The organism is Solidesulfovibrio alcoholivorans DSM 5433, from assembly GCF_000702665.1.
GTDB classification, from domain to species: Bacteria; Desulfobacterota; Desulfovibrionia; order Desulfovibrionales; family Desulfovibrionaceae; genus Solidesulfovibrio; species Solidesulfovibrio alcoholivorans.
The window spans coordinates 56986-113960 of the sequence record NZ_JNJA01000001.1 but is presented as its reverse complement, the minus strand read 5'-3'; the positions used below and the strand labels follow the sequence as shown (position 1 = coordinate 113960).

Annotated in this window: 48 protein-coding genes (2 of these 48 only partly in view); 22 read left to right on the top strand and 26 right to left on the bottom strand. The window is 67.5% G+C overall.

The window, feature by feature from the left end:
* Nucleotides 1–84: the 3' end of a geranylgeranyl reductase family protein gene (locus tag Q368_RS0100480; RefSeq protein ID WP_029456769.1), read on the top strand. 1113 nt of this gene lie to the left of the window's left edge; only the last 84 of its 1197 coding nucleotides appear in the window; the start codon falls outside the window, past its left edge; the stop codon is at nt 82–84.
* Between the two features lie 589 nt (nt 85–673).
* Here Q368_RS0100480 and Q368_RS24280 read toward each other — a convergent pair.
* Nucleotides 674–1327: a class I SAM-dependent methyltransferase gene (locus tag Q368_RS24280; protein ID WP_029456767.1), complete on the bottom strand. Its 654-nt coding sequence runs from the start codon at nt 1325–1327 to the stop codon at nt 674–676.
* Between the two features lie 97 nt (nt 1328–1424).
* Complete coding sequence (gene malQ / locus Q368_RS0100465) at nt 1425–2933, bottom strand: 4-alpha-glucanotransferase (protein ID WP_029456766.1); 1509 nt, start codon at nt 2931–2933, stop codon at nt 1425–1427.
* A gap of 289 nt (nt 2934–3222) precedes the next feature.
* Here malQ and Q368_RS0100460 point away from each other — a divergent pair, with 289 nt between their 5' ends.
* The 3 genes from Q368_RS0100460 to Q368_RS0100450 all read left to right on the top strand — a co-directional run bounded on the left by Q368_RS0100460 (nt 3223) and on the right by Q368_RS0100450 (nt 5843).
* On the top strand, nt 3223–4692 hold the full coding sequence (locus Q368_RS0100460) for a sigma-54-dependent Fis family transcriptional regulator (RefSeq protein WP_029456765.1): 1470 nt from the start codon (nt 3223–3225) through the stop codon (nt 4690–4692).
* 36 nt (nt 4693–4728) lie between these two features.
* Nucleotides 4729–4965, top strand: a complete 237-nt coding sequence (locus tag Q368_RS0100455; RefSeq protein WP_029456764.1) for a hypothetical protein — start codon at nt 4729–4731, stop codon at nt 4963–4965.
* Between the two features lie 119 nt (nt 4966–5084).
* Nucleotides 5085–5843 carry a hypothetical protein gene (locus Q368_RS0100450; RefSeq protein WP_029456763.1) on the top strand — a complete coding sequence of 253 codons (759 nt, stop codon included), beginning with the start codon at nt 5085–5087 and terminating at the stop codon, nt 5841–5843.
* 62 nt (nt 5844–5905) lie between these two features.
* On the opposite strand, the gene Q368_RS0100445 is transcribed toward Q368_RS0100450, so the two are convergent.
* Complete coding sequence (locus tag Q368_RS0100445; RefSeq protein WP_029456762.1) at nt 5906–6259, bottom strand: helix-turn-helix transcriptional regulator; 354 nt, start codon at nt 6257–6259, stop codon at nt 5906–5908.
* A gap of 86 nt (nt 6260–6345) precedes the next feature.
* On the opposite strand from Q368_RS0100445, the gene Q368_RS0100440 reads away from it, so the two are divergent.
* On the top strand, nt 6346–6552 hold the full coding sequence (locus Q368_RS0100440) for a hypothetical protein (RefSeq protein ID WP_029456761.1): 207 nt from the start codon (nt 6346–6348) through the stop codon (nt 6550–6552).
* A 201-nt stretch (nt 6553–6753) separates the two neighbouring features.
* Here Q368_RS0100440 and Q368_RS0100435 read toward each other — a convergent pair whose 3' ends face one another.
* The 5 genes from Q368_RS0100435 to Q368_RS0100415 all read right to left on the bottom strand — a co-directional run bounded on the left by Q368_RS0100435 (nt 6754) and on the right by Q368_RS0100415 (nt 11538).
* The gene (locus Q368_RS0100435; protein WP_029456760.1) at nt 6754–7605 is read right to left on the bottom strand and encodes an amino acid kinase family protein; all 852 of its coding nucleotides are present in this window, start codon (nt 7603–7605) and stop codon (nt 6754–6756) included.
* 107 nt (nt 7606–7712) lie between these two features.
* Complete coding sequence (locus Q368_RS0100430; RefSeq protein ID WP_029456759.1) at nt 7713–8687, bottom strand: 4Fe-4S binding protein; 975 nt, start codon at nt 8685–8687, stop codon at nt 7713–7715.
* A gap of 84 nt (nt 8688–8771) precedes the next feature.
* Nucleotides 8772–9146 (bottom strand): response regulator, encoded by a 375-nt coding sequence (locus tag Q368_RS0100425; RefSeq protein ID WP_043784653.1) that lies wholly within the window; start codon nt 9144–9146, stop codon nt 8772–8774.
* A gap of 123 nt (nt 9147–9269) precedes the next feature.
* The gene (locus tag Q368_RS0100420; RefSeq protein ID WP_029456757.1) at nt 9270–10154 is read right to left on the bottom strand and encodes a DUF2156 domain-containing protein; all 885 of its coding nucleotides are present in this window, start codon (nt 10152–10154) and stop codon (nt 9270–9272) included.
* Between the two features lies 1 nt (nt 10155).
* Nucleotides 10156–11538, bottom strand: coding sequence for an MATE family efflux transporter (locus tag Q368_RS0100415; RefSeq protein WP_029456756.1), 1383 nt, complete (start codon nt 11536–11538; stop codon nt 10156–10158).
* Nucleotides 11539–11707: 169 nt separating this feature from the next.
* On the opposite strand from Q368_RS0100415, the gene Q368_RS0100410 reads away from it, so the two are divergent.
* Nucleotides 11708–12094: a winged helix-turn-helix domain-containing protein gene (locus Q368_RS0100410; protein WP_029456755.1), complete on the top strand. Its 387-nt coding sequence runs from the start codon at nt 11708–11710 to the stop codon at nt 12092–12094.
* An 8-nt stretch (nt 12095–12102) separates the two neighbouring features.
* The gene (locus Q368_RS0100405; RefSeq protein WP_029456754.1) at nt 12103–13326 is read left to right on the top strand and encodes an ABC transporter permease; all 1224 of its coding nucleotides are present in this window, start codon (nt 12103–12105) and stop codon (nt 13324–13326) included.
* Nucleotides 13327–13334: 8 nt separating this feature from the next.
* Here Q368_RS0100405 and chrA read toward each other — a convergent pair whose 3' ends face one another.
* From chrA to Q368_RS0100335, 14 genes are all read right to left on the bottom strand, one after another.
* The gene (gene chrA, locus Q368_RS0100400; RefSeq protein ID WP_029456753.1) at nt 13335–14516 is read right to left on the bottom strand and encodes a chromate efflux transporter; all 1182 of its coding nucleotides are present in this window, start codon (nt 14514–14516) and stop codon (nt 13335–13337) included.
* Nucleotides 14517–14550: 34 nt separating this feature from the next.
* The gene (locus Q368_RS0100395) at nt 14551–15735 is read right to left on the bottom strand and encodes a glycosyltransferase family 4 protein (protein ID WP_029456752.1); all 1185 of its coding nucleotides are present in this window, start codon (nt 15733–15735) and stop codon (nt 14551–14553) included.
* Between the two features lie 431 nt (nt 15736–16166).
* Nucleotides 16167–17339, bottom strand: a complete 1173-nt coding sequence (locus Q368_RS0100390) for a glycosyltransferase family 4 protein (RefSeq protein ID WP_029456751.1) — start codon at nt 17337–17339, stop codon at nt 16167–16169.
* A complete protein-coding gene (locus tag Q368_RS0100385; RefSeq protein ID WP_029456750.1) occupies nt 17340–19547 on the bottom strand; it encodes an SDR family oxidoreductase in 2208 nt (735 codons plus the stop codon).
* Complete coding sequence (locus tag Q368_RS0100380; RefSeq protein ID WP_043784650.1) at nt 19544–20452, bottom strand: decaprenyl-phosphate phosphoribosyltransferase; 909 nt, start codon at nt 20450–20452, stop codon at nt 19544–19546. The genes Q368_RS0100385 and Q368_RS0100380 overlap by 4 nt, the downstream gene beginning before the upstream one ends.
* Before the next feature lie 68 nt (nt 20453–20520).
* Entirely contained in the window at nt 20521–24138 is a 3618-nt protein-coding gene (locus Q368_RS0100375; protein ID WP_029456748.1) for a hypothetical protein, read from the bottom strand.
* Nucleotides 24135–25172, bottom strand: a complete 1038-nt coding sequence (locus Q368_RS0100370) for a radical SAM/SPASM domain-containing protein (protein ID WP_029456747.1) — start codon at nt 25170–25172, stop codon at nt 24135–24137. The genes Q368_RS0100375 and Q368_RS0100370 overlap by 4 nt, the downstream gene beginning before the upstream one ends.
* 8 nt (nt 25173–25180) lie before the next feature.
* Nucleotides 25181–26485, bottom strand: a complete 1305-nt coding sequence (locus Q368_RS0100365) for a glycosyltransferase family 4 protein (RefSeq protein ID WP_029456746.1) — start codon at nt 26483–26485, stop codon at nt 25181–25183.
* Between the two features lie 153 nt (nt 26486–26638).
* On the bottom strand, nt 26639–27898 hold the full coding sequence (locus tag Q368_RS0100360; protein ID WP_029456745.1) for a glycosyltransferase: 1260 nt from the start codon (nt 27896–27898) through the stop codon (nt 26639–26641).
* Between the two features lie 3 nt (nt 27899–27901).
* The gene (locus Q368_RS0100355) at nt 27902–29410 is read right to left on the bottom strand and encodes a hypothetical protein (protein WP_029456744.1); all 1509 of its coding nucleotides are present in this window, start codon (nt 29408–29410) and stop codon (nt 27902–27904) included.
* A 216-nt stretch (nt 29411–29626) separates the two neighbouring features.
* Nucleotides 29627–31210, bottom strand: a complete 1584-nt coding sequence (locus Q368_RS23645; protein ID WP_052359948.1) for a GHMP family kinase ATP-binding protein — start codon at nt 31208–31210, stop codon at nt 29627–29629.
* Nucleotides 31207–31923, bottom strand: a complete 717-nt coding sequence (locus Q368_RS0100345) for a GNAT family N-acetyltransferase (protein WP_029456742.1) — start codon at nt 31921–31923, stop codon at nt 31207–31209. Before Q368_RS0100345 ends, Q368_RS23645 begins: the two co-directional genes overlap by 4 nt.
* 54 nt (nt 31924–31977) lie before the next feature.
* Nucleotides 31978–32685: a nucleotidyltransferase family protein gene (locus Q368_RS0100340; protein WP_029456741.1), complete on the bottom strand. Its 708-nt coding sequence runs from the start codon at nt 32683–32685 to the stop codon at nt 31978–31980.
* Nucleotides 32686–32884: 199 nt separating this feature from the next.
* Entirely contained in the window at nt 32885–33946 is a 1062-nt protein-coding gene (locus tag Q368_RS0100335) for an adenine nucleotide alpha hydrolase family protein (RefSeq protein WP_029456740.1), read from the bottom strand.
* 130 nt (nt 33947–34076) lie between these two features.
* Between Q368_RS0100335 and recA the strand changes: the two genes are divergently transcribed.
* From recA to Q368_RS0100295, 9 genes are all read left to right on the top strand, one after another.
* Nucleotides 34077–35144, top strand: a complete 1068-nt coding sequence (recA, locus tag Q368_RS0100330) for a recombinase RecA (RefSeq protein ID WP_029456739.1) — start codon at nt 34077–34079, stop codon at nt 35142–35144.
* Between the two features lie 298 nt (nt 35145–35442).
* Nucleotides 35443–38085 (top strand): alanine--tRNA ligase, encoded by a 2643-nt coding sequence (alaS, locus tag Q368_RS0100325; protein ID WP_029456738.1) that lies wholly within the window; start codon nt 35443–35445, stop codon nt 38083–38085.
* 83 nt (nt 38086–38168) lie between these two features.
* Nucleotides 38169–38621 (top strand): hypothetical protein, encoded by a 453-nt coding sequence (locus tag Q368_RS25445; protein ID WP_156955612.1) that lies wholly within the window; start codon nt 38169–38171, stop codon nt 38619–38621.
* Nucleotides 38622–38917: 296 nt separating this feature from the next.
* Nucleotides 38918–39916 carry a SphA family protein gene (locus tag Q368_RS0100315; protein WP_029456736.1) on the top strand — a complete coding sequence of 333 codons (999 nt, stop codon included), beginning with the start codon at nt 38918–38920 and terminating at the stop codon, nt 39914–39916.
* Nucleotides 39917–40206: 290 nt separating this feature from the next.
* Nucleotides 40207–40674 (top strand): hypothetical protein, encoded by a 468-nt coding sequence (locus Q368_RS22805; protein WP_211249756.1) that lies wholly within the window; start codon nt 40207–40209, stop codon nt 40672–40674.
* Between the two features lie 124 nt (nt 40675–40798).
* On the top strand, nt 40799–40954 hold the full coding sequence (locus Q368_RS26415) for a hypothetical protein (RefSeq protein ID WP_162179621.1): 156 nt from the start codon (nt 40799–40801) through the stop codon (nt 40952–40954).
* Nucleotides 40955–41047: 93 nt separating this feature from the next.
* Complete coding sequence (locus Q368_RS0100305; protein WP_052359945.1) at nt 41048–42052, top strand: transporter substrate-binding domain-containing protein; 1005 nt, start codon at nt 41048–41050, stop codon at nt 42050–42052.
* A gap of 84 nt (nt 42053–42136) precedes the next feature.
* Nucleotides 42137–43480 (top strand): ArsB/NhaD family transporter, encoded by a 1344-nt coding sequence (locus tag Q368_RS0100300; protein WP_029456734.1) that lies wholly within the window; start codon nt 42137–42139, stop codon nt 43478–43480.
* A 152-nt stretch (nt 43481–43632) separates the two neighbouring features.
* Nucleotides 43633–44385, top strand: a complete 753-nt coding sequence (locus Q368_RS0100295; RefSeq protein ID WP_029456733.1) for an N-acyl homoserine lactonase family protein — start codon at nt 43633–43635, stop codon at nt 44383–44385.
* 16 nt (nt 44386–44401) lie between these two features.
* Here the strand turns inward: Q368_RS0100295 and Q368_RS0100290 are convergent, their stop codons facing one another.
* Both Q368_RS0100290 and Q368_RS0100285 read right to left on the bottom strand, forming a co-directional pair.
* Nucleotides 44402–44947 (bottom strand): hypothetical protein, encoded by a 546-nt coding sequence (locus Q368_RS0100290; RefSeq protein WP_029456732.1) that lies wholly within the window; start codon nt 44945–44947, stop codon nt 44402–44404.
* An 87-nt stretch (nt 44948–45034) separates the two neighbouring features.
* A complete protein-coding gene (locus tag Q368_RS0100285) occupies nt 45035–45271 on the bottom strand; it encodes a hypothetical protein (protein ID WP_029456731.1) in 237 nt (78 codons plus the stop codon).
* A 177-nt stretch (nt 45272–45448) separates the two neighbouring features.
* Here Q368_RS0100285 and Q368_RS0100280 point away from each other — a divergent pair, with 177 nt between their 5' ends.
* The 3 genes from Q368_RS0100280 to Q368_RS0100270 are packed head-to-tail and all read left to right on the top strand — an operon-like array spanning nt 45449 to nt 48690.
* Entirely contained in the window at nt 45449–46591 is a 1143-nt protein-coding gene (locus tag Q368_RS0100280; RefSeq protein WP_029456730.1) for an AMIN domain-containing protein, read from the top strand.
* A gap of 30 nt (nt 46592–46621) precedes the next feature.
* The gene (locus Q368_RS0100275; protein ID WP_029456729.1) at nt 46622–47707 is read left to right on the top strand and encodes an SGNH/GDSL hydrolase family protein; all 1086 of its coding nucleotides are present in this window, start codon (nt 46622–46624) and stop codon (nt 47705–47707) included.
* A complete protein-coding gene (locus tag Q368_RS0100270) occupies nt 47704–48690 on the top strand; it encodes a DUF1134 domain-containing protein (RefSeq protein WP_029456728.1) in 987 nt (328 codons plus the stop codon). The genes Q368_RS0100275 and Q368_RS0100270 overlap by 4 nt, the downstream gene beginning before the upstream one ends.
* Nucleotides 48691–48999: 309 nt before the next feature.
* Here the strand turns inward: Q368_RS0100270 and Q368_RS0100265 are convergent, their stop codons facing one another.
* Entirely contained in the window at nt 49000–50118 is a 1119-nt protein-coding gene (locus Q368_RS0100265; protein WP_084158627.1) for a radical SAM/SPASM domain-containing protein, read from the bottom strand.
* Nucleotides 50115–51335: an AmmeMemoRadiSam system protein B gene (gene amrB, locus Q368_RS0100260; RefSeq protein WP_029456726.1), complete on the bottom strand. Its 1221-nt coding sequence runs from the start codon at nt 51333–51335 to the stop codon at nt 50115–50117. Before amrB ends, Q368_RS0100265 begins: the two co-directional genes overlap by 4 nt.
* Before the next feature lie 173 nt (nt 51336–51508).
* Here amrB and Q368_RS0100255 point away from each other — a divergent pair, with 173 nt between their 5' ends.
* The 3 genes from Q368_RS0100255 to Q368_RS22800 all read left to right on the top strand — a co-directional run.
* The gene (locus Q368_RS0100255) at nt 51509–52729 is read left to right on the top strand and encodes a glycosyltransferase (RefSeq protein WP_084158626.1); all 1221 of its coding nucleotides are present in this window, start codon (nt 51509–51511) and stop codon (nt 52727–52729) included.
* 109 nt (nt 52730–52838) lie between these two features.
* The gene (locus Q368_RS0100250; RefSeq protein WP_029456724.1) at nt 52839–55727 is read left to right on the top strand and encodes a hypothetical protein; all 2889 of its coding nucleotides are present in this window, start codon (nt 52839–52841) and stop codon (nt 55725–55727) included.
* A protein-coding gene (locus tag Q368_RS22800) for a DUF2079 domain-containing protein (RefSeq protein WP_084158625.1) crosses the window boundary here: on the top strand, nt 55720–56975 show its 5' portion. It continues 1270 nt past the right edge of the window; only the first 1256 of its 2526 coding nucleotides appear in the window; it begins with the start codon at nt 55720–55722; its stop codon lies off the right edge, out of view. Before Q368_RS0100250 ends, Q368_RS22800 begins: the two co-directional genes overlap by 8 nt.

The window sequence follows — 56975 nt, the reverse complement described above, 5'->3', positions numbered from 1 at the left end:
ATGGTCCACGGCGTGCGTTCCTACCGCTTGCTGCTGCGCCGTGCGGCCGGCCCCCGGCCAAACGGCGGGACCGCCGGGGCGTAGGCCGCCATGCGCCGCCTCGTCCTCGCGCTTGTCCTGTGCGTCGTGGCGGCGGCGCTTGCGGGCTGCGCCGGCGCGCAGAAAAAGAAGGCCGCCGGTCCCAAATCCTCGGGCTTTTCTTCGGCCGACGCGAAAAACGTCCACGATTTCATGGTGAAATACCCGGGCGTGGTCATGAGCGGCGACGTGAAGGCCAATCTGCGCCTCTACGCCGACGGGGCGAAGATCGTGCCCTTTCTGAGCAACATCGTGCGACCCGTGCGCGCGAGCGAACTGCCCGAGCGCCTGCCCGGCCTCCTGGCCGCCGAGCGCGAGGCCAAGCTCCGCATCGCCTTTGTCGAGCCCATGCAGGTCGAAGCCAAGGGGGAAAACGCCTCGGTGCGCGTGGTCGCGAAACTCGCCTGGCAGGAGCGCGGCAAGCCGCACCAGGCCGTCATGAACTGCTACTACGGCCTTGTACGCGACGAAAACCGGCTGTGGAAGATCAAGGAAGCCCACGCCGAGCCAGTGACGTCGGGCTTTTCCCTGCCGCCCAAGGGACAGCCCAAAAAGCCTTTGCCCAAGCGCGAGCCCCGGCACGACAAGCTGATCATCAAGGGCGAGCCGGAGCGCAAGCCGGAGCGACAGCCGGCTCCGCCGGAGCAACAACCAGCGCCGCCCGCCCCCCAAGACACGGATACCGCGCCGCCACAGGACGTCCCGCAGCCTGAAAAAGGCCCGCAACCCCTTTTCTAGCCAGGAAGTCCCTGTAGTTGCGGTAGTGCTCGCGCCCGGCCAGCCGTTCGGCCAGGGCCACGAGCAGGCCCATGGGCGAGGCGGGCAGCCCGGCAAGGTAGTCCACGACCAGGATGTGGCCGCCCGGCCGCGTCACGCGAAACATTTCGGCCAGCATGGCGCGCCGGTCGTCCGGGGCGTTTTCGTGCAGGGCGAAGGTCGCCACTGTCGCGTCGCAGGCCCCGTCGGGCAGGGCCAGACGCCGGGCGTCCATGCGTGCGAAAACCTGTTTCCCCGGGCAAAGGGTCCGCGCCCGGGCGAGCATGGCCGGACTGCCGTCGATGCCGACGGGGCGTAAGCCGGCGCGGCGCAATTGCGCGACGAGCCGCCCCGTGCCGCAGCAGACGTCGCACACGCGCCGCGCGCCGAGCCGGCCCAGCGTCCCGGCGACCAGCCGGCGCACGGGATCGAGAAAAAGCGCGGTGGCCGGGTCGTAAAGCCCGGCCACCCCCGCATACGCATCCCCGCTCATCGTCTCATGCCCACAACGTCTCTCATCCCCCCTTTCGGGAGGTCCAGGAGGGGCAGTGCCCCTCCTGGCCGCCGGAGGCTTCTTTCCTCTCTTTTTCTCAATGATTCCTTCCATAAATTTCGGTCATGGCGCGCAGGCGTTCGGCCAGCGACGCTTCGAGCTGTTCTTCCACGGCCCGCCAGCCCCAGTTGCCCTTGGCCACGGAGGGCATGTTCATGCGCGCCCCTTCGCCAAGGCCGAGCAGATCCTGCATGGGGACGACCGCCGTGGTCGCGCAGCTGGCCATGATCAGGCGGATGAGTTCCCAGGGCGTCTGTTCGGGCGCGATTTCCCGGCCGAGGTAGGCGAAAAGGGCGTTGCGCCCTTCCTCGCCGGCCTCGCCGCTGCGCGCCCAGCCGAGCGTGGTGTTGTTGTCGTGGGTTCCGGTGTAGGCCACGCAGTTGCGCGGGTAGTTGTGCGGCGCGTCGCGGTTTTCGGCGATGCCCGGGCCGAAGGCGAACTGGAGGATCTTCATGCCGGGAAAGGCGAAGGCGGCCATGAGTTCGCGCACCTCGGCCGTGATCACGCCAAGGTCCTCGGCAATGAGCGGCAACGACGGGAAATGGCGCAGCATGGTCTTGAAAAGCGCCATGCCAGGGGCCTTGATCCACTCACCGCGCACGGCGGTCGCCTCGGACGCGGGAATCTCCCAGTAGGCCTCGAAGCCGCGGAAGTGGTCCAGGCGCACCACGTCGTAGAGCGCGATGTTGTGGGCCATGCGCTTGATCCACCAGTTGAAGCCGGTCTTTTCGTGGGCCGGCCAGTCGTAGACCGGGTTGCCCCAGCGCTGGCCCGTCTCGCTGAAGTAGTCCGGCGGCACTCCGGCTACGAACACCGGGCGCTTGTGCCCGTCGAGCTTGAACAGTCCCGGGTCGGCCCAGACGTCGGCGCTGTCCTGGGTGACGTAGATGGGCATGTCGCCGATGACCTGGATCTCGTTTTCGCGCAGATGCCGGCGCAGCGCCTTCCACTGCGTTGCGGCCAGGTACTGGGCGAAGCGCAGGCAGTCGATGGTTTCGGCTTGGCGCTCGCGCACGGCCTGCAACGCCTCGGGGCGGCGGTCGCGCAGTTCCGCCGGCCACTCGTTCCAGGCCTGGCCGCCGCGTTCGCGCTTGATGGCCTGAAAGAGCACATAGTCGTCGAGCCAGGACGCCGCGTCGTGGCAGAAGACGGCGAATCCCGCGTCGGTGGCGAGCTTTTCCCGGTTTCGCGCGAAGGCCAGGCACACGAGCGCCTCCTTGTGGGCCGTCGCGCCTTCGTAGTCGGCCACGGCCGGATTGCCCCGGGGGGCGTCGGCGTCGAGGTCCCCGGCGTCGAGCCAGCCGTCGAGGGCGAGCTGTTCGGGGCTGATGAGCAGGGGGTTGATGGCGAAGGCCGAGTCGCTGCTGTAGGGCGAGTTGCCGATGAAGGTGGAGGTGGGCGTCAGGGGCAGGATCTGCCAGTAGGACTGGGCGGACCTGGCCAGGAACGCGGCGAAGCGGCGCGCGCCGGGGCCGAAGTCGCCGATGCCGAAACGCGACGGCAACGAAGTGATGTGCATCAGCACGCCGCTGGCTCTGCGCTGCATGGGGGTCTCCTTTGGGGCAAAAGGCTCGGGGAGGCGTGGGTGGGCGCGCGAAGCGGCCGCATCCGGCTTGCAATCCCCATACGGGCGTCGCATGACGGTCCGGTTGCCGCGCGGGGCAAGCGCCGCCTTGTCCCTCCCCTCTGGCAAAAAACGCCCGGACTGTCCATGCGGGCTCGTACCGGCCGGCAAGGGCAAGTCAAGCCATTGACGGCGGCCGGCCAAACCTGGAACAAGGGCGGCGAGAGGCTTCCTTATCATTTTTTTCGCAAGCGCCTCAAAAGGAAACGCCATGGACCTCGAGATACTCCGTCGGGCCCTTGCCTGCCTCGAACCGGCCGCGGACGCCGGCCGCGACCTGGACGCCGCGATGGCGCGCCTGCTTGGCGTGCTGGCCGGGATGCCGGGGCTGGCAAGTGCCGCCGTGGTGCTGGCCGACGCCGACAATCCGCCGGCCATCCGGGCGCAGATCGGCGCGCCGGACGTGAGCCTGCTGCTCGAAGCCGCCCTGGAGCGCGGCGCTGCCGGGGCCGTGCCCCGGGTGTTGCGCCGGGGCCAGCCGGCCGTGCTCGCTGACGCGAACGGTGCGGTGGACCTGCCGCCCGAGGCGGGGGCCATGCTGGCCGCGCCCATTTTTGCCGGAGAGGACATGCCCGGCGGCTGGTTTTTCGCCGACGGCCTCACGGGCGGCGACGCCTCCCTGTCCGAAGAATTGCGCGGGCTTACGGTCCTGGCCGAGGCCGTGGCCGTCCTGGTGCGCGCCACGTGCACGGGCCTTGCGCGCAACCGCGATCTGGCGCGCGAAACGGTCTTTTTGCGCTCCAAGGTCTCGCTGCGCTATCGCCACGTCTTTTCCGAGGGCGCAAGCCCCCTGCTCGAGCCGCTGCGCGCCGCCGTGGACAAGGCGGCCCAGTCCGACGCGCCGGTCCTGCTCCTTGGCGAGGAGGGCAGCGGCCGGGGCGTGCTCTCCCGGCTCATCCACGAGCTTTCGCCGCGTGCGGTGCGGCTGTTTTCGGTGTTCGACCCGGCCGAAGGGGAACATCCCGACAGACGCCTCTTCGGCGTCTCGCGCGGCATCGACAGGCCCGGCGTTCCCGGATGCATCGAGGAGACCGACGGCGGCACGCTGCTCATCGAGCAGGCCCACCGGCTGCCGCCGGCCCTGGTCGAGCGTCTGGCCCGGTTCCTGACCGAAGGTGCGTTCGCGCGCATGGGCGGCACGCGCCGGCGCACGAGCCGCACGCGGCTGCTCTTCTCGGCTCCGCCCCAGGGGCTCGCCCCCGAGCTTGCCGGGGCGGCCGCCATGGCCGTCATCCGCGTGCCGAGCCTGCGCGAACGCCCCGAGGACATCCCGATCCTCCTCGACCACCTGCTTTCTCTGGAGTCCGCGCGCGACGCCCGCCGCCTGTCGCTCACGCCCAAGGCGCTCAAGGCCCTGGAGGCCTACGACTGGCCCGGCAACATCCGCGAGATGCGCGAACTCGTATCGCGCCTGGCCGTGACCGCGCCCGAGGACCGCATCGACATCGCCGACATCCCCCCGGAGATGCTCGCCGAGGGCGAACGGCCGCAGGTGCTGCCCGAGGACGCGGCCGAGCTGCGCGACATGGAGCGCCAGCAGGTCCTCAGCGCGCTCACCCGCCACGGCTGGGTGCAGTCCCGGGCCGCGCGGGAGCTCGGACTCACCCTGCGCCAGATCGGCTACCGCATCCGCAAGTACGGCCTGGCCCGCGAGGGGCACGACGAGGCGGAAAACGTCTAACCGAAACGCCCCGCGCCGTTGCGCGGGGAGGCCATCATGTCGCAACGCATCAAGGATATCGTGGACGTGCTCTACAAGCTGGCGGTCATCGCCGGCGTGGCCGTGCTGGCCTACAGTCTGTACGGCAACCGCGGCGTCGGCCGCTACCAGTACATCGCCAACGGCGAACTCGAATACGTCATGGACACCACCACGGGCGTCATCTACCAGGGCGGCTATTCCATGAACCATATCACCGGCAAGGAATCCTCGGGCGGCAGGCCCAAGAAATAGCCATGTCGGTCATGTCAATTAAAACATAAGCTATTTTTAATATTGGATATTGTCGCTGCGGCACCCCCATGCTAGGGATCGAAACCGCCGCGCAACCGGCGCGGCGACAGGGGGACCGCATGAATACCGCACGCGCCGCAGGCTGTATTTTCTACCTGGGATTCGACGACACGGACACCAAGACCTCGCCCAAGGGCACGGGGCGTACCATTCGCGATTTCTGCGCCGGGCTGCCCGAATCCTTTACGCTTCGCGCCGTGCTGCGCCACCAACTGCCCAAACTCCCCGAGATTCCCTTTACGAGCAACAACAGTTCGGCCTGCGCCGTGCTCGAGGCGGACGATCCCTCCCTGGGGCGCGGCCTGTTCGATGCGGCCGCGGCCTATCTCGCGGGCAACGCCCCGGAGGGCAGCGACCCGGGCGTGTGCCTCTCCGCGGCCGGCGACGTGAACGACGCCCTGGTCGCCTTCGCCCTGTCCTGCAACGCGGGGAAGGTCGCCCAGCGCGACGCCATGGCCGCGGCGTCCGGCGCGCATCTGGCTGGCGTTGGCGGCAGCAACGACGGCATCATCGGCGCGGCGGCGGCCGTGGGCCTGACCCGGCACGGCTGGTGCGGCCGCTTCATCGAGCTTGGCGACATGCGCCGGCTGCCGGCCTTGGTTGCCGTGTCCGAGCTGGAAGCCCGGGGCATCCGCGTCGTTTCCGTGGACCGCGATCCCCTCGTCCCCCTTTCCGGCGACAGCGTCGCGACCGGCGGCTGGCTGCGGCCGTCGCTATGGGGCGGGCAGGCCGTGCTCCAGGTGCGCGCCGACGGCCTCGGCCGCTGGGTTGCGGCGCTCGGCAAGCGCGCCGGCAAGGCGGCTGGCGGGATCGCCTAGCGGCGCGTCCCCGCTGCCTATTTCCCCTTAAAAATACGGCCGTATTTGGAAGGGGCGCAACGCTAGCCGGCGTCCTTTTCCCGGTAGCGCGTCACGAAGGCGAGCAGCGACGCCGCCTGCCGTTCCATGTAGCCCACCCAGGCGTGGAGCACCTCGCGGCCCTCGTCCGTGATGGCGTAGACGCGTTTGGCCGGTCCCGATCCCGTGGCGTCCCACTGCGAGGCCACGAGCCCTTCCTCCTCCATTTGGCGCAGGTGCCGGTAGATCATGCCCGGTGGCGCATCGCCCTTGAGAAATCCGAATTCGCCAATCTGCTGCAACAGCTCGTAGCCATGAGAGCTGCCGTCGAGCAGCGCCATGAGGATCGAGGGTTGCATGTAGCGGTCCGGTTTGCCCGGACCAATTTTTTCCGCCATCGGGTACACCCCCTTGACATAGATGCTTTAAGCACATAGGTTACATTTGCCAACTCAAACACACCCCAGCCCCATGGAGGAGCACCATGTCCACCATTTTCGCGCGCGAGCGCCGCAAGATCGAAAAGGGCGAGAAGAGGCCCCGTTACCGTGTCGTGGCTGCCACGGGCGACGTGAAGTTTTTTGCCGAACACATCCGTAAACGCGAGCTGGACACCATTGCCGCCGCCATCGGCGCGCAGGTCGTCTACCTTCCCACCGATGCCGCGCGTGAAGGCGGCGGGCAGGACTAGCCGGCATCGTATAACGCCAATGTTGATGAGGCGTCGCCTTCGTGGCCGCGGGAGCGGTTGCCGGGTCCGCGCCGCCTGCCTTCCGTGTTGCCGCGCCGGGGACTCGTTCCCGGCGCGGCTTTTGTCGCTGCATCCGGTATTCCGGCATGGGGCTCCGCGGGCGGCCGCGCCAGCCGTAAGGTGGCTGGCGCGGCCCCTGCGCTACTCCTTGGTGACGATGGTGCCGACGTGTTCCCCGTCCAGGGCCGCCAGGATATGCTCCGGGTGGCGCAGGGCGTCGATGATCTGGAACTGCGTGATGGTCTTGGCGTACTTGAGGAAACGCAGCACGGGACGTTCCACGATCAGGTCGTCGAGGTCCAGGGCGATCAGTTCGTCCACGGTCAGCCGGTGGTAGTATTCGAGCTTTTCCCGGTCCTTGGCCTTTTTCGGATCGTCGCTGTAGAGGCCCCTTTCGTCCTTGAGGTAGAGCAGGGACTTGGCGCCGATGTTTTCGGCCAGAAGAAACGCGCCGCAGTCCGTGCGGTGCGGCGGGATGAAGCCGTCTTCCGCCGGGTGCTCGAAAAAGCCGTAGGGCGGGATGCCCGGGGTGATGGGCAGGTAGCCGAGCTGGCAGAACATGGTGAGCTGTTCCAGGTGGTCGCCGTGCCCGATGCGCACGCCGCCGTGCTTGGACAGCAGCACCGAGAGGATTTCCGCGTTCTGCGAGGCGACCTTGTCCCCGAGTTTGGACAGCACGCCCGTGGGCATGCCGAGCTCCAGGCCGATGTTGTAGATGTGGCGCGCGCGCGTGCCGCCGCCGGTCATGAGGATGAGCTTGTGTTTTTCCTTGGCCGCGAGCAGCACGTCGATGATCGGCAACAGCGCCTTGGCGCCCCGGTCCATGATGGACTGGCCGCCGATTTTCAGCACGTTGACGTCGGGGTGCATGCGGAAGACTTCCTTGCGGGACATGCCCGTGAGGAGCTTCTTGCTCACCAGCGATTCGCCCATCAGCGGCGACTCGATGTGCAGCCGTCCGCCTTCCTGTTCTTCCTTGACGAGTTTGCCCATGGTTTCCCCCTGGTGATTATGCGCGACGATAGATATCGATCAAGGATATATCCTCTAAGGGCATACCAGACAAGAGGTAGGGTCGGAACTTTTTCGCGCTTCGCGCCTCAGCCGCCAAGGGCCGCGGCGTAGAGGCGCGCGAGCATGGCCGCAGGCATTTTCGCCTGCCACAGGCCCAGGGCGACCGCGATGCCGAAAGCCGCGGCGAACACGGCGCAGGCCCCCGCACCCGTCAGCCACCACGGCGCGCGGCGGCCGAGGAAGGAAAAGGACGCGGCCCGGGCGGCGCTGGGGCAGGCCGTCACGCACGCGGCGCAGCCGCTGCACGTCATGGGGCGCGGCCCGGCGTTGATGGGCAGGTCCACGGGGCAGACCTTGCGGCAGCGCCCGCAACCGGTGCAGGCGTCGGCATCGCGGACAAGCGCCGTGGGACCTATCCTGGCGAGAAGCCCGAGCAGCGCGCCGTAGGGACACAGCCAGCGGCAAAACGAGCCTCTGAAGACCAGGCCGAGCATGGCGAGCGCGGCCAGGACCAGGACCGCGACCAGCCCCGGCCGGGTAAAAAAGAGCAGCATCCTGGCGTCGGCCGTCATGTTGTAGGAGGAGCGCAGGAATCCGGCCACGGCGGCGGCGTCCATGGCGAAGAAGGTCGTGAAGAGGAAAAAGGCCAGCAGCAGGTACTTGGGCAGGCCGAGGACCGCGTCGAGGCGGCCTGGCAGGCTGCGCGCGAGGCCCAGGCGCGCGCCGAGCCTGCCCAGGCGCGTGGCCACGAACCCCACCGGACAGACGTGGCCGCAAAAGCCCTTGCGAAAGACGAAGCTCATGCCCAGGGCGGCCAGGAAGATGGCGAGCCCGGCCGGATGCACGGGGTCCCATCGGCCCGAGGTGAAGAACTCCCGCGCGCCGAGCAGGGCGCTGATGGGCAAAAAGCCCTCCACCGCCGCGGGCCGCGCCGCCTCGGGGCCGGCCCCCACGGCGTAGCGGCAGAAGAGAAAAAAGCGCCAGCCCACGACGAGCGAGGCCAGGAAGAAAAACCATTGGGGAAGACGGGAAAGCGCCTTGGGTGTCATCCGAAAAGACATGGGGAACCCTTCGGCTTGCGGCCGGGATGCTGGGATTGTCGGGGAAGGGAAAAGAAAACGGGCGGCCGCGGCGCGGTGCTTGGATCAGCGTCCCGGGGCGTCGGGCAGGACGTTCCGGATGGCGCTCCAGAGCTCCTCGGCGGTGAAGGGCTTGACCAGGTAGCCGCTGACCTTGGCCGCGTCTGCTTCGGCGAAGTTGGACTCGAGCGCCTCGGCCGTGACCATGATGAAGGGGATGTCGGCGCGCGCCACGCCGCCGCGCACGCAACGCAACAGATCGATGCCTTTCATGCCCGGCATGTTCCAGTCGGAGACGATGCAGTCGATAGGCTCGCCGGACAGCACCTCCAAGGCCTGCCGCCCGTTGGCGGCTTCGAGCACATCGACCCCGTCCTGGCCAAGCATCTTGCGGATGATTCCCCGCATGACCTTGGAATCGTCCACGACGAGGACCTTCAAAGTCGTCTCCTTTTCCGATGCGGCATGCAGGGGCGCATGCCGCGTTCATGTTGCAAGGCAGTTGATTGAAACCTTTTCCGGGAAAAAGCAAGCCCTCCTGGGGTTGCGGGGCGCGGCGCGCCGTTACCGGCGCGCCGCCACGGACACCGTGCACTTGCTGAGAAAACCGCTCGGGTTGTAGGAGAGCTTCGCCTTGCGCAGGCCCTCGTCGCCGAGGTCCTGTTCGCGGTTGACCAGCGCGTAGCCCTCTCCCGCGTCGGCCAGGAACATCTGGCTGATGGCCTGGTAGATGCCCTTGAACCCGGGCCGGCCCTTTTCGAAATGGATGACGAGCATCTCCGGGGTGAGCGCCTCGGCCACGGTGTAGGCGACCATCTCGCCGTCCACGCGGATGGCCCCGCCCATGAGCCCGGGGATGCGGTCCCAGTTCTGGAGCACGCGCACGATGGCCTGGTTCTCGGCGAGCAGCGCGCCGGACTCCTCGGGGTCGCGCCAGGAGAACCACTGGCGCTGCATCTCCAGGGTCTCTTCCACGCATTCCGGGGTCAGGGGCTTGTATTCGTAATCGTAGCTGCGCAGGAACTGGTTGAGCAGGTTTTTTTTCTTGTGGAACTTGTTGCCGCGAAGCGCGACGAGCTCGGGTACGCTGTAGACGTAGTCGGCGTGGTCCCGGGAGTCCTGGGTGGCGACCCGGTCGGGCATGGCGTCGCCGAGAATCTCGCACAGCCGCTCGGGCACGCGGATGAAGTCGAGGCCGTCGGACAGGCAGGGACAAGAACTCCAGTCCACGTCCATCCACGGGCCGACCGGAGCCCAGAAGACTTCCACGGGCTTCGTTTGCAAGATCCAGACATGGCTTTCGCCGAACCGCCAGGAAAGGCCGTATTCCTCGGCCCAGCCGAAGAGGTTGCCGAAGCTGTAGTCGGAAACCTTCTGGGGGCAGCGGGCCAGCCGTTCCAGGTACTCTTCCCGGCGGGTGAGGCAAATGGGCTCGAAACCGTCTCGCATCTTACTTCCTTGGTTTGCCGCCGCCCATGCCGAAACGCGTCCAGTCGACGTACTGGTACACGCACAGGCAGGCCAGGGCCTGCACGGCCTGGGAAGCGAACATGGACATCCACACCCCCTCGGCCCGGCCAAGGAGGCTATGCCCCAAATAGAGGGCCAAGGGCAACCGTACGCACCAGATCGAGGCCCCGGTCACGCACATGGTGAGCAGCGTGGCTCCCGCGCCGGTCAGCGCCCCGATCAGTATAAGTCCTCCGACGGTGAAGGGAATGGCCGCCACGTTGTAGCGCAGATAGGAAACGGCCTGGGCGGCCACGGCCGGCTCCGGCGAAAGCACGGACGCGCACCAGGGCAGAAAGGGCCACAGCGCCGCGCCAAGAAGCGTCACGGACACAAGGCCGGCGAAAAAAATGCGGTAGCCCACGCGCTTGGCCAGGGCCGGCTGCCCGGCCCCGAGCAGGTTGCCGACCAGGATGGAGGCCGTGAAATTGAACGCCATGGGCGGCAGGAAAAGGAGCGACTCCACGCGCATGCCCGCGGACATGCCGGCAAGGGCGTCCACGCTGCCCGAAGGCAGGGAGCCGGTGATGGCGAAAAGGAGCAGATACCCCGTGTGCCACACGATCTGCATGAGCCCCGACGGCCAGGCCACCTTGTAAAGGTACGGGCTCGCGCAACGCACCCAGCGCCAGGCGGGGAAGCGCGCCGCGCGCAGCCAGCCGATGCGCAGCAGCGCCGCGAAGTTGAACAGCATGCCGGCCGTGACGGAAAGGAACGTGCTCCAGGCCACGCCGGCGTAGCCGAAATTCGGCAGCCCGAACCAGCCGAGGCCGAAGCCGAAATCGCCCAGGGCGTTGAGCGCGGCGGCGAGTCCCCAGGCGTAGAGCGGCACCATGACCAAGCGCCTGGCGCGGAACAGCGCGTTGGCGATGACGAAAAAGGACTGGATGGGCAGCAGCCAGAGGAAAACGGTAAGGAAATAGCGCGCCGTCGGCAGCATGGGCTGCGGCACCTGGAGCAGCGAGAGGAAAAGCGGACGGCTCGCCAGCCCCAAAACGAGAATGGCCGCCGAGGCGGCGACGCCGAGGAGCAGGCACAGCCAGACGTAGCGGTCGGCGCGGGCCGTGCGCCCTGCCCCGTCGGACTGGCTGACCGCGGCCACGGCCCCGTTGGCCACGGCCGAGGCCACGACCTGGAAAAAAAACATGGCCTGGGTCAGCACGCCGATGGCCGCCTGCGTCTCCCGGTCGATGCGCCCTCCGACGTACACGTCGATGATGCCGATCAGGAAATTGAGCAGCATCATGAGAATCTGCGGCCAGGCCAGGGCCCAGATGGCGGCGTATCCCGTGGCGTTTTGCCCTGTTGTCTGGCGTTTTCCCATCAATCCTCCACGCACCGGAACGCTGCGGTGTCCGGTCCGCCGGGCAGGGGTCAGGCGATACGGGACGCGGCCGGCGCGGTCAACTCCCCCCTTTGCAGTCCGGGCCGGCAGAGGATAAGACAGCCGGAACCGGCAACCAGATGTCCGCGCCGGAAATAAGGGAGGAGCGATGCGTCAGATCGAGGCCGTGCAGCGGCTGCACCTGTGGCTGGAAACCGGCGACGGCATGCTGCTCGGGCTGGGGCGCATCCAGCTGCTGGAACTCGTGGAGGAGTTGGGGTCCCTCAACAAGGCCGCGGCGGCCATGGGCATGTCCTACCGGGCGGCCTGGGGCCGTATGAAGCAGACGGAAACCGTCATCGGCGAACCGCTGGTGGAGCGTTCCGGCCCCAAGAAAGGCTTTCGCCTGACGCCGCTCGGGCACGAGATCGTGCGCCTGTTCCGGGCCTGGCACCAGGATGTGGAAAACTACGCCCTGGTTCGGGCACGCGACATTTTTCCCTGGAAGACCGAGGCGTTCAGCGAAGACCCGAGCAAAGCCGACGCCTCCGGCTGACCAGCGCCATGTTCCTGAGCCTGCGCATTGCGCTCAAATCCCTGGCCACGCACAAGATGCGCACCGTCCTGGCCATGCTCGGGGTCTTCCTCGGGGCGCTGGCGCTGACGGGCGTGCTGCACATCTCCCTGGCCATGGAGCGCAAGGCCGTTTTGGAAACGGAAAAGCTCGGTCCCAATCTCCTCATGGCCATGAGCGGCAACATCCGCTTTCGCCGCGGCGACATCCGCGCCGACGCCGGCAATACGCGCTTCAAGCTGCCGGACGCCCTGGCGCTTTTGCGCGGGCTGCCTTCGGCGACGGATGGCGTGCCCTATCTGGCCTTTCCCATGCCCATTCGGGCCGGGGACAGGAAGACCATGTGCCAGGTGGTGGCCACCTGGCCGGCGTACCCAAAAATCCGGGGCGGCGCGCCGCAATACGGGCATTTTTTCGATCAGGACGACGAGGACGACCGGGCTCTGGTCTGCGTGCTCGGCCCGGCCATCGCCACGCGGCTTTTCGGCGCGCCCCAGGCGGCGGTGGGCCAGTCCGTGCACATTTTCCGCGCGCGGCTCAAGGTGCTCGGCGTCATGGAGGAAAAAGGCGCGGACGTTTCCGGGGCCAACCAGGACGAACAGATTTTCGTTCCCCTTTCCACCTACATGCGCCGGCTCTCCAACAGGGACTACATCCACGGCGTGTACATGCAGATGGCCGACGGCACGGATTTCGAGACGGCCAAGGCCACGGCCGAGCATATCCTGCGCCGCCGCCACGACATCAAGGTGGACAAAGGCCAGCCCGACGATTTCCGCGTGCTCACGGCCAAGGACACCATGGACCTCAAGCAGCAGGCCCTCGATCTGGTCGCCACGCTCGGCTACATCAGTTCGTCGTTGTCGTTCGGCATCGGCGGCCTGGGCATCCTGTCGATCATGATCCTGCTCGTGCGGGCCAGGCGGCTGGAGATCGGCATCCGGCGGGCCGTGGGAGCCAGGCGCTCGGACATCATCCGGCAGTTTCTGCTGGAATCCGGGGCCATGTCGGCCGTGGGCGGCGCGGCCGGGACTTTCGCGGCATTGTTGTTGTTGGTTGTTGTCTACCGCGTGGGCGATTTCCCGAGCGTCTTCAACCCGTGGCTCATCGGCGGTTCGCTTTGCGGCTCGGCCGCGTTGGGCCTTGTCGCCGGGGCCTACCCGGCCTGGGCCGCGGCCAACGTCGAGGTCCTCAGCGTCCTGCGCGACGAGTGAGCCCTGGCCTAGAAAGGGAGCGGCGGCAGATAGCGGCCGAAATAATAATTGCCCACGGCGATGGCGATGCCGATCAGGATCAGCCAGATCACCGAGAGCTTCTTCCAGGCCATGAGCACGGCTGCAAGGACGAGCGTCGCGCCCGTGGCCCAGTTCCACTGCACCTGCTGCGCCAGAAACACCGCCACGCTCACGAGCATGCCGACAAAGCCCGCAAGCACGCCGCTGACCGCCTTGCGCACCCAGGGGTTGTTGCCCACCTTGCCGAAGACCGGCGCGATGGCCACCACCAGAATAAACGACGGCCCCAGGATGCACACCGTGGCGAGAGTCGCCCCGGCCAGGCCGTGCATCAGGTAGCCGATGAAGGTGGCCGTGATGACCACCGGCCCGGGCGTGACCTGGCCGAGCATGATGCCGGCCGAAAGCTGCGACGCCGTGAGCCAGTGGCTGCCGTGCACCACGTCCTCGAGGAAAATCGGGATCGTGGCGAAGCCGCCCCCGAACGAGAGCAGCGACGCCTTGACCATGTCCACGGCGAGCTGCCCCATGCGCGGCTCCCAGAAAAACGCGCCCACGGTCAGCGCCGCCATGGTCGCGGTGAGGCACAGCACCTGCCGCAACAGGCGCGGCGGCATGCGCTCCTCGTCGCCAGAAGCGTCCACCGGCTCGGGCATGGGCAACGCGAGCATGGCCAAGGCGGCGCAGCCGCCAAGGACCGGGAGCGAGGGGATCTTGAACAGGAACAGCACGAGGCTCACGGCCGCGATGGCCGGCCCCCGCCAGCTTTTGAACGTGACCTTGCCGGACAGGCGCGCCGCCTGCAGGATGACCACCACGATGACCGCGTCCATGCAGGCCAGCACCGCCCTCACGATATCGAGGCTGTGATAGGCCACGTAGAGCCAGGTGAGGCCCAGCATGAGCAGAAAGCTCGGCATGGCCATGCCGGCGAAGGCGACGATGGCGCCGGGGACGCCCTTGTATTCCAGACCCACGTAGCCCGAAAGCTGGAGAATGGTGGAGCCGGGCAATATCTCGGTCAGCGCCACGCCCCGGCCGAAACGCCGGGCGTCGATATGCCCGCGCTTGATGACCTCGGTCCGCAAAAACGGGATGATCGCCGGACCGCCGAAATTGGTCGCGCCCACCCGGAAAAACAACAGGAACAGTTTGAGGTAATCCAACATGGCCTGTTCTCCGGGTTGCGGTTCGTTGCGGTCGCTACGAATTGTTGAGGATCGCCATTTCCTGCTCGGCGATGGCCGCCCAGTCGAAGACCGCCGCGCGCCGCCGCGCCGCGGCCGCAGCCTGCCGCCGGGCTTCGGGCTCGCCCAGCACGCGCAGCACGGCGCCGGCAAAGGTCCGCGTATCCTCAAACGGCGTCTTTATCATGCCGGTGGGGAAGATTTCCCGGTAAATCGGCAGGTCGTAGGCCACCACCGGCAGCCCGCAGGCCATGGCCTCCACCGCCACCTGGCCGAAACTCTCGTAATGGCTCGGCATGAGAAAACAGCCCGCGGCCTTGAGCAGGCGCACCTTGTCCTCGCCTTGGCGAAATCCGAGCAGCTCGATGTTGCCCGTCAGTCCCGCGGCCGCGATCTCTTGCTTGAGCTTGGAAAACCACCAGTCACTGCCGCCGCCGATGATGCCGAGCCGGCTCCCCGGGCGCGCATCGCACACCAGCCGCCAGATGCGCACGAGATCGAACAGCCCCTTTTGCGGATGCAGCCGCCCGAGGAAGAGGCCGTCGAAGCGCGGCGTGTCCGGCGTCGCCTCCACGGCGTCGAAAAAGGCCCCGTCCACGCCCATGGTCACTACGTGGACCTTCTCCGCCCGCGCGCCCATGGCGACAAGCGAATCCTTGTCCAGGGAGTTGAGCACGAGCAGGGTCGCGCCGGCCGCCCGGGCCAGCGCCACGGACAGCCACTGGGCCGTGAAATACAAAAGCCCCCGAATCGACGGCAGCTTGAAGCCTTTGCCAAGGACTTTTTCATAACCCTTGAAAGGGTTGGGCGCGATGAGAAAGACACAGACCACCAGACGCGCCCTGGGGTTCTTCCAGCGGCAAAAAAGCGCCGGCAGCAGATCGAACAGGAAATCCGACGGCGCGTACACCGCGTCCACGCCGACAGGATAGCGTGCGAACGGGCAGGTCAGGATGCGCCACAAATAAATGGCCAGCACGTTCCACAGCCTGTCCGATTCGCTGGCAAACGGCTCCCAATGCACCTGCCACGTGGCCCGCACGCCCTGGGACTCCAGGACGCCGATTTCCCTTTTCGGCAAAAGCAGCAGCAATTCCACGCCCTGCGTCAGCCAACGCCTCGCAATCTCGGCGAAACGGACTTCGCTGCCGTCCCGGTTGCTCGTATTCACCCGCCCCATGGCAGGCACGAAGATGCGCATGATGAAGGTGCCTCCGGCGGCCGGGGGGGATAATCCCCCCCGGACCCCCTTGTCGGGGCGGCGCTTTTTGGGGGCTGCAAAGCCAGCCCCCAAAAAGCGCCGCCCAGGCAAGGGAATCCAGGAGACATTGTCTCACCCGACACGACTATTTCGTAGTGCTCTTTTTATTGCCTTAAGAGGCTTTCAAAGCAAAATTCCATCAATTTCGCCCCGAAGGGGCGACGGGCCTGCGAGGCCGGAATCGGGGCGGCGAGCCAGGAGCGCAGCGACGGCATCGCCGCCCCGATTCCGGCCTCGCCGACGCACACCCGCCCACGACCTACGCTCCCATCCGCTTACCCAATCCCCCATCGAGGAGGTCCAGGAGGGGGTCACCCCCTCCTGGCCGCCGGAGGCATCTTCCCTCTTTTCTCTCCTCCGACCTTTCCCCACTATCCCCTCAACGTCTGCTCGTAGATCGCTTCCAACCGCGCGGCCACGGCGGGCCAGTTGAGTTCCTCGGCGATGAGCTTGTGCGCGCTGTCGTGTTTGCGTTGGCGGTCGGCCGTATCGGTCAGGGCGGTAACGATGGCTTGGCCGAAGGCGGCGGGGTCGTCGACCGGGGCGGTGTAGCCGCAGTCGCGGGTTTCCATGATGCGTTTGATTTCGCCCACGGCGTTGGAGACGACGGGCACGCCCGAGGCGAGGTAGTCGCCGAAGCGGATGGGGAAGCGGGCTTTTTCGATGGGGTCGTCGTCCATGGGCAGAAGCAGCGCGTCGGCGGCGGCGAGGTAGGTCGGTACTTCGCTGGAGGGTTTCTCGCCAACCTTGACGATATCCGGGGCGAAGCGCTCCTCGTAGGCGGCCATGCGGGCCTTGAAGGCGTCGGAGATGTGGAGCTTGCCCAGGAAGTAGAGCTTGAGGTCCGGGATGGACTGCCGCGCCGTGGCGTAGGCGTCGAGGAGCGCGAAGAGCGATTCGGTGTAGGTGTGGCCCATGGAGAGGACCATTTTGGCGTCCGGGGGCAGTCCCAGGGCGGCGCGCGCATCGAGCTTGTCCGGCATGGTGGCGGAGACGGTGGGGCAGTTGGGGATGTAGTGGATCTTTTCCTCGGGCAGGCCGGCGTCGCGGAATTTCTGCATGAGGATGGCGCTTGCGGCTGTGGCCATGTCGGCGTGGGCGGGCAGTTTGTCCTCGGTGAAGTCGTAGACGGCGCGCACGGGCGCGGGGTGGTGCAGGGTGAAGCCGCCTTTCCACATGTCGTCGTGGTCGAGGACGATTTTCACCTTGGGCCGGGCGATGGAGGTGAGAAGCGTCGGCAGGCTGATGGGGTGCAGCGGAAAGGCGAAGGCGTGCAGGATGTCCATCTTCTGCGTGAGGCATTCCCGGGCGTTCAAAAACATGCGCAGGGTGTGGCCGGTATGGTAGGTGGCGAGGTTGACGCGCGGCAGGATGCGGATGGTGAGGTTGCCGTCCTTGCGGTCGCGGATGGAGAGCGTGGGCTCGCGCGAGGCGCAAAGGAGCGTCACTTCGTGGCCGCGCGCGGCGAGGTGCCGGGCCAGGTGGTAGCAGCGGAAATAGGTGCCGTAGCCCTCGGGATTGTGATTGAGGAAGAGGATTTTCATTTAGAGATTCGTTTTCGTGAAGAGTTTTTCGGGCAGCGCGCGCACGAGGCACATGATGGGCCGCCAGAACCAGGGAGTGTAGACCACGGCCTTGCCGCGCAAAATGGCGTTTCGGATGTCGGCGGCCACGCGCGCGGGCGTGGCGGTGAGGAATTGGGGCGTTGGCGCGGCGGCGGTCATGCGCGTTTTGGCCCAGCCGGGTAGCACGGTGACGACGCGCACGCCGGATTGGGCCAGCCTGTGGCGCAGGCCGGAGAGGTAGGCGGTCAGGCCTGCCTTGGCCGCGCCGTAGAGGTAGTTGCTTTTGCGGCCGCGGTCGCCGGCGGGCGAGGAGATGCCGACGATGGTCCCGTGGCCGCGCGCCTCCATGTCCCGGGCGACGATTTCGAGGATGGAGACCGCGCCGGTCAGGTTCACGTCGAGGGTCGCCTTGGCCAGGGCGAAGTCGCGCTGCCCGGCCTGCTGGTCGGGATAGAGCCCGAAGGCCGTGACCACGATGTCCGGGGCCGGGTCGAGGGCGTCGTAGAACGCCTGGTGGCCGGCGAAATCCAGGGCGTCGAAGGCGCGTACGGTCACGGGCGTTGCGAAGGCGGCGCGGATGTCCGTGGCCGCTTCTTCCAGGCGCGCGAGGTCGCGCGAGGCGAGGGTGAGGCGTGCGGCGTCCTGGTGTGCGAGTTCCCTGGCCAGGGCCAGGGCGATGTCCGAGGCCGCGCCGAGGATGAGGACGTGGGGCGGGGCGTCGGCGGCGACGCGGCGTTTTTTCGGGGGCAGCAGCGTGTTTTTGAGCAGCCGCAGGCCGAAGCGGGCGTAGTTGGCGAGGATTTTCGGGTTGCCGCCGGCCTGGAGGAGCTTTCTGCCGATGTAGGACGGGCGCAGGTGGAAATCGAGCAGCGTTTTTTTGCGGAAGGCTTCGATCTCCGCCATGGAAAGCTTGGTCGTGCCCACGGTCGGCGCGTTGAAGTAGTCCTTGCCGAGCACCGTGCCGGGGAGCAAGCCCTCTTCGCGCGCGATCTCGTTGAGGCGCGTGCCGTAATAGGGAATGGCGATGTGCAGTTCCAGGAAGTCGTTGTCGAGCGCGAAGATGTGCTTGCGCGTGGCTTCGAGGTGCTCGCGGCCCTCCCAGGGCAGGCCGACGAGGAAGAAGCCGAAGGTGAGAAGCCCCGCTTCCTTGGCCCATTTCGTGGCCTGGAGGTTGTCTTCCACCGTGGTGTGCTTGTGGATGCGCGCAAGCGTCTCCGGGCTGCCCGATTCGTAGCCGAAGGCCACGAGCCAGCAGCCGGCCTTTTTCATGAGGAAAAGCGTCTCACGCGTGAGCGGCTTGACCTTGGAGTTGGCGACCCAGCGGATTTTCCCGGCCAGGGGCGAATCGAGGATGGCCCGGCACACGGCGGCGGTCCAGTCCGCGTCGAAGGTGAAGGTGTCGGACTTGAAGAAGAAGTCGCGGATGCCGTGGGTGAAGTAGCATTCGGAAAGTTCCGCCAGGATGTTTTCCGGGGAACGCAGGCGCAGCTTTTTGCCCGAGATCTTCGGCGTCATGCAAAAGATGCAGGCCGAGGGGCAGCCGCGCGAGGTGGCGATGGTCGCTTGGGGCTCGCCGGTGTCGGGGCGGGCGTAGAGGGCGTTTTTGATCAGACTCCTGTCGGGAAAGGGCAGGCTGTCCAGGTCGGTTTCCCAGGAGGCGAAGTCCGTGGGGGTCCAGACGCCGTCCTTCCTGTAGAGGATGCCCCGAATCGCGGGCACGGCGGCGGGGTCGCCGAAATGCGCGGCCGCGAGTTTGCCCACGATGAAGTCCGATTCCAGGCCGATCAGGTAGGTGACGTCGGCGAGGTCGAGCTGGTCAAGGAGCGCCGCGTCCGGAGCGAAGAAGATCGCGCCCTTGAGCATGACGCAAAGGCCCGGCTTTCTGGCCGCAAGCTCCCGCACGAGTCGCAAGTCGTCGAAGATGGTGGAATTGGTGATGCTGACAAAAATGCCGTCCGGGGCCTCGCGGTCGAAGTCGGCGAAAAGGTCGGCGGGGGCGGCGCGTTCGGTCTGGTAGTCGCGCAAGAAGACGGCGAAGCCTTCCTTTTTGAGCGTGGCCGCGGCGTAGCCAAGATCGTTTGGCGCGCGCATGGACGTGGCCGTGGACTGTTCCACGTTGCCTTGGGAGCGGTCCTCGCCGCGCTGGTAGAACCGGCCCGGCGGGTAGAACAGCATGATCTTTTTCATGGGCGACCGGCGTGCTCCAGATAGAGGATGCAGTAGCAGCTGAGGATCCACAGCAGGATCGAGGCCTGGATGAAACCGTCGCGCAGAAGCACCAGCGTCGGCGAACCGCTTTTGCACTCGACGAGCGTGATCTGCAAGTAGCGCAGCACGCCCATGATGACGAAAATTGCGGTCAGGTACAACTTGTCCGAGCCGTGCTTGGCGATGACTTCCGGCGAGACCGTGTAGAGGATGTAGCTGACGATGACCACGGCGGCCATGATGATCATGGACGCCGAAACGAACTCCAGGTTGTAGCCGTCGAGCGAGCGGCGCGTTTTCTCGCAGCCCGCGGCGGAAAGAAGCAAATCGTCGCGGCGCTTGGCGAAGCCGAGAAAAAGCGCCAGCAGAAACGTCATAAGCACGATCCAGTGACTCGGCGTGATGCCCGTGACCACGCCGCCAGCGAAGACCCGCAACACGAAGCCCACGGCGATGCAGCCGATGTCGACCAGGGCCTTGTGCTTGAGCGCGAAGCTGTAGAGCAGGTTGATGGCGAGATACGCGCCCAGAATGCCGGCAAAAGGCACGGAGCCGAGCGTCAGGGCGAGAAAACCGGCCCCGGCAAGGAGCACGGCGGCGAAAAGCACGGCCTCGGCCGGAAAGAGCGCGCCACTGGCCAGCGGCCGGGTGCGCTTGGAGGGGTGCGCGCGGTCCTCGTCCATGTCTTTCAGGTCGTTTATGGCATAGACGGCGCTGGCGGTCAGGCAGAAGGCGGCAAAGGCCAGCACCGCCCTGGGCAGGGCGGCGGGGCCGGCCAGCTTCCAGCCGAAGAAAAGCGGCAGAAAGACGAAGGCGTTCTTGACGTACTGGTGCGGCCTGGCAAGCCTCAGGCAGGACGCCAGCCGCGAGGGACGTTGTTCCATACTGCTCCGGCCCCCCGGCCAGGATCGGCCGGCGGGCGGCGTCACCATAGCCGGGTTGCCCCGGTGGTTCAATCCTTGCCCCGCGCCCGTTTTCCGGGCCAGGGCGCAAGCAATGCGGCGCAAGTCAGCGCCAGGACGGCCCAGGCAGTGCGTACGACGGGCAGCATGCGCTCCATGACCGCTTCGTCGCGGAAAACGAGCGTCGCCGGCCCTTTCGCCCCGGACGGCAGGGGGAAGGCGTCGAGAAAGCCGTATCCCTTAAGCGGCGCGACCTCCCGGCCGTCGGCCAGGCGCAGTTTCCAGCCCGGGTGGAAGGCCTCGGCGAAAACCAGCGTCCTGCCGCCGCCTTCGGGCAGATCCAGGGCGTAGCGGCCCGGATTGACGCGGGAGGAGGCGAGCGCGGGCGGCGTTTGCGGCAAAAGCGTCTCGCGCGAGAGCTCCACGCAGTCCACGGCGGCTTCGGGCGGGCCGGTGAGGCGCAGGCGCGCGCGGCCGGCGGCGTCGGTCGTCACGGCAACGCCCGGCACATTCAGCGCGCCGTCCGCAGGGAAGGTCTTTTGCGCGCCGTCCGGCAGGGTCACGGTCGCGCCGGCAGGGCCGACGAGGCGCAGCGTCGCGGCGTACGTCCCGGGAACCGGTGCGGCGAGGCCGAGCTCGGCCGGCAGCCGCGCCGCCGCGCCGAAGGACAGGGTCGTCCCGCCCGGCACGGGCGTCGCGGCGACCAGGCGCATGGGATGATTGGGGACATTGGCCTGGGAGGAAAGCTGGGCCTGGCGCATGGCGAAGCGCACGGTGACGGTCGTGGCCGGTCCGGGGATGCGGTGGACCTCCTTGCGGCCGTAGACGTCCTCCCAGCGGCCGTCGGGCTTGCCCTCGACCCGGAACAGGGGCGCAAAGGGCTTGCAGTCCACCGACACTTCCGCCGCGACATAGGACGGCGCGGCCTTGTCGCCGAAAAGGCGGGGATAGGCCTCGAGCACGACGTCCGTGGCCGGCACGGGCAAACGCACGGTGAAGGCGGCTTCGCCCGGGGCGTCGCCTTCGACGGCCAGCGTGCCGCCGCCCATGGGATCGACGTCGCGCAGCCGGGCATGGTCCCGGACGATTTCCACGCCGGCCCCGGTGGCAAGCAGAGGCACGGTCAGGCGCGGGGCCATGGGCACGGCCGGGGCGACGGTCGCCTCCTCGGCCTCGGCGACAAGGCGCGCGCCGCCGCGCGCGGCCAGGGCCACGACGGATTCCCGGGCCGCGTCGTAGGCGTCCTCGGGCACGGCCAGCATGCCCGCGACATACACGCCGCGCCCGGGCGCGGCCACGGTCAGGCCGTGGGGCGGACCGGGCTCGAAGGTGGCCGTGCCGCAGTCGAGCCAGTCCATGCCACGGCCAAGGGGGCCGGCGTCCAGCTCGGCCACGGGTTCGTCGTCGATGGCGACGACCGTGCGCCCGGCAAACGGCGCTGCCCCCAGGCGCACGAACACGCGCCAGGAGCCGTGCCCGACCAGGGGGAATTCGATCTTGCCCGGCCCCGCGCTCGCCTTGCCGCCGCCGTCCAGGGGCGAAGCGCCCAGGCGGATGTCGTCGAGGAAGCGGTCGGCGAGGTTGCCCCAGTCGCCTGCAAGGTTCGCGTCGCACGCGGCGGTAAACGCCCTCTCCGGCAGGAAGGGCAGGGCCAGTTCCGGCCGGGAGCGGCCGTACGCGGCCACGCCGGAAAGCCCCGCGCCAAGCCGTTTCACCTGCGCCGCGTCGAGGTCCGGGGCGGCGTAGAACACGCGCCCGGGGAAGTCCTCATGCGGGCCGTTTGCCAGGGAAAGCAGCAGGGCAAAGCCGCCCGAGGCGAGGAGGCCGCCGTCGGCCAGACGCAGCCGGGGCAGGAAATCGGCGTTGGCCAGCACGTCCACGGGCGGCGCGGCCAGCTGCGCGTCCGGGGAAAGGTCCTTTTGCGCGGCGACGAAGGGGGCGAGGATGTCGCCGGGATCGAACAGGGTTTCGGGGCCGCGCTTGGTGGTCGGCATCCAGCCGAAGCTGCCGTAGGAGAGGTACGGCACGGACGGGTCGTAGAGCACGCGCTTGACGGCTGCCAGGCCGAGCAGGCGGCCGAAACGGTCCGTGGCCGGCCAGGGCCGCATGAGGACCGAGAGCAGGTAGCGGGAAAAAGGCTCGCCAATGAACGTCGGCCCCATGACCGCGTCCTTGCCGAGCATGGCGAAATTGCGCGTGACGGCGTTTTGCGGCGGCGCGGGCACCTCGCCCGTGGGGCCGGCGATGGTCGGCCAGACCGTCACGCGGTAATCGTCCGGGTCGGCGGAAAGGGCCTTGGCCAGCTTTTCCTCGGCCGGGGAGGTGGGCTGGGGCATGAGCGCCATGGTCTGGGTGGTGGCGTTTTTGGGCGTGGCCAGGGAGCCGTTTAAGTAGGGCGCGAGGTAGACGGCGAGGCAGGCCGTGGCGAAAAGGCCCGCGCCGACGTCCACGAGGCGGCTTTCCCGCCAGACGCCCCGGCGCGCGATGACGGCGAGCCCCATGGCCGCAAGCAGGGACAGGCCCGTGAAATAGAGCGGCAGCCAGCGCGCCGGCCGGGCCATGAGGTAGAAGATCATGGGCACGCGGGCGAGGAATTTCTCGTAAAAGACCGCGCCGGCCAGGGTCTTGGACCCGGCCATGCACACGAACCCGGCCAAGAGGCAGGTTGCGGCGTACCATTTGAGCGCCCGCCCCGGCCCCTTGTAGGTAAATCCGATCAGGGCCAGGGCGAGAAGTCCGAAGGCCGCGGCAACCCAGGCGGGATTTTCCTTGAAATTGACGGGATAGGCGTATTCCGTGCCCATGCCGTAGTTGTCGGTGTGGCCGAGCATGGCCTGGCGCAAGGGCGCGGAGAAGTGGCGGTACATGTCGCGGTAGTTCTTGCGCACCTCGCCCGCGGACTGGTTGTATTTGACGGTCGCGCCGCCGCCGGCCAGGGACACGCCGGCGGGCACGATCCAGTGCAGGTTGAGCGCCACGGCCGTTGCGCCGGCGATGACGAAAACGGCCAGCGGCCGCAGGCTGCGCCGGCTGGCCGTGGCGGCCAGGGTGAAAAGCGCGGTCCCGGTCCCGAAAAAGACGATGCCGAAGGGCGAGGCCGAACAGGCGAGCGCGCCAAGGAGCCCCGCAGCCAGGGCCAGGCCGCACGTGCGGCGCAGGCTCGCGGTGGCAATCCCCCGCCACAGGAGCCAGACGATCCAGGGCAAAAGCGCCAGGGCGAAGCCGGTCTCCTGCACGTGGCCGCTTACGGCCAGGGAATATTGCCGGGGATTGCACGCATAAAGGAGCGCCGCAACGAGCGACGGCCAGGCCCCGAGCCCAAGCGCGGCGCACAGGGCCAGGATGCCCGCGCCGCCGACCACGGCATAGGCCGGGGGCAGCCATTTCATGATAAACGAGCCGCCCAGGGGGGCCAGCCCCTCGCGCACCACGATGTCGAACCAGCGGTTGATGGCCCCGAAGGCCCCGGGCGAGCCCAGGTCGAAATGGGCGTTCCAGCCGTATTGCGAGATTTCCGCCAGCCGCCGCACCTCCTCGGGGAAGGGAGGGGTGGCGTTGTCCCAGTTTTGGTAGACGTGGCCCGGAGCGAACAGGATGCCCCGGAAGGAGAGGACGGCAAAGATTGCGACGACCGCGAGGGGCGCAAGCGCCGCCAGTCGCTTTTTCACGAAGCGTCGTCCCCGCCCCGGCCGAGGCCAAGCAGGATGCGGGAAAGGGGCGTCTTGAAGAGCGCAATGGTGCCGAGCTGGTGGATGAGCGCGTCGCGCCAGGTGTCGCCGCCGCGGCACTGGCGGCAATATTCCGTAGGCAGCAGGCAGTATTTGAGGCAGCGCCGCAGCCTTTTGCCGGCGTCGCTTTCCAGCACGCCGGCCAGGGACTGCCGGGCGGCGTTGCCGAAAACGTTCTTGCCGTCGTAGTCCTTGCAACAGGTGGTCACGTCGCCGTTCCAGAGGATGCCAAAGTGGCCGTCCAGGCCGTCGCACGCGCCGATGACGCCACGCACGAACCCGGGCCGGCCGGCGTTTTCCTGGCTGACCCAGCGCGAGACGGTCTCGAAACGCACGGAGACGTTGTCCGTGACCTTCACCGCATGGTTGGCCCGGGCGCGGTCCGGGGCGAAGGACACGGGCGGGACGAGGCCGCGCAGGAGTTCCTCCATGCGCGCCTCGACGCTCGCGGCGGACATCCTGCGGCCCATGGCGTCGGTGCCGAGGGCTTTTTCGTAGACCGTGTCCTTGAAGACCTTGAGGATGACGCGGCCGGAAAAACGCGGCGCGGCGGCGACCAGCCGACGCACGCCCTCGCGGTAGGCCCCGAAGTCCGTGCGGGAAAGCGCGGCGAAGGCTGCGGCGTCCACGCCCCGGTAGCTGACGTAGAGCTCGTTTATGCCCGAGGCGACGATGCGCTCCACGTTGGCCTCGGTCAGGCGGCTGCCGTTGGTGAAGACACGAAGCGTGAGGCCCAGTTCCCGGGCCCTGGCGGCCATGTCGAACAGGCCCTTGTGCAAGAACGGCTCGCCCATGAGCCCGAACTGCACCACGGGTGCGATGCGCCCCCGGGCGATCTGGACGAGGATGGCATCCATGAGCGCCGGGTCCATGAAGCCCTTGGGCCGCGTGATGGCGTCGCTCGGGCAGAAGGGGCAGGAAAAATTGCAGTGGTTGGTCAGCTCGATGATGACGCTGTCGAAGGACACGGACATGGCGGGCGCTACCGTGTTTCGCGGGGTTCGGCCGCGTCCAGGAATTCGGCCGTGTACACGGCGGTTTCCTTTTTCATGATCTCGCGCCAGTCGTATTCGCGCACCACGAGTTCCCGGCCGGCATGGCCCAGGCGGGCGGCGAGCTCCTTGTCGGCAATCAGGCGCAGGAACGCCTTGGCAAAAGCCTCCACGTCGCCGCTGCGGGCAACGAGCGCGTTTTCACCGTCGCGGGCGATCTCGCCGATGGCCTTGAGCTTGGTGACCACGACAGGCTTGCCGCAGCCCCAGTACTCGAAGAGCTTGAACGACAGGTAGTGGTCGTGGTTGAGCGTGGCGCGCAGCGTCATGGCCCCGATGTCGCAGGCGCACAGCACCGCCGGCACGTCCGCGTGGGGAATCCAGCCGGGCAGGACCACGTTGTCTTCGAGACCGAGCGCGGCGATGCGCGGCCGGCAGACCTCGTCGAAATAGGGGCTGCCGCCGCCGAGGATGAGCAGGCGGGCGTCCGGGCGCTCCCTGGCGACCAGGGCCAGGGCGTCGAGCAGGATGTCCACGCCGTCGTCGTGCTTGATGTCGCCGTGGAAGACGAGCACCGGCGCGTCCTCGGGAATGCCGAGGCGCTCGCGCACGCCGGCGGTCGCGACGTCCGGCCGGAAGGTCTCGGAATCCGTGCCGTCGGGCACGATGTGGATCTTCTCCGGCGGCAGGCCGTGGGCGCGCGCCAGGTGTTCCTTGAGCTGGTTGCTCACCACGAAGATGAAGCGGGCCTGGCGCAGGACGTAGTTCTCCAGCCAGACCAGGGGCTTGCTCAGAAGCGGCATGTCCGTGCGCGCGATGTCGGAATAAAAGTCCGTGAAATCCACGAACACCGGCTTGCGGATGAGCTTGCCCGCCAGGACCGCGGCGAGTCCGGCCAGGGGGTTCCAGGCGTGCAGGGCGGCGAATCCCCGGCCGCAGGAGCGCCGGTACCAGACTTCGAGGATGACGAGCGAGATGATGGAGGCCAGGAAGTGCCAGATGCGCACGGGCAGTCGCCAGCGGGTGTAGAGGTGGCAGGCCCAGCCCGGGAACTGGTTCATCCAGATCCATTCCACGAAATAGGAACGCCTGGAGCGCAGGTCCTTGCTCGGGGAGACCATGTTGACCATCACCCGCTTCTCGGCGATGAGCACCTTGGCCAGCCAGTACATGCGCAGGTTGGCGCGGGAGACGGGGGGAATGGTGGTTTCGACCAGCACGCCCACCTTGGGGCGGCTGTCGAGGTCGAAGCCCGCGGGCACCTGGTTGAGGTGGTTTTTCGTGGAAAACAGCATGGACTCCGCCTGCGCCGGCGTGGTTCGCGGCGTGTTATGCGTTTTTCGCCCGGTGCGGGCGCGTGAGGCCATACCCGGCCGCGAGGCGACGGCGACTGTAGCGGGAAGGCCGCGCCGGCGCAAGGTGCCGCGCCGTGCGGGCCGTTGCCGGCCTCAGCCGGCCTGAGCGCCGAAGCGGGGCGCGGCGTCGTAGCCCATGGCCGCAAGGGTGCGCGTGTAGATGGCGTCCCAGAGGTTGTCGCGCGAGGCCGCGACCACGCGGTCGCGCACGGCGCGGTACCAGGGCTCGTCCGCGAGCAGGCGCACGGCCGTCTTGGCCAGCTCCCCGGCGTCGTAAGGGATGACCGCGCCGAGCCCGCCTTCGCGCACCTCGCGGTGCGACGGCGGCACCTCCGTCGTGACCACGGGCAGGCCGCAACCGATGGCCTCCCGGATTTTTATCACGTCGCCGAAACGCTTCACGTTTTCGGGAAAGGGCATGTACGGGGCCAGGGCGGCCGAGGCCGACAGCGCGGCGTCGAGGATGCGGCGGCGGTCCGTGACGTAGCCGTGCCAGACGACGGCACGCGAGACGCCAAGCGCCTCGGCCCTTGCCTTGAGCTCGGCCAGCTGCGGCCCGTCGCCGAAGATGTCGATCACCACGTCCGGCACGGAGGCGAGAATCTCCGGCAGCGCCTCGACGATGAGCGCCACGCCGTTTTCCCGGCAGATGCCGCCGCTGTAGAAGAGCCGGCGGCGGTCTACCTCGTCGTGGGACTTGATGACCACGCCGTCCGGGATGAAGCCGAAGGGCACCCAGAGCTCGCGCCCGAGCTGCGCCATGTCGTAGCCCAGGATGTCGCGCCGCGCGTCGCTTATGGCGTAGGTGTAGTTCCAGATGAAGTCCGAGCGGCGGCAGGCGGTCTTGTCGAGGAAGATATAGAGGTCATTGAGCGCCTTGTTGTCGAACTTCCAGGGCGACCAGTCGGAAATGTAGTAGGCGCTCTCCCGCACCTTGCCCCGGACCTTGAGCGCCGCGCCGCAAAGGGCGAGCAGCGATTCCACGCCGACGAAGAGGTCGATGGGGCCGGGCGTTGCCGCCGCGGCCCAGAAGCAGGCCAGGATGTCGCGGATCTTCAGGCGGAAATAGGTCTTGGGCTGCGCTTTGTCCGGCGCTACGGCCACGGGCGCGGTGATCCAGCCCGGCCAGACGCGCCGCTCGCGCAATTTGCCCCGCTCGAAAAACGAGGCCTGGGGCCGGGAGACCATGCCCGGCCGGGGCAGCGACAGCTCGAGGACGGTCGCGCGTTCGGCCCGGTCGCGGAAGAACTCCAGCATGGGCCAGGCCGGGGAATTGTGGCGCATCCGCTCGCCCGTGGCGGCGTCGGTGATGTCGGAGATGGTCGCGACCAGGACGGAGGAGAGGCGTTTCATCGCTTACGCGTCCTCGCGCGCGAGCACCACGTAGTGCTCCCGGCGGAAGACTTCGACGAAGCCGGGAATATCCAGTTCCTCCATGGTCACGAACTTGGTGCTGACCAGGAAGTGCGTGAGGCCGTACTTGTCCGCGATCTCGCGCAGGGGCTTTTGCAGAAGCGGCCAGTAGTCCACGAGTTCGTAGACGCCGACGGAGTTGTCGGACAGCAGCGCCTTGCCGTTATTGAGGAAATACGTGACCGCGTCGGCCAGGCCGTGGGGCAGGCAGGCGATGCGCACTTCCTTCGGAGAGGCGTTCAGGTGCTCGAGCACGGCCCACAGCGCCGGGGTGACGGACTTGTCCGGATTGTTGACCACAAGCTTGATCTGGAAAAAGAGGATCACGCCCAGGCACCCCGCCCCGACGATAAAGGGCGCGGCCTTGACGAGGCCCCACACGGCCGGGTCGGCGGCGAACTTGAGGACCAGGGCGGCGGCTGCTGCGGCAGCGGCGGCCGTGGCGTACTCGAGGTAGCGCTGGCCTTCGCCCAGAAAACGCATGTATTTGGTATTGAAGAGAATGCCGAGAATAAAAAGCACCACGGACCATTTGATGACCACGGAAAACCACGGCGAGGCCGCGGCCATGGTCCCGTAGTCCGGCAGGGCCAGGGCGACGAAGGCGTAGATGGCCCAGGGATTGACGGCGAAAAACGGCAGCACCGGAATCTTCCAGATGAGGTATTCGATGCGGCGCACGAAGTCGGTGTGCTTCTTTTCCTTGGTCGGGTTGCCGCGCACCTGGTGGGCCAGCCGGTTGTGGATGTTGTACATCCAGAAGGCGATCATGAGCAGCTGGCCGCGCAGGTACTTGAGGTACGCGCCCTTGAAGGCGAAGATGGAAAAGAGCACGCCGACGAGAAACACCAGCAGGCAGCGGGCGTTGCCGTCGATGACGGTGAAGCCGATGATGCCGAAAAAAAGCACCTGCACGGCCATGCGGTGGGTGAAGGTCAAAAGCGTCACCCCGGCCACGCCGAGGGCGAACGTCCAGACGCTCGGATGCAACGCGTAGGCCTGCACGCCGAGCATGGCCCACAGGAAGATGAGGCTCCCCGGCGTGCGCAGGCTCAGGTTGCTCGCCTCCAGGGGCACGACGGGGGTGAGCATGTAGAAGATTTGCGCCAGATGCCCGCCCACGGGCGCGCCGGTCACGGCCCAGCCCAGGCCGAAGACGGTCAGGCTTTGCAGCACGTCGAAGGCCGGGGAGATGAGCCCCTGGTTGCGGTCGAGCCAGGCCTTGGAAAAGCGCGAGCACACGAACGGCAGAAACGGCGGATTGTCCACCGAACCCGGCACGATGTATTTCTCGGGCACGCTGTCCGGGTAGCGGCCGTGGCGGCGGATGGCGTCGGCCAGGAGCGCGAAGCGCCAGGTGTCGATGCCGAAATAGCGATTTATAAGACGCGGCCAGACTTCCAGGGCGAACCCGGCCAGGGCGATGACGACGGCCAAGAGGATTGCGGTCATGGGCGGCTTCCGTTGCGATGGAGTGGGCGGGACCGCCGGCCCCGCAAAACGCGGCCGGCCGGAACAACGTCCCGGCCGCCGCATGGGGGCTCCTTACCGTCCCCCCCGAAAATCCTCAACCCCACGATGTCCCCCCTTCCAGGGGGCTCGGGGGGGATGATCCCCCCCGACCGACGGGGCCCGGGGCAGCGCCCCGGTTTTTTCTTCCCTTCCCCCCTACTCCTTCGCGATGCGCTCGCGCAGGACCGAGGCGATGAGGTGCACGAGGATCATGTGCACGTCCTCGATGAACTGGTAGTTGTCGCTCGGCACGATGAAGCAGTCCTCCACCGCGTCCTTGAGCTTGCCGCCGGAAAAGCCGGCCATGCCGATGGTGCGCGCGCCGCGCTCCCGGGCGAGGTCCAGGGCCTTGAGCACGTTGGGCGACATGCCGCCGCCGGAGATGCCGATGACCACGTCGTCCGGGTTCAGCAGGTTGAGCAGCTGGCCGTAGAAGATGTTCTCGAAGCCCGCGTCGTTGCCCCAGGCGGTCATGAGCGGAATGTTGTCCGTGAGCGGCACCACGCGAAAGCCCTTCTTCCCGGGAATCAGCGTGGTCTTGGACAGGTCGGAGCAGAAGTGGCTGGCGGTAGAGGCGCTGCCGCCGTTGCCCATGATGAAGATCTGCCGGTCGTGCTTGCGCGCCTCCCAGATGGTGTCCGCGATGCGGCCGATCTGCTCCTTGTCCAGGCGGCTGACCACGGCGCGCATGCCGAGCAGGTAGCCTTCGGGGGTGATGGTGGCGTTGAAGTTGCCGGTGTGGTCGAGCGTAAGCTGCGCGCCGCCGGCCTCGAAGCAGAACGGCAGCCGTTCCAGGCCCAATTCCGTCATCTCCTCGATGACGGCCTGCTGCGCCTCGGGCGGGCAGTAGAGCAGCAGGAAGCCGCCGCCGCCGGCGCCGGCGATCTTGCCGCCAAGCGCCCCCTTGGCCAGGGCCGCTTCGTAGTAGCGGTCGATTTCGGGATTGCTGATGTTCTTGGCGAGGTTTTTCTTGAAGTCCCAGGCCTCGCCGAGCAGCCGGCCGAATCCGTCCAGGTCGCCGGCGGCGAGCGTGTCGCGCATGCGGTAGGCCTGCGCCTTGAGCGCGTCCAGGGCGGCGATGACGGCAGCGTCGCTGGCCTCGGTGGATTTTTTCTGGCCGGCGAGGATGCTCGCGGAATCGCGTGAGGCTCCGGTGTGAAAGAGCAGCAGCCGGCGCTCCAGCCCGGACAGCACGCCCTCCGGCAGCGTCACCGGGGTCACGTCCACGCCGTCCCTCGAGAACGTCATGAAGTTGAGCCCGCCGTAGGCGGCCGCGAACTGGTCCTGCATGCCGATGGGGCGACTGAGCGCCCCGATCTCGATCTCCGAGGCGATCCTGCCCAGCTCCGCCTTGTCGTGGCTCTGGCCCTTGAAGGTGGCCACGGCCTGGACGATGCTCACCGTGACCGCGCCGGAAAGCCCGAGCCCCGAGCCCGTGGGCACGTCGCCCTTGAGCGCCATGTACAGGCCGCCCGTGACGCCGTAGCGCTTGAGCACCGCCTTGGGGATTTTCAGCGCATCGCTCAAATTGGCCTTTTCCATGTCCGGAATGCGCTGGTGGAGCTGGTAGTCCGAGGAGACGAGCTCCACCGTGCCGTCCTTGGTGGGCTCGATGATGGTATAGAAGTACTTGTCGATGGTGACGGAAAGCACCGCGCCGCCGTGGCGTTCGTAATAGGCGGGCAGGTCCGTGCCGCCGCCGCCGAAACTCAACCGCACCGGAGCCTTGGATATGATCATGCGTGCCTCGCAGTGGAGGCCTCCCCGGGGGAGGCGTAATGGAAACGGGAAAAATGCGCTTCGGCGGACAGGCCGCATGCGGCGTAGAGCCGGCAGGCCGGCTCGTTTTCCGCCTCGGTGGTGACGCAAAGCCGCGTGCATCCCACCCGGGCCGCGGCCCCGAGCGCCCGGCGCATAAGCGACAGGCCGATGCCCCGCCTGTGCACGAGCACCGAGACGATGTCCACCACGGCGTCCCTGCCGTCGTACTTGAAACTCACGAAACTTTCGCCGTCGTAGACCTTGCGCAGGGCCGGCGAGGCCAGGGAATTGCCGATCCAGGCCGCCTGGAACCGGTCGCGGCCGGCTTTGGGCGCGAACGCGTCCAGGTTGAAGCGGTCGTAGCGCAGGTTGTCCACGTGCTTTGCCACGGCCTCCGGGGAAAGGCGGTTTTCCGCGGTGTCGCGCGGGTCCGGTCCTGCGGCCAGCGCGGGATCGACCAGCCCGGCGAAGCGCACCTGCACCGTGACCTTGCGGAAGCCCTGGCGCTGGAAAAAAAGGTCCGCCTCGCGGTCCGAGGCGGCGATGCGGGCGTCGGCCATGACCCCGGGCATGGCGCGCAGCCATGCCAACTCGCGCGCGAGCTGGGGGTAGTCGTAGCGCGTCACGCGGAAAAAATCGCAGCCGAAGGCCGCGGAATCAAACGCCTGACGCGCAAGGCACGTGAACTCCATCGCCGTTTGTACGCTCCTGTCCGGGTTGCCGTAGCCTGAAAATCCGCTTCCGGGCTACGCGCGCGACGCCACGTAGGCTTGGGCCCGCTCGTACTTTTGTGGCGACCCAATATCCATAACATAGCCGTCCAGCACTTCGCTGTAAAGCGGCTCGCCCGCTGCGAGCATGGCCGGGAACACGTCGCGACCGAAATCGCAAAACCCGGATTCCGGAATGTAATCCAGGACCTTCGGCGACATGGCGTAGATGCCGGCATTGGCCAGGTCGGTGAAGGCCACGGCCGGCTTTTCCACGAACCGGGTGATGCGCCCCGTCGCGTCGCGGTCCACGAGGCCGCATTCGGTGGGGTTGTCCACGTGGTAGAGCCCCACCGTGGCCGTCGCGCCGCTGGCCTCGTGGGCGGCGGCAAAGGCGGTGAGGTCCACGTCGAAAAAGACGTCGCCGTAAAGGACCAGGAACGGCTCGCTGAAAAACTCCCGGAAATTGTTGATCGCGCCGGCCGTGCCGAGGAGTTGCGCTTCCAGGCCGTAGAGGAGCCTGACGCCGAAGGCCGCGCCGTCGCCGAAGTGGTCGGTCACGACATGGGGGAGGTAGTGTAGGTTCACGGCAAGGTCGCCTATGCCGGCCGCGGCGCAGCGCCGCACCAGATGCTCAAGCAGCGGCCGGCCGGCCAGGGGCACCATGGGCTTGGGCATGACGTCCGTCAGCGGCCGCAGCCGCGTGCCGAGCCCGGCAGAGAGAATGAGTGCCTTCGAGATCATGGGAATAAGAGTGCCTCCGGCGGCCGGGGGGGATAATCCCCCCCGGACCCCCTCGCAAGGGGTAAATGAAGTGGACCCAAAAGCGCAACGTCTCGCGAGATTTCGTCCCCCAACCTCCCCCCCCCGTCAAGGGGGTCCGGGGGGGATTATCCCCCCCGGCCGCCGGAGGCACTCTTCCTCTTCCCCTCTTCCCTCTCCCCTATCTTCCCCCCACGCCGTGGATGGTGAAGCGTTCGCGTTTGCCTTCCTTGGCCGTTTCCCAGGCGGGCTCCTGCCAATCGAGCGGCGTGCCGCGGCCGGGAGCGACGAGCACGGGCGAGCCCGGGAAGCCGGTCACATCCACCTGCACGTTGCCGGCGACGGCCATGGCCTTGGGATTGAACGAGGCGATGAAGGCGGCGGCGTCGGCCACGGCGTCCGCGTCCCAGGCGCTTTCGGGCATGGGCCGGGCGACGCCCAGGGGGCCGGGCAGGTGGCGCACCTTGAAGACGAGATCGCCGGGTGCGATGATTTTTTCCAGGCGCGCGTTGTCGGACTGGTTGCGGCCGATGGCGAGCCAGCGGTTGCCGCTCCAGAACTGGCGGCCGATGTTGGCCAGCTCGAAGTCGGCGGGCGTGGGCTCGGGCTTGTGGATGAAAAGCGGAAAGAAACGCTTGGCCGAGGGCTCTTCGGTGAGCAGGCAGCCGCCGGCCGGGGTGGGGATTTCGGGCAGGGCGAAGTGCGCGGCGAGGGCGAGCTGGTCCTTGCGGCCGCGGCCGCTGATGGCGTGCAGGCGCTCCCGGTCCACGAGCCCGGAGAGCTCGGCTTCGGTTTCGGGCAGGCGTTTGGCGCAAAGGGGCCGCAGCAGGATGCCCTTGGTTTCGGAGTCGCGGATGATGATGTTGAGCGCGTCCAGGCGTTGGGACATGGGCCGCTGGCCGAGGACTTCGCCGGAAATGATGAACGACGCGCCGTAGTCGGCGAGCAGCGCCTTGGCCCGGCGCAGCATGAGGATCTTGCAGTCCACGCAGGGGTTGAGGATCTTGCCCAGGCCGTGGGCGGGGCCGGCGGCCATCATGCGCACGTAGGCGTCGGAGACGTCCACGGGGATGATGTCGAGGCCGTAGATTTCGCGCCAGCGCGCGATCTTGTCGGGCTTGCCGAAAAAGGGGCTGACGAAGTGTAGGCACAGGACGTCGAGTCCCTGCTCGAGGACGGTCTTGGCGGCGAGTATGCTGTCGAGGCCCCCGGAAAAAAGGGCCAGGGCGTGGTAGGATTTCATGCGGCGTAGCTAAGGGCTCGGCGGCCGCATGGCAAGCGGTTTGCCCCGCCCCGCCGAAGTTGCCGGGCGGCAAGGATTTTGCTATGTAGCCGCACTTGCGCCCCAGACACTTTAGCAGGAGCACGGCGACATGGCCCGCAAGCCCGCACAATCCCCGGAAGATTTCCGCAACGAAGCCCTGGCCACCGCGCTGACCACCATCGAGCGCAAACACGGGCAGGGGGCGGTCATGCGCCTGGAAGACTCCGCCCACGTAAAAATTCCGTCCATCCCCACCGGCTCCATCGGCCTGGATCTGGCGCTCGGCATCGGCGGCATCCCCAAAGGGCGCATCACCGAAATCTACGGCCCGGAATCCTCGGGCAAGACCACGCTCGCCCTGCACATCATCGCCGAATCGCAAAAGCTCGGCGGCACCGCCGCCTTCATCGACGCCGAACACGCCCTGGACGTGAACTACGCCAAGCGGCTCGGCGTCAACACCCCGGAACTGCTCATCTCCCAGCCCGACTACGGCGAACAGGCCCTGGACATCGCCGATCTGCTCGTGCGTTCGGGCGCGGTGGACGTGGTGGTCATCGACTCCGTGGCCGCGCTCATCCCCCAGGCCGAACTCGAGGGCGAGATGGGCGAGACGCAGGTGGGCGGCCAGGCGCGGCTCATGTCCCACGCCATGCGCAAGCTGACCGGCACCATCCACAAGTCCAACACATCGGTCATCTTCATCAACCAGATCCGCATGAAGATCGGCATGACCGGCTACGGCAGCCCGGAGACCACCACCGGCGGCAACGCGCTCAAGTTCTACGCCAGCATCCGCCTGGATATCCGCAAGATCCAGACGCTCAAGGACAAGGAAGAAACCTACGGCAGCCGCTGCCGGGTCAAGGTGGTCAAGAACAAGGTCGCGCCGCCGTTCCGCGAAGCCCTGTTCGACATCCTCTACGGCACGGGCGTCTCCCGCGAGGGTGAGCTCATCGACATGGGCGTCGAGGCCGGCATCGTGGACAAGTCCGGGGCCTGGTTCTCATTCGGTTCCGAACGCCTGGGCCAGGGCCGCGACAACGTGCGCGCCTTTCTCCAGGAGCATACCGATATCCGCGACCAGATCGAGGGCAAGCTGCGCGAACACCTGGGGTTCAGCGAATATACCCCGCCGGCTTCCCCCGAGGCCATCGAGGAAGAAGACGGCATGTAAGGAGCGCCGGAGGGAAGAGTGAAGATGCCTCCGGCGGCCGGGGGGCATGATACCCCCGGACCCCCTCGCTGGTGGGGCCGGAAGGGCGTTGCCGCATGCCGGCGGCAACGCCCTTCCGGCCCCACGAGAGCGGGGAGGAACAGATTTTTTAGCCCCACCCTTCAAGGGGGTTCGGGGGGGATTATCCCCCCCGATGGGGTGGTCCAGGAGGGGCGTCGCCCCTCCTGGTTCTTATTCTTTCGAGGAAGATGCGGGGGATGCGTCCTTTGGTCTTCCATCCCCATGCGGAGGCATATCGATGATGACGGCCAATGAGATTCGCGCCAAGTTCCTGGAATTCTTCGTCGCCAACGGGCACCAGCAGGTTGCTTCCTCGCCCCTCGTGCCACGCGAGGACCCCTCGCTTCTTTTCACCAACGCAGGCATGGTGCAGTTCAAGAAGGTGTTCCTGGGCCAGGACAAGCCCGGCTACAAGCGCGCCACCACCTCCCAGAAGTGCCTGCGCGTGGGCGGCAAGCACAACGACCTGGAAAACGTCGGCCGCACCGCCCGCCACCACACCTTCTTCGAGATGCTCGGCAACTTTTCCTTCGGCGACTATTTCAAGGAAGACGCCATCCGGTTCGCCTGGACCTTCCTGACCGAGGTCATCGGCCTCGACAAGTCGCGCCTCTACGCCACGGTCTATCTGGACGACGACGAGGCGCACGGGCTGTGGAAAAAGGTCGCGGGCCTCTCCGACGAGCGCATCTACCGCCTGGGCGAGAAGGACAATTTCTGGTCCATGGGCGACACCGGCCCCTGCGGCCCGTGCTCGGAGATCATGTACGACCGGGGCGCGGAAATCGCCTGCGGCCCCAATTGCGGCATCGGCACCTGCGACTGCGACCGGTTCCTGGAAATCTGGAACCTCGTCTTCATGCAGTACGACCAGATCGACAAGGAGACGCGCGTCGCCCTGCCGCGCCCGAGCATCGACACCGGCATGGGCCTTGAGCGCATCGCGGCCGTGGTCCAGGGCGTGCACTCCAATTTCGACATCGACCTGTTCCAGACCATCATCGCCACGGCCGCGTCCATCGCGAAGGTGGCCTACGGCGACAACGACGAGCACGACACGGCGCTGCGCGTCATCGGCGACCACAGCCGCTCGGTGGCCTTCCTGCTCGCCGACGGCGTCATGCCCTCCAACGAGGGCCGGGGCTACGTGCTGCGCCGGCTCATCCGCCGCGCCCTGCGTTTCGGCAAGCTGATCGGCCTGTCCGACCCGTTCCTTTTCAAGACCGCCGGCACGGTGGTGGACGTCATGGGCGACGCCTATCCCGAGCTCGTGGCCAGCCGCGAATTCATGGAGCGGGTGGTGCGCGAGGAAGAGGAGCGCTTCGGCGTGACCCTCGACAAGGGCCTGGCGATCCTCGGCGAGGAGCTCGACCGCATGGAGGCCGCCGGAGAAAAGACCATCACCGGCCAGTTCGCCTTCAAGCTTTACGACACCTACGGATTTCCGCTGGACATCGTCAACGACGTGGCCGGCAAGCGGGGCATCGTCGCCGACGAGGACGGCTACCGCGCGAGCATGGCCGAGCAGAAGGCCCGGGCGAAAAAGGCCTGGAAGGGCAGCGGCGAGACCGACCCCGCGGTGCTGTTCCTGGAACTGCTCGAGTCGGGCATGAAGTCGCGTTTCGTGGGCTACGAGGCGCTTACCGCCCAAAGCCGGGTCAATGCGCTCATTTCCGCCGAGGGCCAGGCCGTGGAGCGCCTCACCGCCGGGGAGACCGGCTACATGGTCAGCGCGGTGACGCCCTTTTACGGCGAATCCGGCGGCCAGGCCGGCGACGTGGGCAAGGTGTCCACCCTGACCGGCGACGCCGCCGTCACGGGGACCGTCAAAGCCGGGCCGGAACTGACCGCGCACCACATCAAGGTGGAAGCGGGCGAGATCCTGCTCGACCAGGAAGCGGAACTCGCCGTGGACACGGCCACGCGCATGGCCACGGCGCGCAACCATACGGCCACGCACCTTTTGCACAAGGCGCTCAAGAACGTGCTCGGCGGCCACGTCAACCAGGCCGGCTCGCTGGTTGCGCCCGACCGGCTGCGCTTCGACTTCACCCATGTTTCGGCCATGACGCCCGAGGAACTTGCCCGTGTCGAGGACGAGGTCAACGCGGCGATCCTGCTCGACGCGCCGGTCGTCACCGAGGTGCTGCCCATCGAGGCGGCCCGGTCCAAGGGCGCGACAGCGCTTTTCGGCGAAAAATACGGCGATGAGGTGCGCGTGGTCGAGGTGCCGGGCGTATCCATGGAATTTTGCGGCGGCACGCACCTTTCCGCCACGGGCCAAGCCGGCAGCTTCCTCATTCTCTCCGAAGCGGGCGTGGCCGCGGGCACGCGGCGCATCGAGGCGGCCACGGGCCTAAACGCCCTGGCGCAGATGCGGGCCATGCGCGGCGAACGCGACGAGGCGTTGCACCTGGTCAAGGCGCGGCCGGGCGAGCTTGTGGGCCGCGTCAAAAAGCTCCAGGACGAGATCAAGGCGCTCGGCAAGGAAAAGGAACAGCTCGCCGCCAAGCTGGCCTCGGGCCAGGGCCGCGATCTCTTAAGCGGCCTGGAGGAGATCGGCGGCGTCAAGGTGCTGTGCGCCAAGGTGGATGCACCCAACGTGAAAGCCCTGCGCGAGGCCATGGACGATCTGCGCAGCAAGGTTCCCTCGGGCGTGGTCGCCATCGCGGCCGAACAGGAAGGCGGCAAGGTCAGCCTGATCGTGGCCGTGAGCAAGGATCTGCACGGCCGTTTCACGGCCCCGGCGCTGATCAAGGACGCGGCCGCGGCGGTCGGAGGTTCGGGCGGCGGCCGTCCGGACATGGCGCAGGCCGGCGGCACGAACCCGGCGGGCATCGACGAGGCGTTTTCCCGGGTCAAGGCGGCCGTGGCCGGCTAGCGAGACAACTCTCATAATGCGAGCTGGGCATGCCCCGGAAAGGGGGATGCCCGGAAGCGGCGACAACGCTCCAGGTTGCCGGCATGGCGCAGGCCTCTTTCGAAGAGGCGGGCCGTGCCGGGACCGGGAGAACGGCAAGCGCCGTATCGAACGAAGCGTCGGGGGAACCCGGCGCTTCGTTTTTGCGACGGCGCGCCCGCGTCGCCGCGCCTCCTTATGCCATGGACGACGGCCATGCGCGGTTTCCCGCGACGGACGCCTCCCGCGTTCGATGCGCCGGAGCAGGAGGCGGCGCCGTGCCCGTGCTGCGGCGCGCGTTTTTATTCTGGCAAGGCCGGGCCGGCTTCTGTCTTCCGTCGCGCCGTTTCGAAAACGATGTCCTTGTGCAACAGCCGCATTGTTGCAAATATTTCCCCTGGGCGCGGAATGGCACGGCCGTATGGAAGTGGGTGCGCTGCTTTCGTGCAATCGTGAAATACAATGCTGGATTTTGTCTCGCAAACCAGGATGCCAAGGTCGAGAAGCGCTATGTCTGAACTCTAGAAAGGTGAGGAATATCTTTCATAATAGGAAGGCGCATGCATTTTGCAGTAGAAAATGCGGAAAGGCGATCGCGTTGCGTACGAGTCGGCGGATCATATTCTTCAGCGCGGACAGGGGAGAATGAGACTGGATACTCGATTGTTATATATTGTAATATGATGCTGTAATAACGGTTCTTTCGGCAAGGCGCGGGCTACATTTCGTTTGCCGAATGTTTCTTGCTCGGGTAAACGCAACTGTAGTTTGAGGAAGCGCCGGTACGCCACCCACAAGGTAAATAAGGTCGCCCATGTGCCACACCCTTTCCCCCGCGCGGCATCGTTTCTGTTTGCAGGCCTTGCTCCTCCTCGCCTGTTTTGTCTTCGTGCCCCGGCAGTCCCTCGCGGTCGAAGGCGGTACAAGCCATTACATCCAGGGCGCGTACGGCGACTTTCTCATGGGCTACATCCCGGCGGCGGGCTTTTACGCGCGCAACGACACGATCTACCAGGCCGGCCATATCGACGGGGCGCTCAAGGGCGGGCGCGTCTACGCCGGGCTCGACGTCCACTCCGTCGTCAACCTCACCAAATTGACCTACATGTTCGACGTGCCGGCCATGAACGGCTTTCTGGGCGTCGGCCTCGGCGTGCCCGTCATCGTCAACCTGCATGTTTCCGGCGACGCCTCGGCCACCTATTCTTCCCGCTCCAACCCCACCGGGCTCCCCCTGCCCGACCAGAAAAGCATCGGCGGTTCCGGCAACCGGGGCGGGCTGTCCGACCTCTTTTTCATGCCCGTCATCGCCGGCTGGAACTTCGGCGAATGCCACATCGCGGTCATGCCCATCGTATTTTTGCCAACGGGCTATTACAACCCGAGCAAGCTGACCAACCTCGGCATGAATTATTTCTCTTTCGACGGCAACGTGGCCTTCACCTGGCTCAGTAAAAGCAATCTCGAGCTCTCGATCAATACCGGCTACATGATCAACACGGAAAACCCCGATACGCATTACCTCTCCGGCAACCTCCTGCATGTGGACTGGACGGCCGCCTACCATTTCAATCCGCGTTTCGCCCTGGGCGCGACCGGCTACCTGCTGACCCAGACCACGCCGGACACGGGTTCCGGGGCCAAGCTCGGCTCCTTCGAATGTTCGGGCACCGGCATCGGCCCCATCGCCACCTGCACCATTCCCGTCGGGGGCAAGGACCTCATGCTCATCGGCAAATGGATCCACGACCTCGGCGCGCGGCACAGCTTTCTCATGGACACGGTGTACGCTTCCTTCGCCATCAAGTTCTGAGTCCCCGGCGGCGGGTACGTCCCAGTCATTCCGGCCGCCGCGCCGATCCCGAGTGTGTTCCGGTTATGGTCCCAGGCCGCCCGCCTTTCAAAGCCGACAGGCAAGGGGTATCGTGATCGCGAGAGCCGGCACGGACATCGGAAGCGCGGTACAAGGCACAATGCCCCGCAAGAGGCCATATGCCGGCCCAAGTCCGTGACCATGCTTGCCCCCGGAGCGGCATCATGCCCCGGAGGCAAGCCTTTTGTGCGACACGGGCATTCCCCAACCAAACGGAGAGGATACCCCTTATGAAGTTGCATCGAACATTACTGGTGTCTCTTGTCGTCACCGTCGCGCTTTTCGCCTGCCAACTGGCTGTCGCGCAGCGAACCGATCCGCTGCCGTCCTGGAACGACGGCGCGGCCAAGACGGCCATCCTCGCATTCGTCGTGAAAACGACCCGCGAAGGATCGCCGGATTTCGTGCCCGTGCCGGAGCGCATCGCCACCTTCGACAACGACGGCACGCTCTTGGCGGAAAAGCCACTGTATTTTCAGATTTTTTTCGTCCTCGACCGGGTCAGGACCATGGCGCCGCAGCATCCCGAATGGCAAACGAAGGAGCCCTTCGCCTCGGTGCTGCGGGGCGACCTCGAGGGCGCGCTTGCGGGCGGCGACGAGGCGCTCCTGGAACTGCCCCTGGCCACCCGACGGGCATGTCCACGGCGGACTTCGTCCAGGGCGAACTGCTCGACCTCATCGTGCCGGAGCTTTTGAACGAGGGCGTCAATTATCCCGATGGGCAGATCCTGGCCGAGGACTACGTTTGCGGCTCGTTTCCGCAAAGCAGGATATTCGCGCGTGGCGTGCGTTGCAGCGACTGCCACGACGTGCACAGGTCTTGCTTCTGCTCAAGGAGCCGGCCCGGGCCGAACAGGCCTTTACGCAGGGGCTCGCCCTGTCGCCGCAGGACCAGCAGGTGTTCGCGGCCATGGCCGGCCTCTACCTGGGGCCGGCCAGGCGGACAAGGCCCGGGTGCTCACCGTGCGGATTGTGAGGGAAGCCCCGGGCCGCGCCGCCGCTATGCAGTTGCTGCAACGGCTGGGGCAGTGAAGCGATTGCCGTGCGCCTGTACGGCAAAGGAGGCCGGATGCGACAGGTCGTTTTGACATGCGTCTTTTTTTGGGCCCTGGCGGGCACGGCGTTTGCCGGCGAAACCCTGACATCGGTCAAGAACGCGAAAACCGTGCGTTGCGGCGTCAGCACCGGCATTCCCGGCTTTTCCGAACGCAATGCGGAAGGTGTCTGGAGCGGATTGGACGTCGATTTCTGCCGCGCCGTGGCCGCCGCCCTGGGCGAGGACACGCGCGTCAGTTACAAGCCGTTGCCGATGCTCGCGCGGTTTCCCGCCCTGATGAGCGGCGAGATCGACATCCTGGCGCGAAACGCCAGTTGGACGCTACGCCGCGAGGCCACCCTCGGCATCGTCTTCACCGGGCCGCTGGCCTACAGTACCCAGGGCATCCTGGTCGGCGCGCAAAGCGGCATTCATGACATACCCGATCTCGATGGGAAGGCGATCTGCGTCGTCAGGGACTCGACCCAGGACGTTTCCATCAATTTCTGGGCCCTGCGCCAGGGGCTGCACATCGACAAGCGCGATTTCGACAGCGACGAGCAGGCGCGCCAGGGCTTTTTCGAGGGAGCCTGCCAGGGCTACGCCAGCGACGCCCTCCTGCTCGCGTCCCTGCGCGTTGTGGCTCCGGGCGGCAAGGACGCCTACGTGATCATCAAGGACGACCACACCATGGATTCCCTGTCCCCGGCCGTGCGCCAGGGAGACAACGAATGGCGGCAGCTCGTGGAAGCCGTCTGGGCCAGCCTGCTGCTGGCGGAGGAGTTCGGCCTGAACCAGGCCTCTTTCCGGCCCGACGCGCCCGCGAGCCCGGCGAGGGAGGTCTTTGTGCACAAGTCCGATATCCTGGCCAAAACATTCGGCATCGAGCCGGGCTGGGCGGCCCGGGCCGTGGCCGCCGTGGGGAACTACGGGGAGATGTTCCGGCGCAATCTGGGCGCGGACAGCCCCCTTGGCCTCGAACCGGGGCCGAACCGCCTCTGGTCCCAGGGCGGTCTGATGATCCCGCCGGATTTCTAGGGCGCTCCATCGGACGTGGAGTGTTTTTGAACGGACGCCACGCTGGGCCCTTGCCCCGCGACGCCAAACACCGGAAGAGTCGTCATGCTGGAAGCGCAACCCCTGTCCATCACGGTCGTTTTCGGGCTGGTCATCGTCTGCATCGCGCTCAATGTCGCCGACATGACGCTGCTCGCCATGCTCGGCCTGTGCGCGCTGACCCTTGGCGGGCTGGTCACCCACAACGACGTCTTCAACGCCATCCGGGCATCTTCGGGTTCCCTGGCGCTGCTGTTCGGCGGCATGGTCGTCGCCCGCGTGCTTGCGCCCACGGGCATCTTCGGCAACCTGGGCACGCGCTTCCTGCTCCTGACCGGCGGCAGCGGCCGGCGCTTCCTGCTGCTGCTGACGGCCATGACGTCCGTGGTCTGCGCCATCCTGCCCAACGCCACGGCGGTGATCCTCATCGCCCCCATCGTGATCGGGGTCTGCAAGGAGCTGGACACGGACTTCACGGGACCGCTGATCCTGACCGCCGTCATCAGCAACGCGGCGGGCCTGCTCACCCTCGTCGGCGACCCGGCGACCTTTCTGGTGGGGCAGGCCGCCGGCCTGTCGTTCACCGAATACCTGCGAAAGATCAGCCCCGGCGGGCTCCTCAGCATCCTCGTCGTGATTCCGCTCATGCCCCTGCTCTTCGGCCCCTGCTGGAAGGCCCGGCGCCGCCTTTCCGCGGACCTGCGCCCACAGCCCATCGCCCGCCCGGGGTTCTGCTTCCTCGCTCTGGGCGCCCTGGCGGTGATGGTCGCGCTCTTTCTCGTCGGAGACTTCCTGCCCGTCACCGTCGTTCCGCCGAGCGCGGCGATCATCGGCGCGAGCCTGGCCCTGTTCGCCCTGCACGTGTCCCGCTACGAATCCACCGAAGCCGTTTTCCGGGACATCGACTGGCGCACGCTGGTCTTTATTTTCTGCATGATGTGTTTCGTCGAGGAGATCACGAAAACCGGCATCATGAGCGGGCTGTCCCGCATGCTCTACGCCGGCGTCGGCGACCGCCTGCTCGAGGCGGCCCTGGTGCTCCTTGCGGCCATCGGGCTTTTGTCCGGGTTTCTGGCCAATATCCCCGTCGTGGCCGCGGCGGTTCTCCTCGCCAAGGGCTACATGGTCATGGCGAAGCTCGTCCCGGAATTCGCCCTGGGTTTCGGGTATTCTGACTGGCCCGCGGCGTCGCTGCCCGTGTTCGCGGGCATGATGTTCGGCGGTACGCTCGGCGGCAACGTCACCCTCATCGGCTCCTCGGCCACGCTGGTCGCCGCCGGCATCAGCGCCAGCCACGGCAAGCCCATCGCCTTTGCCGCGTTCATGCGCTACGGCGTGCCCATCGCCATGTGCCAGCTGGGCGTGGCGGCGTTCTACGTCTGGCTGCTGTCCCTGATGGCCCGGCCGTAGCTTTCGGTGTCGCGGTTTCGTTTTTCGCCCCGGGCAGGTTGCCAAGCGGGTGCGGCGGGACAATACTGCGTCAGGCTGCGGCGGGGCATTTCCGGCCCTTGGGCCATGGCCAAGACGGGCATCCTCCCCGGATGCCGCGCGCGGAGGACCGCATGGGCGCATTCGTGATTCATCCCCTGGTGCTGGGGACCAAGGAATTCGACAAGGGCATGATGACCTATCAGGTCGATTACGGGCAGCCCTACACCATTCCCATCTACGGCTGGTACCTGGAGGGGGGCGGCAAGCGCATCCTGGTGGACACCGGGGAGATGCGGCCCGTGATCTCCGAGGCGAGGGAGGCGGCCATCGGCGGCCCCATCCACACCTTTGCCGCGGCGCTTGCCCGTTTCGGCCTGACTCCCGCCGACATCGACGTGGTGGTGCACACGCACCTGCACAACGACCACTGCGAAAACGACGGCCTGTGCGAGAACGCCCTGTTTTACGTCCACGAAAAGGAGCTGGCCCACGCCCGCGAGCCGCATCCGCTGGATTACCGCTACAACGAGGAATACATCGAGGACGTGGCCGAGGCCGGGCAGATCGTGGCCCTGTCCGAGGATACGGAAATCGTGCCCGGGCTGCGCATGGTCCACACCCCGGCCCATACCGAAGGCGGCATGTCCGTGTTCGTGGACACACCGGCCGGTTCCGCCGTCATCAGCGGCTTTTGCGTCATCCGGGAGAACTTCTATCCGCCGAAGTCCGTGACGGCCCGCGAGATGGAGGTCATTCCGCCGGGCACCTGCGTCAACGCCTATGCCGCCTACGACATCGTGCGGCGCATCCGCGACGCGGCGGACATCGTCATCCCGCTGCACGAGCCGTCCTTCGCCACGGGCGCGCCCATCGGCGTCAAGTAGGGCAGGCGGCAGGCGCTCAGCGCGGGGGCAGGTTCGGCAGGATCTCGTTGGCCGCCTGGACGAGGCTCTTGCGCAGGGTGGGCTCGGCGTTGAGGAATTCCGCCACGGCCGTGGCCAGGGGCTCGGGAATGCCCGTGAGGTCGCGGATGCCGAGACGCGCGTCCACGGCGCGTCTGGTCTTCTTGTCGATGCGCACCACGGGCGCGAGATGGAAACGCACGGGCAGCGGATCGCCGCCGGAAACGAGCTTGCAGCGCACCTCCTGCTGGGGTAGGGCCACGTCGCCGCCGGCATGCACCCGGCTGATGACCTCGGAGCGGTCGGCGGTCAGGTCCGCGGCGCAGGAAATGTCGGATACGAGGCCGAAGGAGGAGGATTCGAGCCGGGCGCGCGTGGCCGCGTCCAGGCGGAAGCCTGTGCGGCAGGCGATGTGCTCGGCGCGGGGATTGTCGAACACCTGGCGGCAGGTGTCGCCGTCGAGCGTCACCCCGGCCTGGGCCGGGGCGCTGGTTAACAAAATGAGCCAGCCGACAACAAAGATAAACGGAATCGGTCGCGCCATGACGTCCGGCCTCCCTGGGGTGCGCCCGCAAACGGCGGTCGGCGCAGGCCTACGCCCTCCGGCTGCGGGCCGCAAGGGCGGTGCGGTTCATTTCTTCTCCCGGCCGCGTTTGCCGGCCTCGAACACCAGCTTGCCCACGCGCCGGCCAAGATCGGCCTGCCGCGCGCGCACCAGTGCCTCGGCCGCCTCGGCGTTGCCCTGGGAAGAGAGCAGGCTCGCCGACTCCAGGTCGCGCAGATGCCGCGCGCACTCCTTGACGAGGCTTGAGAGGTCGAGGGTTTCGATTTCCGGCGGCACCCGCACGGATCGGACCTTGTTTTGCATGCGGCCCTCCCGTTTCCGAAACGAAACACGAAAACGCGCCGTATTGTCAACGCATCCGCCGCCCCGGGCGGGCAGCGCCGGGCAGGGGCCGCCCCTTGAGGGAAACGGCAAGCTCGGGTAGCGTTGCCGCTCGAAAGCCGGATGCGAAGGCGTCGCGGCGACGCAGGAGAGAATAGCATGGCACTGACGCGCGGCGATAAAATGATCATCATCGGCGCGGTTGCGCTGGCCGCAACCGTGGTGCTGGGCCTTGCCATCCTCAAACGGCCGGGCCTTTTCTCGGGTGGCGCGACAACGCCGGTCGCGGCGGTTCCCCCCGCGCCCACGGCCGCCGCGCCCGTGCCCGCCGTCCTGGCCCCGGTCGGCGCGCCGGCCCAGTCCTCGGCCCCGGGCGCACCCGTTGCCGCCGCGCCGTCCGCCGCCACGCCGACGCCGTCCGTGCCGGCGACGGTTTCCCCGGCCCCGGCCGTACCGGCAAGCGCCGCCGCGCCCGTGGCGGATACGGTCGCGCCGGCTGCGTCCGCGCCTTCGTCCGCCAAGCCCGCGCCCCGGGCCGCAGCCCCGGGCGACGAGACCCTGGAAAAGATGTTCGCGGAAATCACCGGCGATACGCCGGCCAAGGGCACGTCCGGCAAGCCGTCGGGCAAGGCCGCGCCCCACGGGTCGCAGGCCGTTCCCGTCACGGCCCCGGCCGAACCGGCCCCCGCGCCCGCGCCGCCCTCCGTCACCACGGAGCCGGCCGCGACGGAGACGCCGGCCCCGGCGGAAACGTCCGCCGCCACGGACGTCGCGTCCGTGCCCCAACCCGTCCCGGCCAAGGGCAAAGGCAAGGCCAAGGCCGCCAAACAACCCGAACCCGTCGCCGCCAAGCCGGCCGCGACGGAACCCGCCGCCGCGCCCGCCCCGAAATCCCAGGCCAAGGCGCAGGCCAAGCCGGAACCCAAGGCGCTCATGGCCAAGACCCAGGCCGCCGCAGCCAAACAGACTGCCGCCTCGGGCACCGTGATCCGCGTCGTGGCCGAGGAAAAACCCGGCGAATACCAGCTCGTCGTCTACACGAGCAAGCCGCCCGCGAGCTTTACCAAGATGTTTCTGACCAATCCGCCCCGGCTGGTGCTCGATGTCGCCGGGTCCTGGAAGTACGTAGGCCCCGGGGCAAGCGACACGGGCAACGCGTTTATCCGCCACATCCGCGTGGGCACGCATCCGGACAAGTTCCGCGTGGTCCTCGACATGGCCCCGGACGCGACGGCCCGGCTGCGCGGCGCGCCCACGGCCGAACGCGTGCCCGAAGGCGTGGCCATGCGCATTCCCAAATAGCCCACACGGGCCGCAAAGGATCGACTCGCGGTGAAACGCTTCTTCAAGGCGACACTGAAAATCGTCAAATGGGCCGTCATCGGCCTGCTGTGCGTGGAGGCGCTGTCTTTCGCCGTGATCACCACGACCAACTGGATTATCTACGGCAACCTGCGCGAAGGACCCAAGGCCGTTTACGATCCGTATGCGCTTTTCCTTATGGAAAACGGCGTCTGGCCCACGGCCTACTCGAAATACGTGGACAACCACCCGGAACTGTCCAAGGTCATCTGGTTTTTCGGCGGTTCCACCATGCGCGCCAGCGCCGCGCCCTACGCCATGTCCATCCCGAGCCTCGTCGCCAGGAACCTCAACGAGACGGAAAAACCGTACGCGTTCAACTGCTTCAATTTCGGCGTCAATTCCTTCAACTCGCTGCTCGAGTCCAAGTACCTGGAAAAACAGTTCATCGAGTTTCCCATCCGGCCCGACCTCGTGGTCTTCTACGACGGAGCCAACGACGCCAACTACTTCGCCGTGCAAAAAACGCCCTACGCCCACGAAGGACGCGAACGCGTGCAGGGCGTCATCGAAAGCTACTACAAATCCGGCTACGGCATCCTCAAGCCTTTAAATGCCGCGTACTTCGCCTCGTTCACCCGCGAACTGCTGCAAAAGCTCCTCTACACCGCCAAGCCCGTGGACCCGAACTCCCCGGAGCTGGCCGCCTTCGTGGAGCTTACGGTCAAACGCTACGACTTCATCAACCGGCTGTGCGCCGCCGAGGGCGCGAAGTTCCTGCTCGCGCTCCAGCCGCTCTACTGGGTCGAGAGCTGCTCCGGCGTGGACGCCGCCGTGGCGGCGCAGGAAAAGGACACGATCCTCGGGCGCAAGACCTTCCCCCACGTGCGCGAGAACTTCATGACCGTCTACGCCGCCCTGGAGCGGGGGCTCGCCGGCAAACCGTATTTCGTCAACCTGCGCGAGGCGCTGTGCGGCCGTAACGCCCCGGCCTACACCGCCGACGGAGTCCACAACACCGACGCCGGCCGCGAAGGCATCGCGGCGGCCATGCTGCCGGCCATCCGCGCCCGGCTTTCCCTCCCCAAAACCGCAAACGACGGAGGACCGCAATGACACGCTTTGCCGTCACCTGCCTCCTGGCCCTCGCGTTGTCCCTTGCTTCGGGACCACCCGCCCGGGCCCAGTCCGATCTCAAGGAACGCAGCCTGAGCGATTCGCCCGCGGCGTCGCACAAGCCCGCCCCGGCGGCCACGCCGGCCGATCCGGCTCCCGCGCCCGCAGCGCAGCCCGGCGCGGCCACGGTGTCGCCCGCGCCCATGCCCGCCCAGACGCCCGCCGCGCCCGCGCCGACGTCCGTGCCCGTCGGCGGGCAGCAACAACAACCGGCATCCCCGCCGCCGGCTTCCCATGGCAGCACGCCCATCAACGGCCAGCCCGCCGGCACGCCGCCTCCACCACCCCCGCCCCCAGCGACCGGCGGCCAGGGCTATACGCCTCCGCCTCCGCCGCCCGGGCAGGGCTCCATGCCGCCGCCTCCCGGCAGCACGCCGATCAATGGCCAGACCAGCGTTTCGCCTCCGCCTCCGCCCCCGCCTCCGCCGCCCAGCAGGGAACAGACCTACAACCGGGATGAGGTCAACCGTGAAGTGATGGGCTTTTTCGACAGCGGGTCGCGCGGATTGGCGGAAATGGTGGCACGGGCCTTCCACGACCTCGGCCAGCCCACGGGATTCATCAAGGGCAGCGAGGCCGGCGGCGCGCTCGTGGTCGGCCTGCGCTACGGCTCGGGCACGCTCTACCTCAAGGGCCAAAAGCCCATTCCCGTGTATTGGCAGAGCCCGTCGCTGGGGATCGATCTCGGGGTCAACGCGGTCCGGGTGTTCACCCTGGTCTACGGCACCACCCATCCCAACGAGATCTTTCAGCGCTTCCCGGGCGTGGACGGCAGCGCCTATGTCCTGGGCGGCTTCGGCATGAACTACCAGCGCTCCGACAACATCACCCTGGCCCCGATCCGCTTCGGCGTCGGGCTGCGCCTGGGCGCGAACGTCGGCTACCAGCACTACACCCGCACCCAGGAGATCAACCCCTTTTAAGGGGTAGAAGCGTGGAATGCGGGGGAGGGAACCCCCTTTTTGTAAAAAGGGGGTTCCCTCCCCCGCATTCCCTCCTTTCCCGAAAAACTCTTCAAGGGGGGAGAAGGGCAGCCCAGGTTTTACCCCATCTCTCTTAAAATGCGGCGCTTCGCCGCTGGCGTCCGTGGTCGCGGAACTTGGCCGGGCGTGCTGGCCGGCTTTGCGGCCTGCGTCGCCCGGACGAATTCCGCGACCACATGGTCCGACGCAACGCCGTCCGACGTTCCCGCTTCTCTGCCATCCGTCCCCGTCGAGGGGGTCCGGGGGGCATCATGCCCCCCGGCCGCCGGAGGCCTCTTCGCCTTTCACCTCTTTCTCTCCCGTCCCTTTCCCCTGCCCTTGTCCATGCCTCTCCTCCTCAACCCCACCCTCCGCCTTCACCGTCACCAGGAACGACCGCCAGCAGCCGGCGCAGCCGGCCGGGGCGGTGTCGGTGTCGTGGGCGTAGCGGAAGTCGCGGTAGTCGGGCGCGTTCCAGATGGCGGGCAGCGGGGTGGTGTGGAGGTTGCCGCGCACGTCGCGGGGGAAGGGGATGTCGTGGCCGTGGAAGCGGTAGCTGGCGGGGTCGGGCAGAGGGACATTGCGCAGGGGGCAGGGGCTTATGGCTCCGTCCGCTGCCAGGAAGAGGCTCGAGCCCGGGTCGTCGGGGCAGTGGAAGCGCGCGACGCCGCCGTGGACGAGCTTGCAGTCCAGGGTGATGCCGCGTTGCGCGGCTTCGCGGGTGGCGGCGCGCATGGCTGCGGCCACGGCGTCGAAGCTCTCCTGGTCCTTGGGAACGAGGACGTCGTATTCGGTTTGCGGGCTTGTGGCGTAGGACAGCGGCCGCAGCTTGGCGCGCGCGACGCCGAGGCCTTCGAGGAAGCGGGGGAGTTGTTCCAGTTCGCCGGCGGCGAGGCCGGTGCGGGTCAGGGTGTAGCGCACGCGAATTTCCGGCGCGGCGGTTTCGTGTACGGCGCGCACGGTGTTGATGCGGTCGATGGCGGCGAGCACGGCGTAGAGGCTGGTGCCGCGCCGGCGGAAGTTGGTTTCCTCGGACAGGCCGGCCAGGGGGAAGACCACGGCGTCCAGGCCGTCGCGCACCAGGGCGTTGGCCTGGGCGTCGCCCAGGCGGCCGGCGTCGGTGACGAGGACGGTTGTCGCGCCTTTTTTCCGGGCGGCCGCGAGCATGGCCATGATGTCGGGATTGGCCAGGGGGTCGCCCCAGCCGTGGAAGCGCACTTCGGCCACGGCGTCGATGGCGGCCAGCGCTTTCTTGAAAAGCATGAGCGGCAGGTCGTGGTCGAGCCAGTGTTTCTTGTGGCCGGCGTGGATGGTGAAGCCGGTTTCGGCCCGGCTGCGCGAGGAGGCCTCGACGTGGAGGCGGTCGAGGATAAGCGGCGTACGGGTCATCGGGCGGTCACGGCGGCCGCGGCGAAGGTCACGGCCGAGGCGGTTTCTTTTTCGCGCATGATGTCGCGGCAAAGGACCGTCATGTCCGACGGCGGCAGGATTTCGGCCAGGGTGGCCAACGCGGTGAGGCCGCAGACGTTGAAGCGGTCCTTTACCCGCGCCGATTCGGCCCAGAAGGCTTCGGCGTCGCCTTTGCCCAGGGCGTCGAGCAGGGCCGCGTCGTGGGCCGTGGCCGCGTCCTCGAGCAACTGCGCCGGCTTGTCATGGCCGAATTTCGGGCCGATGTGGCAGAAATCCACCCCGGCCACGACCAGGGTGTCCGGCGCGGCCGCGAGTTCCTTGAGCGTTTCCAGGAACGGGCCGGCCAGTTCCAGGAACGCCGCGCGGGAAGCGTTGCCGGAGAGCGCCCCGAGCGGCGAGCCGCACAGCACCGGCACCAGCGAAAAGTCTGTTTCCCCAAACAGATGGCGCAAGAACACGGCCTGGAACTCCACGGAGTGCTCGTCGCGGTGCTGGAGGTCGCCGGGATCGACGGCCGCGCCGCCCGCCGCCTTGAGCCGGGCCACGGCCGTCGCGTCGGCGGGCACGTCGCCGAGCGGCGTGGCGTACGATTTGTCCGTCAGACAGTAGAGGCCCCGTATGATTTGATGCCCGACGCCGAGCACCACCACGCGCTTCGGCGCAAGCCCGCGCAGGGGGGCGTAGGCCGCGCCGTAGGCGGTCTTGCCCGCTTCGGGGTCGATGTGCGGGGCGATGATGCCGAGCAGGCGCGCGCCCGCGGGCAGGGCGGGAGGGGCCTGCGGCGCGAGGGCCAGGATGGCGTCGAGGTAGGGGGCGAGCAGCGCCCGGGTGTCGGGATAGGCCTGGCCGGCGAACACGGCCTCGCGCACGGGCTTGGCGGCGAAATCCGCCGCGGCCTGCGCCTTGGCGGCGCGGTAGCGTTCGGTGTCGAGCAGCCCCGCCTGGTCCAGCTCGGCCAGGACGGCGAGGATGTCCTCGCGCGAGACGCTGCGTCCGCCCTGAAGCGCCGTGATCTCCCGGGCCAGGTCGCCTAAGGAACGCAGGCCGTCCATGAGCGCGAGGATCGGCAACAGCCCGGGCGGTATGCCCGTGCCGTAGGGCACGAGCCCCAGCCGGTCGCGCACGAGGATCATCTGCCGGCCCTCGTGGTCGAAGGGAATGAATTCAAGGTCGTGTCTGGCCCGAGGGTGTTCCATGCGGTGCTTCCTTCTCCCGGAGTTTACCGAGGCTAGCCCAGGCCGCGACCCTTGGCAACGCCGCATGGCCGCGCGCCGAGGCCCGCCTTGATTTCCCCGGGCGATACGGCTACCTCAAGCCCCGACCGGCTCCGTCGCCGGCCCATCCTCGTAAAAGACCGCACAGGATCGCCATGCGCTTTGCCAAAGCACTCCTTATAAGCCACATCACCGATCTGGCCGGCCCCTCGGAAGCCCTGGAAAACTACCTGCGCCACCGCAGCGACGTGCTGGGCGTCATCTACCACCCGTTCCACTACTGCTCCGACCGCCGCTCCCTGGCGCGCAAGTACGTGGGCGGAAAGCTGGCCATGGACAAGCGCCGCATCGGCTGGGCCCTGCCCAACCTGCTGACCTACGTCAAGGACGCGCTGTGCTCGCTGGTCTTTTTCTTCCTGCTCGGCGGGCGCTACAACGACTGCGTGGCCTGCGATCCGCTCAATGCCGTGGTGGCCATTGCGCTCAAGAAATGCGGCCTGATCGACCGGGTGGTCTTCTACACCATCGACTGGATGCCCGGGCGCTTCGCCAATCCCGTGCTCAACAGGATCTACCACGCCCTGGACCGCTTCTGCGTGCGCCACTGCGACGCGGCCTGGAACATCTCGCCGCGCATCGTCGATGTGCGGCGTGAACAGGGCCTGCCCGACGCGCGCAACGTGCTCGTGCCCGTGGGCGTGGACCTGGAAAAGATCACGCTCGCGGACAAGGCGGGGCGCACGCCCCGCGACCTCGTGCTCCTGGGGGCGCTCAGCCCGTCCAAGGGCGTGGACCTGGTCATCGAGGCCTGGCCGCGCCTGCTTGCGCGCTTTCCGGAACTGCGCCTGCACGTCATCGGCAAGACCCCCAACAACGCCGTGGAGGACGGGGTGGTCTACGCGCCCTTCGAGCCGCGCCTGCGCGCGCTTGGCGATTCGGTGGTCCTGCACGGGGTCATGAACCACGACAAGGTGCTCGAAACCCTGCCGCAATGCGACGTGAGCCTGGCCCTGTACCGGCCCACGGACAACAACCTCTCGCGCTGGGCCGACCCCAGCCGCGTCAAGGACTACCTGGCCTGCGGCCTGCCCGTGATCATCACCGACGTGCCGGAGATCGCCAGGGACGTGGCGCGCGAAGGCGCGGGCATCGTGGCCGCCTACACGGCGCAGGCCGTGGAAGAGGCCGTGGCCGCCATGGTCGGCGACCCCGACTCCTGGCGCGCCATGGGCCGCGCCGCCGTGGCCTACATGGAGCGCTACCGCTGGTCGGCCATCTTCGACGCGTCCTTCGAAGCCGCCAGGAGAGGCGCCGCCTCTCCCGGACCGACCAAAAGGGGCTCCGCCCCTTCTGGACTTCCCCGCCGGGGGGCATGATGCCCCCCGGACCCCCTCGGCGGGGGGTAGAGGGGAGGCGCATGCCTCCAGGTGCGGCGGTATGGCGAGTTTGCCGGATGTTGGGACAGCGGGGCGCAAGAGAACAATGATGGGACGGAAGACGGCAGTCGTGCTCGGGGCCATGATCGCGCTCGCGATCCTGGTCCTGCTCGCGTTTTCCGGCGTGCTGTCGCGGCCGGGCATGGTCGGCCATACCTGGGACTGGGGCGTGCCGGCCTTTGCCGAGCAGTTCCGCGACATGGCCTGGCGGCACCTGTCCACCTGGGACGACTATTTCGAGACCGGCCGCTACCACTATTTCAAGCTCGAACTGCTCTATTGGTGGATTCTCTGGCCGTTTTCCGTGGCCGGCGGCGAGGCCGTATCCAAATGGCTGCCGCTTGTGCTCACCTTTTGCGCGGGCGCGGCCATGTGGCCCCTGGCGCGCCGCCAGGGCCTGTCGCCGCTTTACGCCGGGGTCGCCGCCGTCTTCTACGCCTTCTCGCCCTACGCCCTGTCGCGCATTGTGGCCGGGCACATGCCCATGCTCGCCGGCTACGCGCTCCTGCCGCTGGTGATCCTCGCCGCGCAGGCGCTCATGGCGCGCGTGGAGGACGCGAAGCCCGGCGTGGTCTATGACACCGTGCTGACGGGCTTTCTCCTCGGCCTCACTTCCCTGCATCCGGGCGTGGGCATGTCCGCCGCGGCCATGCTGACCATCGCGTTCGCCTGGCGCGTGCTGTGCGGCGGCAAGCGGCGGCTCACGCTCTGTGCCGTGTTCGTGGGCCTGGGGCTCGTGGCCGTGGCCATGAACATCCATTTCATGGCCCCCTTTGTCGGCGACTATTTCGGCAAGGGGGCGATCCGCCACGGCTGGGGCCTTTCCGTCTCGGCCGAGGGCGACGTGACCGTGGATACGGAGCTGCCCCGGCGCGAAGCCTACCACGAATCCACGAGCCAGCCCGTGGATGCTTCGGCGCTGCTGCGCCTGCGCCCGGGCATGGACACGGAATACGTCTACCCCATTCCGCACGGCCTCGGCGTGCCCTGGCACCTCGCCGCCGTGGCCGTGGCGCTTTGCGTCTTCGCCTACGCCTTCCGCGCGCGTAAAACCCCCGAGCTCTCGGCGCTTTTCGTCACGGCCGTGGTCGGCGTGCTGCTCGTTTCCGGCTCGCGCACCCTGCCGGGGATGCTTTTTTACCAGCTGGGCCTCAAGAAGACCCTGCCCATCCTGTTCGCGGCCTTTTCCAACACCACGCGCTGGCTGCCGCTCGTGGTGCTGCCCTATGCGATCCTTTTTGCCCGGGCCGCGGCCGACCTCGCCGCCGCGGGCCGGCCAAAGCTGGTCGGCGGCGCGGCCGCGCTCGCGACGCTGGTCTTCGTTTCGCCGTTTCTGGCCGGGGGGCTTACGCGCCCGTTCGACCCGGAGCGCGACATCCAGCCGCTGACCCTCAAGCAGACGCCCATCGGCCCGGATGACGCCGCGGTCTATACGTTTTTGCGCGACCGGCCCGACGCCTTCCGCGTGGCCTACCTGCCGCCCATCGGCATCACCTGGCCCGGGGAGACGCAGTCCACGTTCGAGTGGACTTCGGCCTATTCGCCCAAGCCCTTTTTCCTGGCGTTCAAGACGCACCCCCTGGCCGAGCCGGTCTTTAGGGGGCTCTACGCCGAACATCCGACCACGACGCTTGCCCGGCTGGCGGCGCTGGGGTCCTGCCGCTTCTTCGTCTACCCGCACTACGCCCACGCCTACACCTACGACGATTTCCAGCCGGCCTACGCCGCCCCGGACGTGGTGGACGGCTACAAGGACTACAAGCCCGTTTTCGACGCAAACCTGGCCCTGCAGCGCGGACTGCGCAAGCTGCCGCTTTTCGGGAGCGTGGACGTCTACGAAAACGAGGCGTTCCTGCCGCTGGTGCGCCCCGGCGACCGGATCGCGGCTGTCGAGCCCGTGGGCGGAACGCGGCCGGCCAATCCCGTGGTCGCCGCCCTGGCCGAGGAGGTGGCCCTGCCGGACTACGACCCGGGCACGGTCTACCTGCGCGCCGGCCGCGATCCCGTGTTCCTGGAATTTCTGGAAAAGATCATGGGCGACGGGCCGAAGAAAAGCCGGCTCCTCGTCGGCCGCGCGAGCGACGAAAGGCTCGTGGTCGAGCGCCGGCAGACGCCCATCGCCGCGCCGCGCGTGGAATTTCGCCGCCTCGGCCCGACCGCCGTGCGCCTGCGCGTCCACGGGGCCACGGAAGCCTTTCCGCTGATCTACCAGGAGACGTTCCACGCCGGCTGGAAGGCGCTGCTCGTGCCGCGCAAGGCCGGGGAACTCACGGGCGCGGGCGACGCCGCGCGGCTGCTCGCCGCCTATGTGCCGCCGCCCGCAGCGGGCACGGACGCGGCCTCGGCCAGGGAGCTCGGCGAGGCCATCGCCTCGGGTGCGGTCTCGACCCTGGGCGACGGCAGTCCGAAGGTCCGCAAGGGCTTCGTCTACGGGCAGGGTGGGGCGGTCAGCGGCGAAACGCGCGCCACCACCACCGTGGGCTACGTCTCGCGGCCCATCGCCGGGTCCATGCAAAACGACAACCTGCCCGGATTCCGCCTGACCGAAGCGTTTTTCCCCGGGGCGTACGCGCCGAAGGACGCCGAAACCCTGTCGCATCCCCTGGACCCGGCCGGCTGGGCCGTGACCGGGGTCGGGCAGGGCAAGCCCGTGACCTGGCCCGACGCCCTGCATCTCGAGGCCTACGGCTTCGCCAACGCCTGGTGGTTCGACCCGGCCATCCTGCGCCTGCTGCCCGAGGCCGGCCCGGAGACGCCGGGCTATTTCACGCGCCGCGCCGACGGCGGCCTCGACTTCGAGGTGCTGCTTTCCTTCGCCCCGCAAACTTCGTACCTCATGGGCCTTGCCGGCAGCGCCGCCGCCTACGTCGTCTGCCTTGCGGTCCTCGTCGCCGGACCTTTTTTTGCGGCAAAACGCCGGGAGAAACCCCATGCCTGACATCCACGCCCCCGCCACCCTGCCCGTGGGGACCGCCAACCGGGGATTCGGCGGCGCGGTCTTCTTCGGGCTCTTCGCGGTGTTGGCGGTCATGGCCTGCCTCAAATACCTGGCCCTGCACTCGACGGTCTTCGACCTCGGCGTCTTTCTCTCCAACCTCTATTCCCTGCATGCCTACGGCCAGTGGTGGCGGGCGTTTCTGGGCCATGCCCAGCCGCTTCTGCCCGTCTACGCCCAGGTCTACCGGCTGGTGCCAGACCAGGCCGCGCCGTTGCTGCTCCTGACGGCCCAGGCCTTCGCCCTGGCCCTGCCCGCGCTCTGGGCCGGGCGGCGCTACGGCCTGCTCGCGGCGGCCAGCTACGCGCTTTTCTACCCGGTCTGGACCAACGCGCTGTTCGACTTCCACCTCGACCACCTGCTCATCCCGATTCTCTTCGCCTTCCTGGCCGCGGCCACTTCCGGCCGGATATGGCTGGCCTTCGTCCTCGGGCTGCTGCCCGCCGTCGTCAAGGAGCCCTATGCCCTGACCACGGTCTGCTGCGGCGCGTATCTGCTGCTTTTCCAGGGGCGCAAGGCGGCAGGCTGGGGCCTTGTGCTGTGCGGGGGGCTCTATTTCTACGTCGCGACCGCCTGGCTCGTGCCGTTCTGCACCGCGGACGGCAATCTCGGCGCGCAAAGCGGGGCCTATGCCTGGCTCGGTGGCGGCCCGGGCGCGGCCCTTGTCACCATGTTCGCCCATCCCTTCACCGTGCTGGCCGAGGTCTTCGGTGTGCCGGGCAAGTGGAAATACATGGGCTTTCTGTTCGGCGCGCTGCTCCTTTTCCCGCTTTTTCGGCCCAAGCTCCTGCTGCCGGCCCTGCCCGCCCTGGCCTTGTCGCTGCTTTCCACCCACCCCAACTACTACGGCTGGGCCAACCACTACAGCGCTGGCGCGGCCGGGGCGCTTTTTTTCGCCTACTGCGAGGTGCTCGGCCCGGTGCGCATCCTGGCCAGGCAGTCCGGCATCGGTGTCCGCCGTTTCGGGTTTGCGCTTTTCGCCGCGCTGGGCCTTGTGCACGTGGCTCTGGCCCCGTCGCCGCTGGGGCGGCTGTTCTGGCTTTCCGACAGTTTCGCCTTTTCCATCGACGCCTACGAACCCACGGCCCGCGACGCGGCCATCCTGGCGGAGATGCTGCAAAACGTGCCTCGCGACCCGTCCCTTGCCGTGGTGTCGCAAAATAGTCTCAACTGGGGCGCCCTGGCCGAGCG

What these genes read in the sequence shown, in the direction of transcription:
- Q368_RS0100355 (WP_029456744.1), bottom strand. Translation starts at nt 29,410, where the DNA reads ATGACCGCAATCCTCTTGGCCGTCGTCATCGCCCTGGCCGGGTTCGCC.
- recA (WP_029456739.1), top strand. Translation starts at nt 34,077, where the DNA reads ATGGCCCGCAAGCCCGCACAATCCCCGGAAGATTTCCGCAACGAAGCC.
- Q368_RS0100435 (WP_029456760.1), bottom strand. Translation starts at nt 7,605, where the DNA reads ATGGGCAAACTCGTCAAGGAAGAACAGGAAGGCGGACGGCTGCACATC.
- Q368_RS0100460 (WP_029456765.1), top strand. Translation starts at nt 3,223, where the DNA reads ATGGACCTCGAGATACTCCGTCGGGCCCTTGCCTGCCTCGAACCGGCC.
- Q368_RS0100450 (WP_029456763.1), top strand. Translation starts at nt 5,085, where the DNA reads ATGAATACCGCACGCGCCGCAGGCTGTATTTTCTACCTGGGATTCGAC.
- Q368_RS24280 (WP_029456767.1), bottom strand. Translation starts at nt 1,327, where the DNA reads ATGAGCGGGGATGCGTATGCGGGGGTGGCCGGGCTTTACGACCCGGCC.
- Q368_RS0100255 (WP_084158626.1), top strand. Translation starts at nt 51,509, where the DNA reads ATGCGCTTTGCCAAAGCACTCCTTATAAGCCACATCACCGATCTGGCC.
- Q368_RS0100290 (WP_029456732.1), bottom strand. Translation starts at nt 44,947, where the DNA reads ATGGCGCGACCGATTCCGTTTATCTTTGTTGTCGGCTGGCTCATTTTG.
- Q368_RS0100420 (WP_029456757.1), bottom strand. Translation starts at nt 10,154, where the DNA reads ATGCGAGACGGTTTCGAGCCCATTTGCCTCACCCGCCGGGAAGAGTAC.
- Q368_RS0100455 (WP_029456764.1), top strand. Translation starts at nt 4,729, where the DNA reads ATGTCGCAACGCATCAAGGATATCGTGGACGTGCTCTACAAGCTGGCG.
- Q368_RS0100345 (WP_029456742.1), bottom strand. Translation starts at nt 31,923, where the DNA reads ATGGAGTTCACGTGCCTTGCGCGTCAGGCGTTTGATTCCGCGGCCTTC.
- Q368_RS0100295 (WP_029456733.1), top strand. Translation starts at nt 43,633, where the DNA reads ATGGGCGCATTCGTGATTCATCCCCTGGTGCTGGGGACCAAGGAATTC.
- Q368_RS0100305 (WP_052359945.1), top strand. Translation starts at nt 41,048, where the DNA reads ATGCGACAGGTCGTTTTGACATGCGTCTTTTTTTGGGCCCTGGCGGGC.
- Q368_RS0100270 (WP_029456728.1), top strand. Translation starts at nt 47,704, where the DNA reads ATGACACGCTTTGCCGTCACCTGCCTCCTGGCCCTCGCGTTGTCCCTT.
- Q368_RS0100285 (WP_029456731.1), bottom strand. Translation starts at nt 45,271, where the DNA reads ATGCAAAACAAGGTCCGATCCGTGCGGGTGCCGCCGGAAATCGAAACC.
- malQ (WP_029456766.1), bottom strand. Translation starts at nt 2,933, where the DNA reads ATGCAGCGCAGAGCCAGCGGCGTGCTGATGCACATCACTTCGTTGCCG.
- Q368_RS0100300 (WP_029456734.1), top strand. Translation starts at nt 42,137, where the DNA reads ATGCTGGAAGCGCAACCCCTGTCCATCACGGTCGTTTTCGGGCTGGTC.
- Q368_RS0100250 (WP_029456724.1), top strand. Translation starts at nt 52,839, where the DNA reads ATGGGACGGAAGACGGCAGTCGTGCTCGGGGCCATGATCGCGCTCGCG.
- Q368_RS0100370 (WP_029456747.1), bottom strand. Translation starts at nt 25,172, where the DNA reads ATGTCCGTGTCCTTCGACAGCGTCATCATCGAGCTGACCAACCACTGC.
- Q368_RS0100385 (WP_029456750.1), bottom strand. Translation starts at nt 19,547, where the DNA reads ATGAAAAAGATCATGCTGTTCTACCCGCCGGGCCGGTTCTACCAGCGC.
- Q368_RS0100430 (WP_029456759.1), bottom strand. Translation starts at nt 8,687, where the DNA reads ATGTCTTTTCGGATGACACCCAAGGCGCTTTCCCGTCTTCCCCAATGG.
- chrA (WP_029456753.1), bottom strand. Translation starts at nt 14,516, where the DNA reads ATGTTGGATTACCTCAAACTGTTCCTGTTGTTTTTCCGGGTGGGCGCG.
- alaS (WP_029456738.1), top strand. Translation starts at nt 35,443, where the DNA reads ATGATGACGGCCAATGAGATTCGCGCCAAGTTCCTGGAATTCTTCGTC.
- Q368_RS0100380 (WP_043784650.1), bottom strand. Translation starts at nt 20,452, where the DNA reads ATGGAACAACGTCCCTCGCGGCTGGCGTCCTGCCTGAGGCTTGCCAGG.
- Q368_RS25445 (WP_156955612.1), top strand. Translation starts at nt 38,169, where the DNA reads ATGGCGCAGGCCTCTTTCGAAGAGGCGGGCCGTGCCGGGACCGGGAGA.
- Q368_RS0100365 (WP_029456746.1), bottom strand. Translation starts at nt 26,485, where the DNA reads ATGCTGTTTTCCACGAAAAACCACCTCAACCAGGTGCCCGCGGGCTTC.
- Q368_RS0100360 (WP_029456745.1), bottom strand. Translation starts at nt 27,898, where the DNA reads ATGAAACGCCTCTCCTCCGTCCTGGTCGCGACCATCTCCGACATCACC.
- Q368_RS0100415 (WP_029456756.1), bottom strand. Translation starts at nt 11,538, where the DNA reads ATGGGAAAACGCCAGACAACAGGGCAAAACGCCACGGGATACGCCGCC.
- Q368_RS0100340 (WP_029456741.1), bottom strand. Translation starts at nt 32,685, where the DNA reads ATGATCTCGAAGGCACTCATTCTCTCTGCCGGGCTCGGCACGCGGCTG.
- Q368_RS0100265 (WP_084158627.1), bottom strand. Translation starts at nt 50,118, where the DNA reads ATGACCCGTACGCCGCTTATCCTCGACCGCCTCCACGTCGAGGCCTCC.
- Q368_RS22805 (WP_211249756.1), top strand. Translation starts at nt 40,207, where the DNA reads ATGAAGTTGCATCGAACATTACTGGTGTCTCTTGTCGTCACCGTCGCG.
- amrB (WP_029456726.1), bottom strand. Translation starts at nt 51,335, where the DNA reads ATGGAACACCCTCGGGCCAGACACGACCTTGAATTCATTCCCTTCGAC.
- Q368_RS0100405 (WP_029456754.1), top strand. Translation starts at nt 12,103, where the DNA reads ATGTTCCTGAGCCTGCGCATTGCGCTCAAATCCCTGGCCACGCACAAG.
- Q368_RS0100335 (WP_029456740.1), bottom strand. Translation starts at nt 33,946, where the DNA reads ATGAAATCCTACCACGCCCTGGCCCTTTTTTCCGGGGGCCTCGACAGC.
- Q368_RS23645 (WP_052359948.1), bottom strand. Translation starts at nt 31,210, where the DNA reads ATGATCATATCCAAGGCTCCGGTGCGGTTGAGTTTCGGCGGCGGCGGC.
- Q368_RS0100445 (WP_029456762.1), bottom strand. Translation starts at nt 6,259, where the DNA reads ATGGCGGAAAAAATTGGTCCGGGCAAACCGGACCGCTACATGCAACCC.
- Q368_RS0100440 (WP_029456761.1), top strand. Translation starts at nt 6,346, where the DNA reads ATGTCCACCATTTTCGCGCGCGAGCGCCGCAAGATCGAAAAGGGCGAG.
- Q368_RS0100410 (WP_029456755.1), top strand. Translation starts at nt 11,708, where the DNA reads ATGCGTCAGATCGAGGCCGTGCAGCGGCTGCACCTGTGGCTGGAAACC.
- Q368_RS0100280 (WP_029456730.1), top strand. Translation starts at nt 45,449, where the DNA reads ATGGCACTGACGCGCGGCGATAAAATGATCATCATCGGCGCGGTTGCG.
- Q368_RS0100390 (WP_029456751.1), bottom strand. Translation starts at nt 17,339, where the DNA reads ATGAAAATCCTCTTCCTCAATCACAATCCCGAGGGCTACGGCACCTAT.
- Q368_RS0100395 (WP_029456752.1), bottom strand. Translation starts at nt 15,735, where the DNA reads ATGCGCATCTTCGTGCCTGCCATGGGGCGGGTGAATACGAGCAACCGG.
- Q368_RS0100315 (WP_029456736.1), top strand. Translation starts at nt 38,918, where the DNA reads ATGTGCCACACCCTTTCCCCCGCGCGGCATCGTTTCTGTTTGCAGGCC.